46 protein-coding genes (2 of these 46 running past the window's edge) are annotated in these 57671 nt (G+C 34.7%); 16 read left to right on the top strand and 30 right to left on the bottom strand.

The annotated features are described in order from the left end of the window. Together V7M80_RS02770 and V7M80_RS02765 are read left to right on the top strand one after the other, a co-directional pair. Window positions 1–2097, top strand: the 3' portion of a protein-coding gene (locus V7M80_RS02770; RefSeq protein WP_333693869.1) for a phosphoenolpyruvate carboxylase. The gene continues 477 nt to the left of window position 1, outside the view; 2097 of the gene's 2574 nt are visible here — the last part of the coding sequence; its start codon lies off the left edge, out of view; its stop codon occupies window positions 2095–2097. Window positions 2098–2184: 87 nt separating this feature from the next. After that, on the top strand, window positions 2185–2703 hold the full coding sequence (locus V7M80_RS02765) for a DinB family protein (RefSeq protein WP_333693868.1): 519 nt from the start codon (window positions 2185–2187) through the stop codon (window positions 2701–2703). A 30-nt stretch (window positions 2704–2733) separates the two neighbouring features. Here the strand turns inward: V7M80_RS02765 and V7M80_RS02760 are convergent, their stop codons facing one another. The 4 genes from V7M80_RS02760 to aroB all read right to left on the bottom strand — a co-directional run bounded on the left by V7M80_RS02760 (window position 2734) and on the right by aroB (window position 7008). Then, window positions 2734–3177 carry a DNA primase gene (locus V7M80_RS02760; protein ID WP_333693867.1) on the bottom strand — a complete coding sequence of 148 codons (444 nt, stop codon included), beginning with the start codon at window positions 3175–3177 and terminating at the stop codon, window positions 2734–2736. Between the two features lie 11 nt (window positions 3178–3188). Further along, complete coding sequence (locus tag V7M80_RS02755) at window positions 3189–4163, bottom strand: deoxyhypusine synthase family protein (protein ID WP_333693866.1); 975 nt, start codon at window positions 4161–4163, stop codon at window positions 3189–3191. Window positions 4164–4250: 87 nt separating this feature from the next. Then, entirely contained in the window at window positions 4251–5651 is a 1401-nt protein-coding gene (locus tag V7M80_RS02750; RefSeq protein WP_333693865.1) for an arginine decarboxylase, read from the bottom strand. Window positions 5652–5943: 292 nt separating this feature from the next. After that, complete coding sequence (aroB, locus tag V7M80_RS02745; protein WP_333693864.1) at window positions 5944–7008, bottom strand: 3-dehydroquinate synthase; 1065 nt, start codon at window positions 7006–7008, stop codon at window positions 5944–5946. Window positions 7009–7143: 135 nt separating this feature from the next. Here aroB and V7M80_RS02740 point away from each other — a divergent pair, with 135 nt between their 5' ends. Further along, window positions 7144–8316: a proline dehydrogenase family protein gene (locus V7M80_RS02740; protein ID WP_333693863.1), complete on the top strand. Its 1173-nt coding sequence runs from the start codon at window positions 7144–7146 to the stop codon at window positions 8314–8316. Between the two features lie 43 nt (window positions 8317–8359). Here V7M80_RS02740 and V7M80_RS02735 read toward each other — a convergent pair whose 3' ends face one another. Both V7M80_RS02735 and lysA read right to left on the bottom strand, forming a co-directional pair. Further along, on the bottom strand, window positions 8360–9778 hold the full coding sequence (locus V7M80_RS02735) for an alkaline phosphatase (protein ID WP_333693862.1): 1419 nt from the start codon (window positions 9776–9778) through the stop codon (window positions 8360–8362). 120 nt (window positions 9779–9898) lie between these two features. Beyond that, on the bottom strand, window positions 9899–11104 hold the full coding sequence (gene lysA / locus V7M80_RS02730) for a diaminopimelate decarboxylase (RefSeq protein WP_333693861.1): 1206 nt from the start codon (window positions 11102–11104) through the stop codon (window positions 9899–9901). A 251-nt stretch (window positions 11105–11355) separates the two neighbouring features. On the opposite strand from lysA, the gene sucC reads away from it, so the two are divergent. Then, window positions 11356–12549, top strand: coding sequence for an ADP-forming succinate--CoA ligase subunit beta (sucC, locus tag V7M80_RS02725; protein ID WP_333693860.1), 1194 nt, complete (start codon window positions 11356–11358; stop codon window positions 12547–12549). A gap of 53 nt (window positions 12550–12602) precedes the next feature. Here the strand turns inward: sucC and V7M80_RS02720 are convergent, their stop codons facing one another. Both V7M80_RS02720 and V7M80_RS02715 read right to left on the bottom strand, forming a co-directional pair. Next, the gene (locus tag V7M80_RS02720) at window positions 12603–13007 is read right to left on the bottom strand and encodes a DUF1456 family protein (RefSeq protein WP_333693858.1); all 405 of its coding nucleotides are present in this window, start codon (window positions 13005–13007) and stop codon (window positions 12603–12605) included. A 117-nt stretch (window positions 13008–13124) separates the two neighbouring features. Beyond that, window positions 13125–13922, bottom strand: coding sequence for an alpha/beta hydrolase (locus V7M80_RS02715; RefSeq protein WP_333693856.1), 798 nt, complete (start codon window positions 13920–13922; stop codon window positions 13125–13127). A 49-nt stretch (window positions 13923–13971) separates the two neighbouring features. Here V7M80_RS02715 and V7M80_RS02710 point away from each other — a divergent pair, with 49 nt between their 5' ends. Next, the gene (locus V7M80_RS02710) at window positions 13972–14373 is read left to right on the top strand and encodes a TerB family tellurite resistance protein (RefSeq protein ID WP_333693855.1); all 402 of its coding nucleotides are present in this window, start codon (window positions 13972–13974) and stop codon (window positions 14371–14373) included. A gap of 193 nt (window positions 14374–14566) precedes the next feature. Continuing rightward, a complete protein-coding gene (locus tag V7M80_RS02705) occupies window positions 14567–15001 on the top strand; it encodes an Hsp20/alpha crystallin family protein (RefSeq protein WP_333693854.1) in 435 nt (144 codons plus the stop codon). A 45-nt stretch (window positions 15002–15046) separates the two neighbouring features. On the opposite strand, the gene V7M80_RS02700 is transcribed toward V7M80_RS02705, so the two are convergent. After that, a complete protein-coding gene (locus tag V7M80_RS02700) occupies window positions 15047–16255 on the bottom strand; it encodes an MDR family MFS transporter (RefSeq protein WP_333693852.1) in 1209 nt (402 codons plus the stop codon). Between the two features lie 320 nt (window positions 16256–16575). Here V7M80_RS02700 and V7M80_RS02695 point away from each other — a divergent pair, with 320 nt between their 5' ends. From V7M80_RS02695 to V7M80_RS02680, 4 genes are all read left to right on the top strand, one after another. Continuing rightward, the gene (locus tag V7M80_RS02695; protein ID WP_333693850.1) at window positions 16576–17172 is read left to right on the top strand and encodes a DUF1684 domain-containing protein; all 597 of its coding nucleotides are present in this window, start codon (window positions 16576–16578) and stop codon (window positions 17170–17172) included. 52 nt (window positions 17173–17224) lie between these two features. After that, window positions 17225–17881 carry a TatD family hydrolase gene (locus tag V7M80_RS02690; protein WP_333693848.1) on the top strand — a complete coding sequence of 219 codons (657 nt, stop codon included), beginning with the start codon at window positions 17225–17227 and terminating at the stop codon, window positions 17879–17881. A 30-nt stretch (window positions 17882–17911) separates the two neighbouring features. Then, window positions 17912–18634, top strand: coding sequence for a tRNA threonylcarbamoyladenosine dehydratase (locus V7M80_RS02685; RefSeq protein WP_333693846.1), 723 nt, complete (start codon window positions 17912–17914; stop codon window positions 18632–18634). 207 nt (window positions 18635–18841) lie between these two features. Next, window positions 18842–19501 carry an HAD family hydrolase gene (locus V7M80_RS02680; RefSeq protein WP_333693844.1) on the top strand — a complete coding sequence of 220 codons (660 nt, stop codon included), beginning with the start codon at window positions 18842–18844 and terminating at the stop codon, window positions 19499–19501. Between the two features lies 1 nt (window position 19502). On the opposite strand, the gene V7M80_RS02675 is transcribed toward V7M80_RS02680, so the two are convergent. From V7M80_RS02675 to V7M80_RS02660, 4 genes are read right to left on the bottom strand one after another with little or no spacing between them, the layout of a single operon-like run. Next, entirely contained in the window at window positions 19503–20963 is a 1461-nt protein-coding gene (locus tag V7M80_RS02675; protein WP_333693842.1) for a cryptochrome/deoxyribodipyrimidine photo-lyase family protein, read from the bottom strand. A 13-nt stretch (window positions 20964–20976) separates the two neighbouring features. Beyond that, window positions 20977–22263, bottom strand: a complete 1287-nt coding sequence (locus V7M80_RS02670; RefSeq protein WP_333693840.1) for a cryptochrome/photolyase family protein — start codon at window positions 22261–22263, stop codon at window positions 20977–20979. 42 nt (window positions 22264–22305) lie between these two features. After that, complete coding sequence (locus V7M80_RS02665) at window positions 22306–23004, bottom strand: SDR family NAD(P)-dependent oxidoreductase (protein WP_333693838.1); 699 nt, start codon at window positions 23002–23004, stop codon at window positions 22306–22308. A gap of 3 nt (window positions 23005–23007) precedes the next feature. Then, entirely contained in the window at window positions 23008–23475 is a 468-nt protein-coding gene (locus tag V7M80_RS02660; protein ID WP_333693836.1) for an SRPBCC family protein, read from the bottom strand. 137 nt (window positions 23476–23612) lie between these two features. Between V7M80_RS02660 and V7M80_RS02655 the strand changes: the two genes are divergently transcribed. Next, complete coding sequence (locus V7M80_RS02655; RefSeq protein WP_333693835.1) at window positions 23613–24464, top strand: DUF2911 domain-containing protein; 852 nt, start codon at window positions 23613–23615, stop codon at window positions 24462–24464. Window positions 24465–24515: 51 nt separating this feature from the next. Here V7M80_RS02655 and V7M80_RS02650 read toward each other — a convergent pair whose 3' ends face one another. From V7M80_RS02650 to V7M80_RS02610, 9 genes are all read right to left on the bottom strand, one after another. Further along, on the bottom strand, window positions 24516–26927 hold the full coding sequence (locus V7M80_RS02650) for a TonB-dependent receptor (RefSeq protein WP_333693833.1): 2412 nt from the start codon (window positions 26925–26927) through the stop codon (window positions 24516–24518). Between the two features lie 7 nt (window positions 26928–26934). Next, window positions 26935–28641 carry a sodium:solute symporter gene (locus tag V7M80_RS02645; RefSeq protein ID WP_333693831.1) on the bottom strand — a complete coding sequence of 569 codons (1707 nt, stop codon included), beginning with the start codon at window positions 28639–28641 and terminating at the stop codon, window positions 26935–26937. A gap of 113 nt (window positions 28642–28754) precedes the next feature. After that, window positions 28755–31259, bottom strand: a complete 2505-nt coding sequence (locus V7M80_RS02640) for a PIG-L family deacetylase (RefSeq protein WP_333693829.1) — start codon at window positions 31257–31259, stop codon at window positions 28755–28757. A 190-nt stretch (window positions 31260–31449) separates the two neighbouring features. Continuing rightward, window positions 31450–33285, bottom strand: coding sequence for a hypothetical protein (locus tag V7M80_RS02635; RefSeq protein ID WP_333693828.1), 1836 nt, complete (start codon window positions 33283–33285; stop codon window positions 31450–31452). A 22-nt stretch (window positions 33286–33307) separates the two neighbouring features. After that, window positions 33308–33838 carry a mechanosensitive ion channel domain-containing protein gene (locus V7M80_RS02630; RefSeq protein ID WP_333693826.1) on the bottom strand — a complete coding sequence of 177 codons (531 nt, stop codon included), beginning with the start codon at window positions 33836–33838 and terminating at the stop codon, window positions 33308–33310. 4 nt (window positions 33839–33842) lie between these two features. Then, entirely contained in the window at window positions 33843–34430 is a 588-nt protein-coding gene (locus V7M80_RS02625) for a Maf-like protein (protein ID WP_333693825.1), read from the bottom strand. Then, window positions 34420–35352, bottom strand: coding sequence for a geranylgeranylglycerol-phosphate geranylgeranyltransferase (locus V7M80_RS02620; RefSeq protein WP_333693824.1), 933 nt, complete (start codon window positions 35350–35352; stop codon window positions 34420–34422). Before V7M80_RS02620 ends, V7M80_RS02625 begins: the two co-directional genes overlap by 11 nt. 11 nt (window positions 35353–35363) lie before the next feature. Beyond that, entirely contained in the window at window positions 35364–35891 is a 528-nt protein-coding gene (locus tag V7M80_RS02615) for a KdsC family phosphatase (protein ID WP_333693823.1), read from the bottom strand. Next, window positions 35875–36636: a Rossmann-like and DUF2520 domain-containing protein gene (locus V7M80_RS02610; protein ID WP_333693822.1), complete on the bottom strand. Its 762-nt coding sequence runs from the start codon at window positions 36634–36636 to the stop codon at window positions 35875–35877. The genes V7M80_RS02615 and V7M80_RS02610 overlap by 17 nt, the downstream gene beginning before the upstream one ends. A 146-nt stretch (window positions 36637–36782) precedes the next feature. On the opposite strand from V7M80_RS02610, the gene ccsA reads away from it, so the two are divergent. Both ccsA and V7M80_RS02600 read left to right on the top strand, forming a co-directional pair. Continuing rightward, complete coding sequence (gene ccsA, locus V7M80_RS02605; protein ID WP_333693820.1) at window positions 36783–39923, top strand: cytochrome c biogenesis protein; 3141 nt, start codon at window positions 36783–36785, stop codon at window positions 39921–39923. A gap of 73 nt (window positions 39924–39996) precedes the next feature. Beyond that, window positions 39997–40590: a glutathione peroxidase gene (locus tag V7M80_RS02600; protein ID WP_333693818.1), complete on the top strand. Its 594-nt coding sequence runs from the start codon at window positions 39997–39999 to the stop codon at window positions 40588–40590. Here the strand turns inward: V7M80_RS02600 and V7M80_RS02595 are convergent. After that, window positions 40587–41087, bottom strand: a complete 501-nt coding sequence (locus V7M80_RS02595) for a GNAT family N-acetyltransferase (protein ID WP_333693816.1) — start codon at window positions 41085–41087, stop codon at window positions 40587–40589. The two genes, V7M80_RS02600 and V7M80_RS02595, sit on opposite strands and share 4 nt — an antisense overlap. Before the next feature lie 121 nt (window positions 41088–41208). On the opposite strand from V7M80_RS02595, the gene menD reads away from it, so the two are divergent. After that, window positions 41209–42867: a 2-succinyl-5-enolpyruvyl-6-hydroxy-3-cyclohexene-1-carboxylic-acid synthase gene (gene menD, locus V7M80_RS02590; protein ID WP_333693815.1), complete on the top strand. Its 1659-nt coding sequence runs from the start codon at window positions 41209–41211 to the stop codon at window positions 42865–42867. Between the two features lie 3 nt (window positions 42868–42870). Here the strand turns inward: menD and V7M80_RS02585 are convergent, their stop codons facing one another. The 3 genes from V7M80_RS02585 to V7M80_RS02575 form a co-directional block, all read right to left on the bottom strand. Then, a complete protein-coding gene (locus V7M80_RS02585) occupies window positions 42871–43362 on the bottom strand; it encodes a hypothetical protein (protein ID WP_333693814.1) in 492 nt (163 codons plus the stop codon). A gap of 59 nt (window positions 43363–43421) precedes the next feature. Then, window positions 43422–45827, bottom strand: coding sequence for an alpha-ketoacid dehydrogenase subunit alpha/beta (locus V7M80_RS02580; RefSeq protein ID WP_333693812.1), 2406 nt, complete (start codon window positions 45825–45827; stop codon window positions 43422–43424). A gap of 183 nt (window positions 45828–46010) precedes the next feature. Next, a complete protein-coding gene (locus tag V7M80_RS02575; protein ID WP_333693810.1) occupies window positions 46011–48845 on the bottom strand; it encodes an aminopeptidase in 2835 nt (944 codons plus the stop codon). A 129-nt stretch (window positions 48846–48974) separates the two neighbouring features. Between V7M80_RS02575 and V7M80_RS02570 the strand changes: the two genes are divergently transcribed. After that, on the top strand, window positions 48975–50936 hold the full coding sequence (locus V7M80_RS02570) for an endonuclease (protein ID WP_333693809.1): 1962 nt from the start codon (window positions 48975–48977) through the stop codon (window positions 50934–50936). Between the two features lie 31 nt (window positions 50937–50967). On the opposite strand, the gene V7M80_RS02565 is transcribed toward V7M80_RS02570, so the two are convergent. Then, window positions 50968–51693 carry a TIGR00730 family Rossman fold protein gene (locus V7M80_RS02565; protein ID WP_333693807.1) on the bottom strand — a complete coding sequence of 242 codons (726 nt, stop codon included), beginning with the start codon at window positions 51691–51693 and terminating at the stop codon, window positions 50968–50970. A gap of 31 nt (window positions 51694–51724) precedes the next feature. Continuing rightward, on the bottom strand, window positions 51725–54556 hold the full coding sequence (gene uvrA, locus V7M80_RS02560; protein WP_333693805.1) for an excinuclease ABC subunit UvrA: 2832 nt from the start codon (window positions 54554–54556) through the stop codon (window positions 51725–51727). 115 nt (window positions 54557–54671) lie between these two features. Between uvrA and V7M80_RS02555 the strand changes: the two genes are divergently transcribed. Continuing rightward, entirely contained in the window at window positions 54672–55193 is a 522-nt protein-coding gene (locus tag V7M80_RS02555) for a hypothetical protein (RefSeq protein WP_333693804.1), read from the top strand. 84 nt (window positions 55194–55277) lie between these two features. On the opposite strand, the gene V7M80_RS02550 is transcribed toward V7M80_RS02555, so the two are convergent. Both V7M80_RS02550 and V7M80_RS02545 read right to left on the bottom strand, forming a co-directional pair. Continuing rightward, window positions 55278–56234 carry a Fic family protein gene (locus tag V7M80_RS02550; RefSeq protein WP_333693802.1) on the bottom strand — a complete coding sequence of 319 codons (957 nt, stop codon included), beginning with the start codon at window positions 56232–56234 and terminating at the stop codon, window positions 55278–55280. A 61-nt stretch (window positions 56235–56295) separates the two neighbouring features. Beyond that, window positions 56296–57671 carry the 3' portion of a chloride channel protein gene (locus V7M80_RS02545; RefSeq protein ID WP_333693800.1) on the bottom strand. Its footprint extends 439 nt past the window's final position, so the window shows 1376 of its 1815 coding nt (coding positions 440–1815); the start codon falls outside the window, past its right edge; the stop codon is at window positions 56296–56298.

Here is a 57671-nt window from a genome sequence, read left to right as displayed (position 1 = left end):
ATTACCGACTTAACAGAAGCTTTACGAAATAATGATTTAATTCAAATTAAGCAATTATTGGCTCAATTGGGAAAAACACCCTTTATAAAGAAAGAAAAGCCCACTCCTTTTGATGAGGCTGTGAGCCTTATTTGGTATCTCGAAAACGTGTTTTATCCCACTTTGGGCAATATGGTACAATACATCCAAAAAAACATTTACGGAGGAGAAGAATTAACCAATCCCATTTTTAATTTGGGATTTTGGCCCGGAGGAGACAGAGATGGGAATCCTTTTGTTACTACAGAAATCACCCTTAAAGTAGCCGATAGATTACGCACTTCGATTTTAAAATGTTACTATACCGATATTAGAAGGTTAAAACGAAAACTCACATTCAAAGAGGTAGATGTTATTATAGCCGATTTGGAAAGCAAATTATACCGCTCTGTTTTTTATTCCAGAGGTGAAATTTATCTCTCACCTCAAGAGTTTTATGAGGGTTTGAAAAAAATCAGATTGTTGATTGTCAGAGATTTTCAGTCGTTATATTTGGATGAAGTAGATTTGTTAATCAGCAAGTTTAACCTTTTTGGATTTCACTTTGCTACTTTAGACATTCGTCAAAACAGTAAAATTCACAAAAATGTTTTTCAAGACATTGTAAATCAAGAACATTCACTTTTTCCATCAAATTATTTTGAACTGGATGAGGAAAGTAAACTTGAATTACTCTCAAATGTAAAAAGTAATTTAACCGAAGCCAATTTTTCTAACGAGTTGACATGTTCTACAGTTAGTTCTATTTTGGCAATGAAAACCATCCAATCTAAAAATGGGGAATGGGGTTGCAATCGTTACATTATCAGTAACAATGAAAGTGCCCTAAATGTTATGGAAACTTTTGCCATGTTTCAATTATGCGGTTGGGAAAATCCCTCAGTAGATATTGTACCCTTATTTGAATCGGTGGTAGATTTACATGCTGCAGATTCAATTATGGAACAGCTTTACACCAATAAACGATACCGAGAACATCTCAAAAACAGAAATAATGTTCAAACCGTAATGTTGGGCTTTTCAGACGGTACAAAAGACGGTGGGTATTTGATGGCCAATTGGAGTATTTATAAAGCCAAAGAAAGTTTAACCGCTATTTCTATGAAATACGGTATTGAAGTTCTGTTTTTTGATGGGAGAGGAGGACCTCCGGCTCGTGGAGGTGGGAAAACCCATAAGTTTTATGCATCATTAGGATCGGAAATTGAAAATAAGCAAATTCAAATAACAGTTCAAGGACAAACCATTAGTTCAAATTTTGGAACTTTAGATTCGTGCAGATATAACTTGGAAAATTTGTTAAGTGCCGGTGTGACCAATAGAGTTTTTAATAACGGACTCGTAAAATTGTCTCCATTGGATTATGAAGTTTTAAATCAATTGTCGCAATTGAGTTACGAGGCCTATTTAAATTTCAAACAGCATCCAAAATTTATTCCGTATTTGGAACAAATGAGTACCTTAAATTATTATGCAAAGACCAATATTGGAAGCCGACCCTCTAAACGAAGTAAATCTGAAAAGTTAGATTTTAACGATTTGAGAGCTATTCCTTTTGTAGGGTCATGGAGTCAATTAAAACAAAATGTACCCGGTTTTTTTGGTGTAGGGACCGCTTTGAAATATTTTGAAGAAACCAATCAATGGGATAAAGTGAGTCAATTGTATCAAAATTCTCTTTTTTTCAAAACGTTAATGGAAAATAGTATGATGGCTTTGTGTAAATCGTTTTTCCCTTTAACCGCCTACATGCAAAAAGATGAAGAGTTTGGTTCGTTTTGGCAAATTATTTACGATGAATATTTGGAAACCAAACGGTTGTTGTTAAAATTATCCGGATTTACCGAATTAATGGAAAATTATCCCGACGGTAAAGCTTCAATTGAAATTAGAGAACAAATTGTTTTACCTTTATTAACGATACAGCAATATGCTCTTTTGAAAATAAACGAAATAAAGAAACAGAAAAATCCCGATTTGAAACGATTGGAGATTTATGAAAAAATTGTAACTCGTTCCTTGTTTGGTAATATTAACGCAAGTAGGAATTCGGCCTAATAAGTTTTAAAATTTTAGGAAAAAGAATCATTTTCAAGGTTTTCAAGTTTAAAAAAGATTAAATGGTTTATCAAATAAATAGATAAGATGAAATCAACAGAATTACAGCCCATGGAATATGCCCTTTATTATAAACCTTACCTTGAAGCCTTAGGCGATGTTGATTTATTGAGTGAATTACAGTTTTCATTGAAAAGTTTTCTTGATTTTTTAAAATCCATACCCGAAGAAAAGTACGAATATCGCTATGCTGAAGGTAAATGGACAATTAAAGATATAATACAACATGTAATTGATGCCGAACGTATTTTTGCGTACAGAGCCTTGCGAATTGCTCGAAATGACTCAACCCCTTTGCCCGGTTTTGATGAAAACAAGTATGTAAGTACCGCACAGGCAAATAGTAGAAGCTTAGCAGAACTACTGGAGGAGTTTGAATTAGTTCGTAAAACGACATCTCTTTTATTTAAAACATTTACCCAAGAACAACTCACTCAATTGGGAATAGCTTCAGAAAAATCGGTATCTGTCCGTGCCATTGGTTTTATTTGTATTGGCCATCAGAAGCATCATGAAAAAATAATCCGTGAAAGATATTTGAATTAAAAAAGGAGCTTTAGGAGCTCCTTTTTATTATTAATAATCGTCGTCTTCGTCATCTTCATCAGAAGGTTCATCTTCAAAATCATCGTCATCGTCATCGTCGTCAGAGCCACCGGCATCTTTCAATAAATCTACTTCAGCATCATCGTCAGAAGGAGCATCTTCATCTTCTTCATCAACATCAACTTCATCGATATCGTCGTCTAAATCGAGTCCTTTTACCGGAGCAATTGTTTCAACTTCTACATCTAAATCGTCGTCTTCTTCAAAGTTTTCAATACGAGTAGCCAGTTTTTTACTTACTTTCACTAAGTAAATGGTATCCTCTGTACGCACTTCAACGGCTTCTACCAATTCGTTTTGTGCATTTCTAAAACGAATAATATCGGTATCCTCATATCCATCTGGGAATTTTTCCACCAATAAGGATAAGATATCATTGGTAAGTTTGGCATAGTCAACAATAATTCTTCTCATAAAAAAATCTGTTATAAATCAAGTAAGTAAGCAAATATTAATGGGGCTACAATGGTAGCATCGGATTCTATGATAAATTTGGGTGTGGTTATATCGAGTTTACCCCAAGTTATTTTTTCGTTTGGCACAGCACCTGAGTAGGAGCCGTAACTTGTGGTTGAATCAGAAATTTGACAAAAATAACTCCAAAACGGGATATCGTGCATTTCCATGTCTTGATAGAGCATAGGTACTACACAAATTGGGAAATCACCGGCAATTCCTCCACCAATTTGGAAAAAGCCTACTCCTTTACCTGTTGAATTTTTTGGATACCAATCTGCCAACCACATCATGTATTCAATACCACTTTTCATGGTGGTTGGTTTGAATTCACCTTTAATGCAATAGGAGGCAAAAATGTTACCCATGGTGCTATCTTCCCATCCTGGAACAACAATAGGTAAGTTTTTTTCGGCAGCTGCTACCATCCATGAGTCTTTGGGGTCAATTTCGTAATATTGCTTTAATACACCCGAATTAATCATTTGATACATAAATTCATGGGGGAAATATCGCTCTCCTTTTGAATCTGCATTATTCCAAATGTCATACAAGTGCGACTGCAAACGTCTAAATGCTTCTTCTTCTGGTATACAAGTATCAGTTACTCTATTGTAATGGTTTTCCAATAAATCCCATTCCTCTTGCGGACTCAAATCTCTGTAATTAGGAACTCTTTTGTAGGAGTTATGAGCAACAAGGTTCATAATATCTTCTTCCAAATTGGCACCGGTACATGAAATTATGTGTACTTTGTCCTGACGAATCATTTCGGCTAATGATTTTCCCAATTCGGCTGTACTCATTGCACCGGCTAGGGTAATCATCATTTTACCGTTTTCAAGTAAATGTTGTTCATAGCCTTTGGCAGCATCAACTAGTGCAGCGGCATTGAAATGAAGATAATTTTTCTCAATAAATTGACTAATAGGTCCTTTGCTCATTTTATATAGTGTATTTGCTATTTATTCATAGACTGCTCAAAGAAAAACTTTTTTTATGAAAAGTCAAATTCTTTTGTAGCTAAAAATTTATTTTTTTCCGTATCCTAAAATAGATAAGACTTGATCGGCACTTTGTTGTTCAGAGAAAACTTCTGTAGCCAAAATACCATTTTCGTCTCGGTCAATAAGTATGTGTTTGGGTTGCGGAATCAAACAATGGTGTAAACCGCCAAAACCTCCAATGGTTTCTTGATAAGCACCCGTGTTGAAAAAACCAATATACAACGGTTTTTCTTTATTGTATTTGGGTAAATAAACCGCATTCATGTTTTGCTCAGAATTGTAGTAATCATCGCTATCGCAGGTAAGACCTCCAAGAAGAACTCTTTCGTAGGTATCGTTCCAGCGGTTAATGGCCAACATTACAAAACGTTTGTTTATTGCCCAAGTATCGGGTAAAGTTGTTATGAAAGAAGAGTCAATCATATTCCATTTTTCTCGATCATTTTGTTGCTTTTGATACAATACTTGATAGATTGCTCCTCCACTTTCACCCACAGTGAACGACCCAAATTCGGTAAAAATATTAGGTACATCTACTTCGGCTTCTTCACAGGCTATTTTGATTTGATTGATAATCTCGTCTATCATATATTGGTAATCGTATTCAAATGCCAATGAATTTTTTATAGGAAATCCACCACCAATGTTCAAACTATCAAGAGTTGGGCATTCTTTTTTTAGTGCCACATAAACTTTCATACATTTTAATAGCTCATTCCAATAATAAGCGGTGTCTCTAATGCCGGTATTGATAAAAAAATGCAACATTTTGAGTTCCACTTTTTTATTTTCTTCAATTTGTTTTCGGTAAAAGGGAACTATATTTTTATATCCAATACCCAATCGCGAAGTATAGAACTCAAATTTGGGTTCCTCTTCTGCAGCTATTCGGATACCAATTTTAAACTTACCATCTATTTTTTCTTGTAACAAATCCAATTCTTCAAAATTGTCAATAACCGGAATGGTTTTAGAATGACCGTTATTGATCAATCGGGCAATGTTATCAATATACTGTTCGCGTTTAAAACCATTACAAACCACATAGGTGTTTTTATTGATTTTACCTTCGGCCATCAAATTTTCAACAATATTGATGTCAAATGCCGATGAAGTTTCAATATGAATGTTGTTTTTGAAAGCCTCATTCATTATAAAACTAAAGTGCGAACTTTTGGTACAATAGCAATAGTAGTATTTGGCATCATACTTATTTTTTTCCATTGCTTTTCGAAACCAACCCTTAGCACGATTGATATTATTTGAAATTTGAGGCAAATAGGTAAACTTGAGAGGAGTACCGTATTGCTCTACAATTTTCATTAAATCAATATTGTGAAACTGTAAATTGTCTTTGTTTAAAGTAAATTCTTCCTGAGGAAAATAAAAAGTTTGATTGATTAAGTCGAAATATTTTGTATTCATTTAAATTTCAGTATATTAGTTTAAAGATAAATTAAAAAAATCAATAATCTAATTTTCAAACTCTAATATTTGCAAAAATAATTTGCAGTTTTTCATGAAACAAAAATGAATTTTGAGAAGTGTCTAATACCAATACATTTTGGGTTGCTGTAGTTTTTTTTAGAAAACGGTTCAAAACCCAATTCTGCTTGTTGAGACAAACAGAAATTTCAGTTTTATTTTTAGTATTTTTCATCGTGGCAAATGTAAAAAATAATATAACCCAAATGCAAACGATGACTTAAAAAAAATGTTATCTTTTATAGTCTTCAAATGCTTCCCACAAAAAAGAATCGGGTACTTGCTCATTGTAGGTAACAGTGCCTATCCCGTTGAGCAAAACAAACTGAATTGTTCCATATTCATTTTTTTTATCGTGGATTAATAGTTTGATGATATTTTCAATATCCGAATGGCTAAAAGAAATTCTTCCAAATACAGAATGTATGAACTCTTTGATTTCAATGTAGTCATCGTAGGAAATTTTGTTTTTCTTTAACGAAATATAGCTCTCCAAAACCATTCCTACAGCTATGGCTTCCCCGTGTAGCAAGCTTCTCTCTGGGTTTTCCAGTAAATAACTTTCTATGGCATGTCCCAAAGTATGTCCAAAATTTAGAGCTTTTCGTATTCCATTTTCGGTTGGGTCCATCAATACAATGGTATTTTTTATTTCAACAGATCGGTAAATTAATTCATCCAAATTTGAAGTAGTAAGTTCAGAAAAGTTTTGTAGAGTTTCCCAATACGTTTGGTCTGCTATTAATCCGTGTTTTAGCATTTCTGCAAAACCGGATCGCATTTGTTGTGGGGGTAAAGTTTCTAAAAATTGAGTGTCTATTAAAACCGCTTTTGGATTTGAAATGACGCCAATTTGGTTTTTTAGATGTCCTAAATCTACTCCGTTTTTACCACCAACCGCAGCATCTACCATAGCCAAAAGAGTGGTAGGAATGTGAATAAATTCTATTCCTCTCTTGAAAGTACAGGCAACAAAACCTCCAATATCTGTTAAAACTCCACCACCCAAAGATATTAAAACCGATTTGCGATCTCCACCTAATTCTGATAATGCATTCCACAATTGAACACAGGTTTCAATAGTTTTTTGAGCTTCACCGGGTTCTATTTCAACAATTTCCAAGGGAATATCAGTTTCTAAAAGAGAGAGAAAATAAGGTAAACAATATTCATATGTATGACTATCACAAAGGATAAAAACTTTGGAATATTTTGAAATTTTCAATTCATTATTCAAATAAGAGTACCCTTTTTCATTGAAGTAAATAGCATAATTTGAGGATTGTATTGTTTGCATATTGTAAAACGAGATAGATAAAAAATCAAATAAATGTAATTTTTGATACTTTAAAAAAGCAGATACAAATTAAGTCAAAAAAAGTATAAGATTCTCAAAGAGTGCTTATCTTTGCTGTATTATTTTCAAAAATTCATGGAAAAATATTTCGACAATACGCAAATTGCTTTTGCTCTTAAAAGTGATACTGAATTAGATAGAGCCTATTTTTTGTTTAAAATGATTGATAGTGAACCATTGGTACGAATTGGAACAGCCGTTACCAATTTCGCTCTAAAAGCACATTTACCGGTAGAAGGTTTAATAAGAGCTTCGGTTTTTGATCATTTTTGTGGGGGAGTAAGTGAAGACGATTGTATGCCGGTTATGGAGCGAATGTTTACCAAAGGGGTTTGTTCTGTTTTAGATTATTCGGTAGAAGGAAAAGAGGAAGAAAGCGAATTTGATGCGGCCATGCAAAAAACTTTAAAAATCATTGATTTTGCCAAAGAAAAACAAGCTATACCTTTTGCCGTTTTCAAACCGACTGGTTTCGGACGTTTGGATTTATATACCAAAGTTGGAGAAAAAAAAGAATTGACTGCAGAAGAGCAAGAAGAATGGAATAGAGTAGTTGCCAGGTATGATACAGTATGCAAACAGGCTTATGAAAAAGATGTGCCTCTTCTTATTGATGCCGAAGAAAGCTGGATGCAAGATGCCGCCGATGATTTGGTGGCTCAACTCATGAAAAAGTACAACACGCACAAAGCAATTGTTTTTAACACACTACAGATGTATCGTTGGGATAGATTGGATTATCTTAAAAAATTACATCAGCAAGCTCAGCAAGACGGATTTTATATAGGTATGAAACTGGTTCGGGGTGCTTACATGGAAAAAGAAAATAAAAGAGCGGAAGAAAAAGGATATTTAACACCTATTTGTTCGAGCAAGCAAGCCTCAGATGCCAATTTCGATGCCGCTGTTGCCTACATGATAGAAAATATCGATAGAATGGCCCTTTTTGCAGGAACTCACAATGAGATTAGTTCTTATAAATTAATTGAATTGATGCAATTAAAAGGTTTGGCAAGTCAAGATAAACGCATTTGGTTTGGACAACTTTATGGGATGAGTGATAACATTAGTTACAATTTGGCGGCTCACGGGTATAATGTCGCTAAGTATTTACCGTTTGGACCCGTTCGAGATGTAATGCCTTATTTAATTCGAAGAGCAGAAGAAAACACTTCTGTTGCCGGTCAAACCAGTAGAGAACTAATGTTACTTAAGAAAGAGAGAGCGAGACGTAAATTGGAAGAATAAAAAAAACACCCCAAAAGTTCAAAAACGATTTGGGGTGTTTTATTTAAAATGTATTTTCTACTTCTGACGCTGTTAGCAAAAAGTAATGCAAGTCGGTATTTTTTATAAAAGGTTTTAATTTTTCACTTCCGGGTCCATATAAGGCTAATTCAGTGAAGTCTGCAGAATGATCCATACTAATCCATCCCACTGAAGTTCTGTTTTTTTGCATTTCGGCAAAAACTTTATAAGGTAAATTTTTATAATTGTACAATCCGTCTTCTTGTTTTTGTAAACCGGTATAAAAACTTTGAAGTGTTTGAGCTTCTTCTGTAGTAAGTACAAAACCGTTTGCAAATTCTACCCGTTCTTTTATTTGTGATATAGTAGATTCGGGTGTAAATCCATTTAAAATCCATTCATTGGTATGTTTGAAATTTTGAATGGAGTCAAAATTAGAATTGGCATTTTTGCCGTATATGATTCCGGGATTGGCATTTCCGTGATCGGTTGTAATTACAACTAATGTTTCTTTATCTTTTTCTGCAAAATCAAGTGCAATTTTTACCGCTTCATCAAATGCGATTTGGTCATAAAGTAGACCACCAATATCATTGGCATGTGCTGCCCAATCTACTTTTCCGGCTTCTACTTGTAAAACAAATCCGTTTTTATGATTTTTCATTCTATCAATAGCTTTTTGGGTCATTTCTGCTAGTGTAGGAATGGTGTTGGCCAAATCTTTAATGTTTTCTCTGTCAATACTATAGGGTAGGCCATCGTCAAAAAACACGCCTAAAATGGGTTTTTCAGGTGAAGCATTTAGCATTTCACTTCGGGTTTTTACTACTTGATACCCTTTTGATTGAAAAGAAGCCAACATATCTTTTTTATCTTTTCTTTTGGTAGGATCAAAATAAGTATTGCCTCCACCCATTAAGATATCAAATTGTATCTCCAAATAACTTTCGGCTATGTCATCTTGACTGTTTCGACTCTTGCTATTTACACAAAATCCGGCTGGAGTAGCATGCGTTATTGGTACTGTTGTAACACAACCTGCCATTTTTCCGGCTTTTTTGAATTTTTGCCAAATAGGAAGGTAAACTTCACCATTTACACCGGTGTTCAATGAACCGTTTTTTACCCGAAATCCACTTCCCCATGAAGAACTTGCTGCAGCCGAATCAGTAACAATAGACGATGCCGAAGCCATATCCATTAAAGCCCGAGTAATTTTGTTTTCTCTATATAAATTGAGCCAATTGGAACCAACACCGTTTTTTCTTGAAAGATACAAATCGGCCATATTTAGGGTTCCCGAGCTCATCCCATCACTTACCAAAAAAATGATATTCTTAGCTTTTTTGCCTTTAGTTGTAAAAGCATCTGTTGTATTTTTGGTATAACCTTCAAACGGATTCAAAAGGGTAGTTCCCAAAGTAAAAAGAGTACCGTTTTTGAAAAATTTCCTGCGATTCATGAATTTATTTTTTTCAAAAATACTAAAATGAATTTAGGGTAGCGTTAATATACTATTAATTTAAAAGGAAAAGAGCCAAATCCGAAGACTTGACTCTTTCAAGGTTGAGTTAGTTATTTTTTACAATTGAATTTCAGGTTGTCCTTTTAGAATATCATCCAAAGTTTCCCGCTCTCTAATGAGAATCGCTTTTGAATCGTACCATAAAACTTCGGCCGGTTTAAATCTGGAATTGTAATTGGAGGCCATAGAAAAACAATAAGCCCCCGCATTTTTAAAACATAAAATATCTCCTTCTTTAATTTCAGAAATTCTTCTGTTATTGGCAAAAGTATCGGTTTCACAAATGTATCCTACAACCGAATAAAAGCGTTCTTTCCCTTTGGGATTTGAAATGTTTTCTATATGATGGTAGGAACCATAAAGCATGGGTCTGATTAAGTGGTTAAATCCACTGTCAATTCCTGCAAAAACAGTCGAAGTAGTCTGTTTCACAACATTCACTGTGGCTAAAAAATAACCCGATTCACTTACCAGGAATTTTCCGGGTTCAAAAGCTAAAGTTAAGGGTCTTCCATAATCTTTTTCAAAAAGATTGAATCGTTTTGTTAATTTTTTACCTAATTCTTCTACATTGGTTTCTATGTCATCTTTTTTATAAGGAACCTTGAACCCGCTACCAAAATCAATAAAATCCAACGTTTTAAAATGCTTTGCTGTTTCAAAAAGGATTTCTGCGGCATATAAAAAAACATCAATATCTAAAATGTCAGAACCGGTGTGCATGTGAATACCGTTAATATGCATTCCGGTGTTTTCAACAATTCGCAAAAGATGCGGTAATTGATGTATAGAAATTCCAAATTTACTATCTATATGACCTACCGATATATTGGTGTTTCCACCCGCCATAACATGCGGATTGATTCTTATACAAACCGGAATCTGTGGATTTTTTGTGCCAAATTGTTCTAAAATAGATAAATTGTCAATGTTAATTTGGACACCCAATGCTGCTACAGCTTCAATCTCATCCATAGAAACCCCGTTGGGAGTAAATATAATGTGAGCAGGTTCAAAACCTGCTTTCAAGCCCAGATGCACTTCTTGTATGGAAACCGTATCTAAACCGGCTCCTAATTTTTTGAAAAGTTTCAAAATGGTTATATTGGATAAAGCTTTAACTGCATAATGAATGCGAAGTCTTTCTACTTTTGAAAAAGCTCCAACTAATCGGTGGTACTGATTTTCAATTTTAGTTGCATCATATACATAGGTTGGACTTCCGAATGTTTCTGCTATTTGAAGTAAATCGCTGTGGTTCATCTTTTTTTTTGGTGCAAATCTAAGTTTTGATAACCTATGAATCCAAGAAAAAACGGATAATTCACAATAAATAACAATTTGTTATAATTATAACATAAATAAGATTCCCTACTTTAAATGCTTATCTATTTGATTGATGAACTATACTAAATTGACATTTTTTTATGGAATAAAAACGATAAAATTAAATGCTATTAGGAAATTGTTTGCTATTTTTGTGGCACTTTTTAAACAGATAAAGCATCTTTATTATGAATATTCACGAATACCAAGGAAAAGAAATTTTAGCGAGTTATGGAGTTAGAATTCAACGTGGAATTGTAGCAAACAGCCCCGTTGAAGCCGTAGCTGCAGCCAAACAATTAACTGCCGAAACCGGAACCGGATGGCATGTTATCAAAGCCCAAATTCACGCCGGTGGACGTGGAAAAGGAGGCGGTGTAAAATTGGCTAAAAACCTTCAACAGGTTGAAGAATTGGCTGAGCAAATCATAGGAATGCAATTGATTACGCCTCAAACTTCTGCCGAAGGTAAGAAGGTTCACAAGGTTTTAATTGCCGAAGATGTTTACTATCCCGGAGAGAGTGAAACCTCAGAATTTTATATGTCGGTTTTATTAAATCGTGCTACCGGTAGAAATATGATTATGTATTCTACAGAGGGAGGTATGGATATCGAAGAAGTGGCTGAGCACACACCGCATTTAATTTTTACCGAAGAAATTGATCCTACTGTTGGTCTTCAAGGGTTTCAAGCCAGAAGAATTGCATTTAATTTAGGATTATCAGGAACGGCTTTTAAAGAAATGGTTCAATTTGTTCATGCGTTATACAATGCATATATAGGTTCTGATGCTTCAATGTTTGAAATCAATCCTGTTTTAAAAACATCAGACAATAAGATTATGGCTGTAGATGCTAAAGTTAATATAGACGATAACGCACTTTACAGACAACCCAAAATAGCTGATATGCGTGATGTTCGTGAAGAAAATCCAATTGAAGTTGAAGCCAAAGAAGTTGGTTTAAATTATGTTGACCTAGATGGTACAGTAGGATGCATGGTTAATGGTGCTGGTTTAGCAATGGCAACCATGGATTTGATTAAATATGCAGGGTACGAACCGGCTAACTTTTTGGATGTAGGTGGAACAGCAGATGCAAAACGTGTGGAAACAGCATTTCGAATTATTTTAAAAGATCCAAACGTAAAAGCTATTTTGATCAATATATTTGGTGGAATTGTTCGTTGTGATCGTGTTGCACAAGGTGTAGTAGATGCCTATAAAAATATGGGAGATGCTATAAAAGTTCCTATTATTGTTCGTTTGCAAGGTACAAATGCCGAAATCGCAAAAGAATTGATTGACAACTCAGGAATGCCAATTTTATCTGCGGTTCAGTTTCAAGAAGCTGCCGATCAAGTTAAAGCTGCCCTTTCGTAAAACAGTCAAATTGAGATATCAAAAAAGTCCTGAATGAAAATTCAGGACTTTTTTTATTCTTTCTTTCTGGGTTTTCCGTTTTTAAATTTTACTTTCTCAACAATTTCAATTTTTTTCTCGGTTTTCTTTTTAAAAGAAGGTTTCGACTTTGAAATGGGTTTGGATTGTTTTTTTATTTCTGTTTTTGGACTTTGAACCGGTTTGTGACTTTTTAGTACGTCATTTGGATTTTTTGGATTTTCTTTTGTTCCCCTAAGATGAATAACCAATCCGTTTAAAAAATTTCGTAATACTTGATCTCCACATTCCATATAATTGGGGTGATCGGCATTTCTAAAAAAAGCACCTAACTCAGCTTTGGAAATTCTAAAATCTACCAGTTGTAAAATTTCTACAATTTGATCATCACGTAATTGCAAGGCCACTCGTAATTTTTTAAATATATCGTTGTTGTTCATTTTTTTCTAAGTTTCTGAGTTTTTAATTCTGCTGTAAAGGTACAAAGTAAATATTGTTTTAACCATTTATTCATAGAAAACCCATAGCTAGAAACCTGCCATACGTAACTTTTTCAACTATTTCAATAGCCACAAAACCGCTTTTCCAAACTGTTCACTCCACATCTTTTCATTGTGACGTCCGTTTTTTACTATAACTTCTTGGGTTAAATGTTTGCAATCACAACGGTTTTCAGACATAATTGCGGTCATTCGTTGCATGTCTGCTACCATATCTTCACTTTCGCTATCACCACATAGAAAATAGATTTTGGCTTTTGATTTTTTGGCCTTCTTGGCGTATTCGTAAATTTCATTAGAAAACCAAAAAGAAGGGGAGAATACCCCTGCATTTCCAAAGGTTTTGGGATATTTTAAAAGGGCATAAAAAGAAACCAATCCACCCAAAGAACTTCCAAAAATAGTAGTGTTTTTGGCCTTAGATTTGGTTCTGTATTTTGAATCCACATATGGTTTTAAAGTTGAAACAATAAAATCTAAATACGCATCGGCATTTCCACCACCGTATTTTTCATTTTTAAAAGGAGTAAGTTCATCCAATCGTTTTTCATTTCCATGTTCAATTCCAATAACAATGACATCCATTTTTAAGCTGTCAAGCGTTTCATCTACTTTCCATTCTCCGGCAAAAGCTTTCTCAGAATCAAATAAATTCTGAGCATCGTGCATATATATAACCGGATATTTTTTTGAAGTTTTATCATAATCCTTAGGCAGATATATCCATATTTTTTTGGAAACTTGAAGCTGAGGTGCTTCTATTTCAAAAGTGCTGTATCGTTTTTGGCCTAATGCTTTTTGACTTATCCAAAAAAGACCTAAGCCAACTAAAAGGAGTGAAAAAATAACTTTCATAATTTGAAAAAATATTTGAAAAAACTAATTTAGCCAAAAATAGCCAATAATGATAACGTATAAAGAAAAACTAAGCCTGCTGGGTGACATGATAGAATTGTCTAAAGTAGATGGCCAATTGCATGAACGAGAATATGAGTTTATTAAAATGGTTTCTGAAGAACTTAAAGTAAGAGCAGAAGATTTCCAAGAATTATTCTCTATTCCCAATGAGTTGCTTGTACTCAAATCTGAGTTTGCTCGGATTGAGCATTTTTACAGATTGGCTTTGCTTTCGCATTGCGATAACCATCACCACGAAAGAGAGCATGAATTTATGTATCATTTAGGATTAAAGCTGGGGCTGAATCCTTTTGCCATAAAAAGAGTGTTGCTTGAGATGGAAAAATCACCTTCACGAATGATTGAAGCTGATAAACTTTTAGGTATTTTTAAAGAACAGCATAATTAGGGTTTCAAGAGATAGTAATTAAGTATAGCTTTACTGAAAAAATGTCTGTTAACTGCCTGTTTAACAGGTGGTAAATATGAAAATTTGACTCCTTTTTTTTGTAAAAATGTCATTCTGGCGGTAAAAATCTGTTTGGTGTGTTTTTTGTTTAAGAGTATCATGAAAAGAATGTTTAATTTAAATATTTTAAACCATGACACTAGTAAAAACAAACAACCGATTTGCGTTTCCTTCATTAATTGATGAATTTTTGAAACCCGACTGGATGGGTGGAATGGAACGCTTTAATTTGAATGTACCAGCTGTTAACATCAAAGAAACTGAAACCAATTTTGTAGTAGAATTGGCTGCTCCCGGTAAAAGAAAAGAAGACTTTAACATTGAATTGGATGATAATGTTTTGACAATTTCTTCTGAAGCTAGTACCGAAAACGAAGAAAAAGATAAAGAAGGTAAATATACCCGTAAAGAATTTAGCTACTCTTCATTCAAACGTGCTTTCACTTTGCCCGATATTGTTAATGAGTACGATATTAACGCAACCTACGAAAATGGGGTTCTTCACATTACACTCCCCAAAAGAGAAGAAGCTCTTCCCAAACCCAAACGAATGATTGAAATTGGATAATCAAATTTAATTTAACACAAACGCACTTTTCAAGTGCGTTTTTTTTTATTCTTGCTTTACCATTTTTATCACCCAAATCGAACACAAAACAGCCACCATTCCACAAGTCCCCATTACCAACCAATTCACTTGATAACCATAAACTGCAATAAGTTGCATACCCATTTTGGAACTCACAATATGAGCCAAACTAAACGTCATCGTGTATAACGCCATATATCTGCCTTCATGTCCTCTTGGAGCTCGACTTAATGCAAAAGAGTTAGAAAAAGGAAAAGCAAACATTTCCCCAAAAGTCAAAAACAAAATGTTAATCACTAAAATTCCGGCCCAAACATTGATAAGCAGAGCATAAAATCCTAATGCCATGCACAAAGAACCCAATAGTACAATTTTCATTTTATTGACTTTGGTTCGTTCAAAATAGCTCACTATCGGCATTTCTAAAAGAAAAACCAGAAAACCATTTAAAGTCATTAACAACCCGATTTCAAACTCAGTCAAGCCATATTGCTCGTTGTTATACAAGGGAAGAGTAGTAAACAATTGAAAGAAAATCATACCCGTCACAAAACTCACAAACAAAAACACCCAAAACGGACGGTCTTTGAAAACTGATCTTCTTGGCTCATCAAATGTATCAATGTGTTCCACAATTGGTTTTTTCTTTTCTTTTACCAAAAGCCAAAAAATGGAAATAGCTAAAATACAGGTTCCGCCATCCACATAAAATAAGCCGGCATACCCCAAATTCATAATGATTAAACCTCCTAAAGCAGGTCCGGCTGCAAATCCTAAATTTACGGCCAATCGCACTAGAGTTAAAGCTCTGGTTCGGTTTTCAGGTTTGGCATAAGCACCTAATGAAACAAACATGGCCGGTCGAAACATGTCGGCAATAATCATCACAAAAAACCAAGCCATACAAAGTGTTGAAAACTCAGTTATAAAAGGAAAAATAAACAGCAATAATCCGGTACTCATCAAACTGAAAATCATGACTTTATAAAAACCAATCTTATCTGCTAACTTTCCGCCAACCCATGAACCTATCATCGAACCTGAACCAAAGCAAACCATTATCCAACCCACTTGTTGGTAACTGAATTCTAAATCTTCTTTCAAGTATTTGGATAGAAAAGGTAACACCATTGTACCGGCACGATTAATGAAGGTTATAATCGTTAGTATCCAAATTTCTCTCGTAAAACCACGAAAATTATTGATGTATCTCGAAAAAGCTGTTGTGAGCATCTGTAAATGTTGACTGCTGCAAAGGTACAAAGTCACGGCTTTAAAAAATGCTAATTTCCAGTCAAAAGATGCTAAATTTTCAGAAGCTATTCCGGCTATTCGTTACAAGCTTTTTGGTTCACTCCTTTTTTTGAAAAAAATAGAAAGAGCTCTCTTTGGTCGCTTTTCTATTTTAACAAAAAATAGTCGTGTCCTGCAAAAGGCTTTCCACTGCTATCCGGGCTAGGAAATCCTGAAATATAGAAGTCAACCAGAAATTCAGTATTTAAATTTCAATCAAAAAATAACCATCATTTCACTATTTTTGTAAAAACACAATCATGAAAAACGTTTTCTTTCTTTTTTTATTCTCGCAACTCGCTTTTTCCCTACAACAATTTGAACGCGATTCTGTCATTCAATTTCAAAAAAACATGAATGAACATTACGCTGATTCAACCAAAAGTCCGCTTAAGAAAAAAGACTGGGCTGTTTTTCAAGCATTGGAATTTTTTCCAATAAGTGAAAAATACTTTGTGAAGGCTACTTTCAAACGTACCAAAAAAGAAAAACCGTTTGAAATGAAAACAACTACTTCCCGCAGACCTTTGTATGTAAAATATGGTGAATTACACTTTGAAATCGACGGAATTCCATGCCAATTAAACGTTTATCAAAATGTAGAATTTTCTAAAAAACCGGGTTACAAAAACAGTTTGTTTCTTCCTTTTACCGACTTTACTTCCGGTGTTGAAAGTTATGGTGGTGGCCGCTATATTGACCTCGAAATTCAAAAAGGAAAAACATGGAGCGTTGATTTCAACCAAGCCTACAATCCGTATTGTGCCTATAATGAAAAATATTCCTGCCCAATTGTTCCAGAAGAAAACGATTTAAAAGTAGAAATAAAAGCAGGGGTAAAGGCGTTTAAGAAATAAGTTTATTTTTTTGCTTCGTGAAATTAGTAATCCGTGAAAATCCGTGAAATCCGTGTCTAAACTCTTCAACCTTCATACCCACAAATATACCAACCAAGAATACATTCTCGAATTGGTCAATCAATACCCTTGGGAATTTGATGAAAAAATACCTTTTTATTCCATCGGAATTCATCCGTGGTATATCAATGAAGAAAGATTGCATGTTGATTTACAAATAATTGAAGAAAAATTAGCTTCAAATAATTGCCTCGCTTTAGGTGAATGTGGATTAGACAAACGCATTGAAATTCCATTAGAAACTCAAATAAATGTATTCAAAGCCCAAATTTTTTTAGCAGAAAAATGCCAAAAACCATTAGTTTTGCACTGTGTTGCTGCTTTTCAGGAAATTATCCAAATCAAAAAAGAACTAAACATTAAAGTTCCCCTGATTATTCACGGATTTTCCAAAAATGAGCAAATTGCAAAACAACTTTTGGATAACGGATTTTATCTTTCCTTCGGAAAATATTTATTGCGAAATCCGGAGTTAAAAACCATTTTTCAATTGGTACCCAACGATAGATTTTTTCTGGAAACCGATACCGTTGAAGAATCATTAGAAGAAGTTTATGCTTTAGCAGCAAACTATAAAAATTGTGAATTTGAAGAAATAAAGTCGATTATTAAAACAAATTTCGAAAAGGTTTTTATACGAAATTTATGAAAACCGACAACCGACAACCGACAACCGATTATGGCTAAATGGCAAGAACGAGCAGAGCTCTTATTTAAAACAGAAGGATTAAACAATTTAAAAAACGCCAATGTCTTGGTCGTTGGACTTGGTGGAGTAGGCTCATTTGCAGCCGAGTTTCTCGCTCGTGCCGGCGTGGGGAACATGACCATAGTGGATGGCGATACGGTAGATATTACGAATATCAACCGACAATTACCAGCTTTACATTCTACCGTGGGAATGCCCAAAGTGCACGTGGTAGGCGACCGTTTGATGGACATCAATCCCGAATTGAATCTAACCCGTGTGCAAGAGTTTTTATCTCCTGAACGAGCCTATGAATTGGTAACCGAAGATTTTGATTATGTATTGGATTGCATCGATAGCATTACACCAAAACTCAATTTATTGATTGCTTCCAAACGCAAAAAGGTAAAAGTTATCAGCAATATGGGAGCAGGAGGTAAATATGAAGCTTCCAAAGTAAAAGTTCGCGACATCAGTAAAACCGAATATTGTCCACTAGCCAAAAACATCCGTAAGCGATTGAAAAAAGAAGGGATTTCATCGGGAATCAAAGCGGTGTATTCTACCGAAATGCCGGATGAATCCAGTTTAAAAATGACCGACGGAACCAATTTTAAAAAATCGTTTTACGGAACCAACAGTTGGATGCCGTGCTTGTTTGGTTTGCATGCTGCCGAAACAGTAGTGAAGTATTTGTTGAAGAAAAACCAATGAGGCAATTTGTCGATTAGTCAATTAGCCAATTAATGGCATTTTCAGAATTTTATAGATTTTTAAAATCTATGTTCAAAAAATAAATAATATTTAAACGCGTTTGCAAAGCGAACAAAATCTGTCCCTATAGCTATCAGGACCCGCGTTTAGCTTTAGCTAATTCGAAAAATCTGCGTTCCATTTTTAAATCTAAACTCAACAATCTTAATGATACAAACCGTAATTTTCGACATGGATGGCGTAATCGTTGACACCGAACCGGTGCATCATTTTGCGTATCAACAACATTTTAAGCAATTAAACATTGATGTTTCGCCGGAAATGTATGCTTCGTTTACCGGAAATTCGACCAAAAATATTTACGAACGACTAAAGTCCGTTTATGGTTTGAAAGAAGATGTATTGGATTTAGTTGAAGTAAAAAGAAACCTCTTCAATGACGCATTTGACCAAAAAGAAGATTTGTATTTGTTGGATGGAGTGGAAGAGTTAATCCAAGAGTTACATCAAAACGGCATGCAATTGATTTTGGCTTCGTCTTCAGCCAATGTAACTATTCAACGCATTTTTAACCGATTTGATTTAAATAAATACTTTACGCACAAAGTCTCAGGAGAAGATTTTCCGAAATCAAAACCGCATCCGGCCATTTTTCAAAAAGCAGCCGAATTGGCTCAAACTTCGGTAGAACATTGTATAGTGATTGAAGACAGCACCAACGGAATTATGGCTGCCAAAGCTGCCGGAATTTACTGTGTGGGTTACGATAGTTTTCATTCCAAAATGCAAGATTATTCATTAGCGGATAAAGTGATATCGCATTTTAATGAATTGAGTTTTGAAAAAATTCGTTTTATAAAACACTAAATTATTGAGCTTCTCTGTCGGGCAGGGTGTGTTTTTCGATAATGCGAAAACTATCTTTTTTGACTTCTTTTTCTTTTCGCATCGACCAGAAAAAATCACTTGAAAAACGACGAGCTTCTTCTAAGTTAACAATGGGAAAAGGATAATCTGTACCCATTTCAAAATCATACAGCATTTGTTCGATTGGAGTTAATTTCCAGGGTTCATGTATAAATTCTGTTGGAATTTTGGCAAGTTCCGGCACCCATTTCCGTATGAAAATCCCTTCCGGATCGTGTTCATACGAGTTTTTCACCGGATTATATACTCGTAAGGTATTGATTCCCGTAACGCCGGCTTGCATTTGAATTTGCGGATAATGAATTCCCGGTTCAAAATCTAAAAATTGTCTCGCCAAATGCGGACTACAATTTTGCCAAGGTTGAAACAAATGATGGGTGTAAAACGAAACCACCAAAGCTCGCATTCTAAAATTCAAATAGCCGGTTGTATTCAAACATCGCATACACGCATCTACAAGTGGAACGCCCGTTTTTCCTTCCACCCAAGCTTGATGGAATTCTGGAATAACCGTTTGCTTCAGATGGCGATAGCCTTTGTTTACGGCTATAAATTCCATGTGACATTCCATCTCAAATTTTTGAATAAAATGAGCTTGCCACCGCAAACGGGAAGTAAAATTATCAATTTGTCGCACGTTTTTCTTTTGAGCCCTGAATTGCATACTCAATTGAACCACTTGTCGAATCGAAAGATTTCCCCAAGCGATATAGGGTGAAATTCGGCTACAACTGTGTCGTCCTAATTCCGGTTTAGAAATATGCCGACTGTAATTAGCGACTCGTTCCTCCAAAAAAGATTTTAAATACCGAACAGCGGTTGTAGTGCCACCTTTTTGAAAAGGGGTATTTTTTGGAGTAGAAAGTGAAACCGTTTTGAAAGCGGCCTTTATTTTTTCAAACTCATTTTGAGTTATAAAAGAATTTGACTTGGGTTGAAAAGGAAATTGCGGTAATTCCATGAATTCAACCCAATCATCACGCCACGTTTTTCGATTGGATAAACCTCGTTTGACACCATTGGTGATGAATTCTTTCCATTGAATTTGATGTTTTTGACAAAAACGTGAAACCGCTTTGTCTCTATCAAAAGTGAGTTTAATTCCGGTTTCTTGGTGTGAATAAAGAGTGGAAATGGTGTGAATTTGATTGATTTTTTCAAACGCATCAACCGCTTCACATTCAATAATTAAAATTTCCGTTTGATAGGATGTTAATTGCTTTTGAAGGTCTTCCAACGATTGTTTGATGAAATCAAAATGGCGTGGACTGTAATGATGGTCATTTAATAGCGAAGGTTCAAAAATGTAAAGTAAAAGCGTGGGCTCATTCGATTCCAAAGCTCGAAAGAGAGCCTCGTTATCGAATAATCGCAAATCTCTTTTGAACCATACAATGTTCATTTTTTTGATTTATTTATCCAACGGCTTCTTTGTACACTTTCAAACAACGTTCTCTCGCTTCTTTGTGGTCAACAATAGGTTTGGCATACGCAGAAGTTTCTACTTCCGGCACCCATTTTTTGATGTATTTCCAATCTTTATCAAACTTTTTGATTTGCTCTGTCGGATTAAAAATTCTGAAATAGGGTGCGGCATCAACCCCTGAACCGGCCGACCATTGCCAATTTCCAACATTACTCGCTTGTTCGTAATCCAATAGCTTTAAAGCAAAATAAGCCTCGCCCCAACGCCAATCGATTAAAAGATGTTTGCATAAAAAACTGGCGACAATCATCCGAACGCGGTTATGCATGTGTCCGGTTGTATTCAATTCCCGCATGCCGGCATCTACAATTGGGTAACCTGTTTTACCATCGCACCAATTTTTAAAATCGGTTTCGTTATTGTTCCAACGAATGGCATCGTATTTTTCTTTGAAACTTTTGTTGATTGTATGCGGAAAATGCCATAAAATTTGCATAAAAAATTCCCGCCAAATCAGTTCATTCCAAAAGGTTTCGTTTTTATTTTCAATGGCTTTTGCTATCATTTTTCGGATAGAAACGGCCCCAAAGCGTAAATAAATCCCAAGCATAGAAGTACCCTTAACAGCCGGAAAATTTCGAGTAGCTTCGTAATTCGAAATTAATTTATCTGAAATATCAAAGGGAGCGACTTTGATAGGAGAAGGTTCAAAACCAATTTCTTTTAAACTTAAAAAAGGGTAGGAGTGATTTGTAATTTTATTTATTTTTTTTTCGGATTCGTAATGCACTAACGGAATCGTTTTAAACTTTTCTTTCCATTTTCGGGAATACGGAGTATAAACCACATAAGGTGATCCGTCATCCTTAACCACTTCACTTTTTTCGAAAATTACTTGATCTTTACTGGTTTTAAACTCAATTTCATTTTCTTTAAATAGCTGATAAATTTCTTTGTCTCTTTTGCGAGCATACGGTTCGTAATCGTGGTTGGTAAAAACCGCATTTATTTTTTGTTCACGAATTAATTTTTGAAAAATTTCAATGGGTGTTCCATGAAAAACAGCCAGTGATTTTCCGATTTCCTTTAATTGATATTGAATAGTGGAGAGACAATCGTGTATAAAAGTTACCCGAGCATCATCTTTTGGTAATTGTGTTAAAATTGATTCATCAAAAATAAAAATGGGAAGCACTTCTTCATTACTATTCAAAGCATGAAAAAGCCCGATATTATCATCTAAACGTAAATCTCTACGAAACCAGAAAATAGTCATAAGTTGGGTAATGGGTTAATGGTAATTGGTAATAGGTTAAAGTTAACCATTTACTAATAAAGTTGACATTCCTCCATCTACATGAAAAATTTGTCCCGTAATCCAAGTACTTTTGTTACTTAATAAAAACTCGGCCATTTGAGCCAAATCTTCCGGTTGTCCAAAACGCTTTAAGGGATGACGTTCTGCCGATTTTTCTTTTTTTACGTCATTATTCAAAAATTTATCCGCTAATGGGGTGTCGGTTAACGAGGGGGCAATCACATTTACGCGAATTTTCGGAGCATATTCAGCTGCTAAAGCTTTAGCAAATCCTTCAATGGCACCTTTTGCAGCGGCAACACTGGTGTGAAAAGGCATTCCCATACTCGCCGCAACACTGCTAAACAATACGATACTCGCTTGTTCTGAAGCCGTTAATTGCGGGAGAACGGTTTGCACAACTTTTACCATATTTATAAAGTTAATTTGTAAATCACTTTCAAAAGTTTCAGGTTTTATGCCTTTAAAAGGGCGTAAATTAATACTACCCGGACAAAAAACCAATCCATCTAAAACAGCAGGTAGTTGTGAGCTGTCTAACGTATCAATTGATGCATCAAAAGGGATGTAATTTACTCTTAAATCTGAAATTTGTTCATTGGTTCGTGCGGCGATATAAATGTTGCAATCAAATTGCATCAATTGAGCAATAGCTTTTCCAATTCCATATGAACCGCCAATTAATAAAATATTTTTCATCGTTTATCCTTTATATTCTCCAAAAAGTTCAATTAATTTTTTTTGACGGTAGTCAAATATTTCTTTTAGCTTTGGTTTTACCAAGATGGGATGCACCATTTGACCTAAAATTCCCAGCGGAATTTTATAATCTACAATATCTTCCATTTCTACACCACCCGGAATTTCCTTTAAAAAATGTTTGTGATGCCAAAGTGCATAGGGACCGAATCGTTGTTCGTCTACAAAGTATTTTCTGTCTACAACATGCGTAATTTCAGTAACCCATTTGGTTGGAATTCCTAGAACAGGGGTCACAATATATTGTATGATTTGGCCGGGATACATTTCACGGTCAGCACCTGATAGGATATTAAAACCCATATAATCAGGTGTAATCGTTTTGAGATTTTTAGGATCGGATAAAAATGACCAAGCCTCATCAAGGGAAATAGGTAGGTTTTGTTTTGTGTGTAAAGTATATATTTTCATTTTTTTTGGTAAAGGTATAAAATTGTTTAATATTTGTTTATTAAAGTTAAACAAAATAAAATGTATTTATATTTTTTTTAACAGTTATTCCCGACTTGAAAATGTAATTTTGGAAAATAAACAAAACGAATTCAACTATGAAAAAATTTTTTATTACTTTATTTTTTGTATCAGGTCTAACCATGGCTCAAGCTCAAGTTAAAACGCCTGCCGCGAGTCCGAGAGCTAATTTTGAACAAACAGTAGGATTGACTGAAATTGAGATTGATTACAGTAGACCAAGTGCAAAAGGTCGAAAAGTATTTGGTGATTTGGTTCCTTTTGGTAAAATGTGGAGAACCGGAGCCAATCAGAATTCCATGATTACTTTTAGTGACGATGTAACAGTAGATGGCAAAACGCTTAAAAAAGGGAAGTATGCGTTATTTGTAACTCCGAAAGCAGATAATTGGGAAGTTATTTTTTATACCGATACAGAGAATTGGGGAACTCCGGAAAAATTTGATGAAGCCAAAGTGGCTGCACGTGTCAATGTTAAACCTGAAGTTTTAAATAGAGCGGTTGAGACTTTTACTATATCCTTAAATAACGTAGACAATGATTTCTTTCATCTTGAGTTTGCTTGGGAAAAAACACTAGCTGCTGTCAAAATAGAAGTTCCTACTAAAAAGTTAGCTATGGCTAGTATTGATAAGGTTTTGGCCGGGCCATCTGCTGGTGATTATTTTTCATCTGCCCAATATTTTTATCAATCTAATGGTGATATGGCTAAAGCCTTAGAATATGTTAACAAAGCCGTTGAGATGACGGCAGCTAAGGGAACACCTTTTTGGTATAATCGTTTGAAATCATTAATACAAGCTAAAAATGGAGATAAAGCCGGTGCTATTGAAACGGCAAAGATCTCACTTGAAGCGGCAGAAAAAGCCGGTAATGCGGATTATGTAAAAATGAATAAAGACAGTATTGCAGAATGGAGTAAAAAATAAGAATCTTTTTTATACAACTATATTAAAGCCTATCTCTGATAGGCTTTTTTTTTAAAATGAAGTTTTTACAGCCAATATAAAATTTCTTCCAGGAGCTGTAATTCCTGAGGAGTAGGGCCGGTATCTTATGTCTGTAATGTTTTCAATCCCACCGGAAAAAGTCCATGACGAATTGAGTTTGAATACCGATTTATAATTGAGAGTATACCAAGACGGGACATAAGGATTCCCATTTGAATCGGTGGCATAGAGGTATTCTTTTTCAATTTCTGAAGGGGCCAAATCTTTAAACTTTATTTTTGAATTGAAAAAAGTAACCAATTCGTGTGTCCAATGTTTGCTTTTCAGTGTGAGTCGGGTGTCAGCAAAAAAAGGAGCTGCGTGTCTCAAAGGAGCCCTTTCTCCATTATCTAATTCTTCTTCTCCTTTGGTCCAATTCAAATTTGATTTCCATTGTAAAGTGGGTAATAAATCGACATTAATTCCGGCTTGAAAGCCATATACTCGTGCATTAGCTGCATTTTGAATGGCTTGAACTTGACTCATTTCTCCTTGAAATTCAAGAGTATCCTCTCCGTTAAACTGAAAATTTCGTCGTACTAAAGCATCTACCACATAAGTGTAAAAAGTTGCGATATCTATTCCGATATGAGAACCTATTTTTTGTTGTAAACCTATTTCGGCATTATAGGCATATTCATAAGAAAGTTTAGGATTGGGAACCACTACATTACCAGGTGTACTTTCATACGTTTTTCCGATATCATCAATGTTAGGTGATCGAAAAGCCGTACTTAAATTAAAAAATAAAGCTGTTTTTTCCTTGGGAAGATAAGTAAAACCAAAACTTCCCGTGAAAGCACTGGTATTGATTTCGGTTTTTTCAAAGGGATAGTTTACAAAAGTTTGATCAAATTGGGCATCGAGCCAAATTTGATTGAACCGGAATCCGGATTGCAAAGTAAATCGATTACTCAATTTGTTTTCATACTGAAAATAAGCGGCTAGAGATTGCCAATTTGAACCATTGGGATATCTGGATGGAGCAGGTGTAGAGTTTAACGTTTCTATATTTTCGATTCTCCCAATAGAAGAGATATCATTTAAAATGTATTCAACGCCATAGGACATTTTATGTTGGTCTGAAAAACGTTTGATAAAATCAAAACTAACCGAATAGGCATCAACTTCTTCAAAATTTCGATTGCGAATGGAGCTCCCAAAATTTCGATTGTTTCTACTTTCCTCAAACTTTTGATAAGCTACATTAAATAAGGCTTTATCATACCACTTTGTAGATTTTAAAATATTTAATTTAAAATGATGCATCATCCATTTTTGGGGGCCATAATACCATTCGGCAAAACGTAGATTTCCGTTTCGTCTTCTTAAAAGTTGATCGTATCGTGCAAAATCGGAGGTTTCGGAGTAATGAAAATTATAAATGAAATCAAAAGATTCGCTTGGTTTAAAACGAATTTTTTGAATAAAATTGGTTTGGCTGTAGGCCGATGTGATTTGTTTATTGGGATTAGAATTTTCGACTATTTCGTCAATTCCGTTAACTGTTTGAATAAAATCGGGTCGGGTATAGGCTCTTGGACCATTTGTTCCCATACGTAAATCGTCATAATCACTAAAGGTTGCCGAGGTTAAAAAAGACCATTTTTTTTGTGTTACATTTAAATCAAAATGCAATGATTTTTCATTGTTTGCCGATGACCATCTGCTCAATGCATTGCCACTGTAGGATTCATAATTTTCGGGATTAATTTTGGGTTCAAGAGTATAAAAATTCATTACACCACCAATGGCATCGCTTCCATAAATTACGGTTCCGGGTCCTAATATGATTTCCAGATTATGAATGCTATTGGCGTCTATAGAAATTATATTTTGAATATTTCCGCTTCTGAATATAGCATTATTCATTCGAATACCATCTACATTTATCAAAACCCTATTGGTTGCAAAACCCCGAATCATCGGACTGCCACCACCCAGTTGACTTTTTTGCATAAAAACTTTACCGGTAGCATTTACCATATCGGCCGCCGTTTGGGGGTTGTTTAAGATTATGTCTTTGGGCTTAAATGTGGTCATGTAATTGGGAACTCTTTTACGCGTCTCTTCCCATTTTGAAACAGATACTAAAACTTCATTTAATGAAGTACTTTCTGGAGTTAGGTATAATTTATTTCCTGCATTTACAATTTGATTGTAGCTCAAAATTTGAGTTTCATACCCCAAAATCCGAACATAAATTTTCTTTAAGTTTTTAAAGGAGTCAATGCGAACTATACCCTGACTGTTGGATACAGCAGATACTTTGGGTTGCTGTGTGTTTAAGGTAACTGCTTCGAGTTTCTCATGAGTCAAAGCATCTAATACCGTAACTTCTTGAGCTCGTAACCCCAAATAAAGAAATTGGAATAAAAGTATTACCCAAATTTTTTTTGACATGATAATTTTAATTGGATTTGGGTTTCGACATAGTTTCGATAGCCAAAGCAAATGTAATAGTCATAACGGTGCCTATGGCATTGAGCCATAAATATCCTAAAAGTTCTTTACCGGAAGGATAAATATGGATGTAGTTGTAATAAATAACAAATACCAAAATCTGACTTATCAAACCGCCATAGAAGATTGCATTTCCTTTGATGTATTTGATAAAAAAAGCCACAAGAAATATGCCAAGAATGGTTCCGTAAAAGACTGAACCAATTATATTAACCAATTGGATTAAATTTTCTACTAAAGTTCCAAAACAGGCAAATAAAATAGCAATGATACCCCAAAGAAGTGTGAAAAATTTTGAAGCTCTAACAAAATGTTTGTCTGATTTATCACTTTTTAAATTTCGCTTGTAAATATCAATTACTGTTGTTGTAGATAGAGCATTAAGTTCTGAAGCCGTAGAAGACATGGCCGCCGATAAAATAACGGCCAATAGTAGTCCTATCAACCCACTGGGAAGATAATTTAAGATAAAATGAATAAAGACATAATCCTTATCGTTAGATTCTTGTTTGATGTTTTTAATTAACTCAGCTGATTTTTCTCGAATATTTTTTTCTTTTTCCGCTAAAGCAATGATTCTTTTACGCAAAGCGGGATTGTCTACATCTATATTGAGTTGTTCAGCATAGGCAAGGGTAACCCTTTGTTTTTCTTCTTGTATGAAATATAAATTTTCCTCCAGATGCTTATATTCCTCTTTATATTCAGATTTTTCGATTGCTTTTTGTGCCGATGGATTAAAGTTTAATGGTACTCTATTAAATTGAAAAAAGACAAATACTAACACACCGGTTAACAATATAAAAAATTGCATAGGAACTTTTAAAAAGCCATTGAATATTAATCCTAACTGACTTTCTCTAACGGATTTTCCGGATAAATACCGCTGAACTTGAGATTGATCGGTTCCAAAATAGGACAAAAATAAAAAAACACCTCCGGTTATTCCGCTCCAAAATGTATATCGACTGTTTGGATTTACCGAGAAATCTAAAATATTCATTTTATCGTTTACACCGGCAATTTGTAATGCATTGGAAAACGTTACTTCTTTAGGTAAGTATTGTAAAATGAGGTAAAAGGCAAAAAACATCCCAACCATGATGATGAACATCTGTTGTTTTTGGGTTACATTTACCGCTCTCGTTCCTCCTGAAACCGTATAAATGATTACAAGTACACCAATTATAAAATTTAACCAATTTAAATTCCATCCCAAAATAGAAGAGAGTATAATTGCCGGAGCATAAATAGTAATACCGGCAGCTAATCCCCGTTGAACCAAAAATAAAACAGCTGCCAAACTTCTGGTTTTGAGATCAAATCTGTTTTCTAAAAACTCATATGCGGTATAAACTTTTAGTTTGTGATAAATCGGAATAAAAAACAAGCAAATAATCAATGTGGCAAGAGGCAGTCCAAAATAAAATTGAACAAATCCCATTCCGTCATGAAAAGCTTGTCCGGGAGTAGAGAGAAATGTTATAGCACTAGCTTGAGTTGCCATTACAGAAATTCCTATGGTCCACCATTTGGTCTCATTATTGCCTAAAATGTATTCCTTTACATCCTGACTGCCTTTGGTTTTCCAAGCTCCATAAAACACTATAAAGAGCAAGGTAAAAATGAGTATAATCCAATCGATTGTTTGCATATTAGGAGTAAATTTTCATAATAAAATAAAAAACCAATATGTAAAACGCATTGATTAAAAGCATGGCAATGAATATATTTTTTATGCTAACTATTTTCTTTTGTGTCATACAATTAAGGTTTTGTTCCTAAGGATATCAAATTAGAAAACAATCGATAAGCTCCTGATACACCTGCCGGTAATTCTCTGAAGAAACTTAAGCCTGTGTAAATATAATATCCTTTTCCATAGTTTGCTATAAGTAAAGCTCCTTTTTTAGGGGTTTCTTTATAATCATTAGAGGCTATCAAAGGAACAAAACGCTCATCCCATTCATCCGGATAATACAAACCTTGTTCTTGTACCCAACCGGTAAAATCTTTGGAAGTTATTTTATTGGGAAAGTTTAAGGCTTTATGCTCAGGTTCCAAAAGTGTTACCGGGGCATCTTCTTGGGTTACCCGATCTCGAGATATTTTGAGAGGGTATGGGGCTAACTCTTTAACAGTGAGTTTCCCAGTGGTGTTGTATTGAACGATAAGAGTTCCTCCATTTTTTACAAATTCAAATAGAATCTCTTGCTTGTAGGCTAGTTCATTCACGGTGTTATAGGCTCTAATTCCAATAATAACGGTTTGAAACGGATTTAGATACGCTAATGTAATTTCTTCCGGTTTGATTAATGTTACCTCATAACCCATCTGACTTAGATATACCGGTACTTCATCACCGGCTCCCATGAGATAGGCTATTTTTTCATTCTTAATTTGAATATCTAATTTGTTAAATTTTGCTTTGGAGTCCAATAAAACCTGTTGTTGGTTTATGTGATCATACTGAATAGTGATAAGTTCTTTGGTGTATTTTTTTTGATTTACTATGGCGTAACTTGAAACTTCAATTTCATCAGATTTTACTGGGGGTGTAATTTCAAAATATACGGTTTTTTCATCCCCTTTTTTTGCAATTGAAAATGCAATTTTATCGGGAACAATTTTCCATTCTTTTGAGGCATCCAAATAAACAAATCCATCAAGGTTATCTTGACCTGATTTTATTTTAACACCCACAGATTTGGGAGATTGTGAATTGAAAATTTTCACTTTATCCAAAATAGATGTAGTTACAGCCGGAACAATATCAAAAGGCTTATATACTTCCCCTTTTACTTCATCGTTGTATTTGTAAATTACTTCTCTTTCAACCGGAATAATGATATTATTAAAAGAAAGATTGAATATAACTTTGGTAGTTCTAATAATATCGGGCAAACCAATATTTTCCTGATTGTTTACAGAATACATACCATCGGTTCCCTGTTCTTTGAGCCAATATGGTGCAGTATAATCTTGATTTTCATCAATTTTTAAATCGATATCCCAAAACTGAGGTTTGTTGTTCTCTAATACAATAGATTGAATATTTGGATTAGAATGCGGAAACGTTTCAATTGATTGAATGGTAATTTTAAACGGACTGCGATTGACGGCTTCTAATTTAACTTTTAGGGTACTTCCTGGTGTGGCAGATTGAACCTGAGCAACGGCTTCTATAAATACACCCGAACAAGCTAAAATTATATTTTTTAGCTCCTCTAATTTAATTTCCCGCCAATGTTTATCTTCTAATTTTAGAACTTTTTGGTAAACTTCAATCAAATTTGGAATACTGGCAGAGGGATTTGAAAAATTGAAATTTTGTTCTATTTTTTGAATTAAATTCCCAATTTCTTTACCATTTTTAACTCTATTCCACGATACATCTATTCCGTCAAAAATATCTTTTTGATTGGAACTGGGTTCTCCTTTGATATGCTCTAAATATTCTACCTCTTCACCCCGAGTTCCAGTACTTCCAAAGCCTTGCGATTGATGTCTGCTTCTACTTAAAGCTGCAATTTCTTGATTTGACATTCCGGTTAATGGATTAAAAACTCCTATATCAAGTGCTATGAGTTTACTTTTATCGGCTTTATCAAATTTATCTCTTCCGCCATAAAACCACCATGAAGTGTTGAAAAAGAGTCGTTTGGGTTGCCATGTAGTGGTGTATTTTAGTTGTTCTTTGAAATAATTAGGATCATTTAATTTATCAAAAAGTTCGATTGAAAGCAAAGCAGATGAGGTATGATGCCCGTGTGTTGTTCCGGGTGAGCGGTGGTCAAATCTGTTAATAATAACATCCGGCTTAAATTTTCTAATAATGAAAGCCATGTCTTCTAAAACTTGTTCTTTATTCCAAATTTGTAATGTCTCATCCGGAATTTTTGAAAATCCAAAATCATTGGCACGTGTAAAAAATTGAGCCCCACCATCTATTTTACGGGCTTCCAATAATTCTTGAGTTCGAATGACTCCCAAGAGTTCTCTGAGTTCAGTGCCAATTAAATTTTGACCCCCATCGCCTCGTGTTAAGGATAAATAACCTGTACGGGCTTTTACATGATTGGCATAATAAGAAATTAAACGCGTGTTTTCATCGTCAGGGTGAGCCGCTACATAGAGAACAGAACCCAAAAAATTTAACTTTTGAATTTGTTCGTAAATAGTTACTGCAGAGGGTTTTTCCGGCTTTTGAGACCAAAGGTAAGGTGAAAATAATAAAAAAAAACAAAAGAACAGTTGAGCTATTCGGTTCATGCTTTAGAATTTCGTACAAATCAAATATACTAATTTAGAGAAGCCTGACTTTTTATTTAAAAGATATTTAACAAAAATGTTACGATTCCTCAAAGTCGCTTGAATGTCATAATCCACATACCCTTTTTTGGGTATTTTATACTTGTTTTTGGGGCAGGAATTTTTAATATCTCACTTTTTTTTAAGGTTTTTATTGGTAAGTAGCTACCCTAGGTTTGTTGATTTCAAAGTCCAAATAGCCAAAATCACTGGTCTTGAAAGAGTTGGTTTGAAAAATATTTTCGCCTTGTAAAGGAATTTTTGGAAAAAAGGATAAAGAAATTTGAAAAGAATTAAATACCAAATAATCATTGGTTAGTATCATACCAATGCCAATTTTTGAATAGCCTTGACTTTTGGTAAATCCGAAGTCAGAATTTCCTAAAAAGGCAAGTGAATAATTAAAAAACGGACTCATCCTAAATCCGGCCCAATTCCATGGAGAATAGCTTTGTGTTTGAAAGGAAAAAACCATTTTTTTAGTTCCTAAAAATTTAGGCACATTAAAACCTTGTATACCGGCATCTTCATTAATGGATAAAAAATCACCTTCAGAATCTATTCTGTTGCTCCCCAAAATAATGTTGCTTTTAAAAAATTGTCTTACCTTCCATTTTCCCAACTCCATTAACGGTGTAAAATAGTTGATTTGGGTAACCCAAGCACTTTGCTCAGATTTGTTGTTGTTAAAAAAAGTACCGTATTCGTAATTGGTACTAAAATAGCCCCATTTAAAATAATTTCCCAAAGTAGCTCTAACCCCAAAATAGGTTCTTGAAGTATTGTTTTTCACTTGATAACCTCCTGTAATTCCGTAATATTTACCTATCGGAATGTCTTCGGGTATGCCAAAATTAAACACGTATTGTTCTTGCACGAATTTTCGGGATGAAATACCGATACCAGTTAACCAAAACTTTTCACTGCTAAAAAACATTTCAGGATCGTATAGCATATCCGGTTGCTCTAAATAGTTAACATTTAGAAACCGAACCGTTGTAATTAAGTTTGTTATCCGGTCAACTTCAGTCTTTCCTTTATTTATTTGAGTAGAAAATCCACCCCAAAGTTCTACTGTTCCGGTCTTGAAGTTTTGCATGGCATAGTTAGATTCGGAATCAGGTAAACTATCTCTTCTAAATTTTGATTCTGCCAAAACTCCACCCGCCCATCGGGCAAATGGAGAGAAAAAAGGTCTCTCAATGGCCACACTTTTGGTATAGTTGTTTAATAAGTCAATGTTGTAATTTACTCCTGCTGTAATGTACGTGTTTTTAATATTTGGAATACGATAGGAAGTGGAGTAGGCATTTTTTTTATCATCAAGGTTTTGTCTAAAGGTATTGTCCCAAGTGTGGCCCATTCCCAGAAAATTACGCTCTGTCAATTCGTAAGTGGCTCTAGAAGGGGTAAAGGTGGCATTGGGAATCAAACTCCATGAGTCCAAAACATTTATGTAAATATCTAGGCTGTCTGAGTTTTCTGCTATTGGCTGGGTACGAAAAGCAACTCTTCTTACAAAACGTTGACTTCGAATTAATCGCTCAGATTCTTTAACTAAAAGACTATCGTATGAGTCGTTTGGATGAATTAGCAGCAAGTTTTTTATAGCAAAATTTTGAGTTTTAATATGAATTTGATTTCCAAATTTGGATAGAAAACGTTTGGGGTTTTTGCTCGTGTCTGTCTCTGAAAATCCAAATGGATCTAAGGTTTTAATATGGATTTTACGAATAATTTTACCTTCAAAATTTTGGTGTTTTTCGGTTTTTGATTTTTTAAGGTTTTGCTTTGGTTTAACTTCTGTTGATTTAAATATGAGCTTATGCAAAAAAGAGGTGAATTTACTTTTTTTGGAGTAGTTTTCAATTTTTTCATAACTCAATTTTACCGAATCAACCTCTTTTTTGGGAACTTGTGCACAAACCCAAAAACTACCCAAGAGAAAATAGCAGACCAAGATTTTTGTTGAAATAAATTTAGGCATTTTCCCTTTTTTGAGCTTGTAATTAATCAAAAAACTCTTTGTTTTCTGAAGCGTATTTAGATACCGAAATTCCTCTTTGTAATAATAAACTATTAGGGTAAGTAATGAGTTCTCCCTCTTTGGTTCTCAAGTAAGTATGAAAGCCTCGAATATCTTCGACTTCGGCTTCTATGGGAAAATCCTTATCGTGAATTTTGATAAAATCACCAATTTTAAACGGAGCCGAAAAGAATAAAATTATACCGGATGTTACATTACTCAAAATGGACCATTGAGCAAACATGGCCACACCAATAACTGCAAAAATAGAAGATACAACAAGTATTATGTTTTGTGGTTTCACCCCCCATATTACAAATAGTACAATGAGAGCAATGATTCCAATTAAAATGTTGAAATACTTGATAACCAAATTAGTGCGATGTTCAATGATTTCACTTACTCTGGCAAATCGTCTAACAATTTTAGCAATGAGTAATCGTAAAATAATTACAACCAAAATTACAATTCCGGTAGCAATTTCTTGTTTGATGTACAGTTTAAAAAATTCCATAATTTTAAGAAATAAAATTAATCAACTCACTATAAACACGTTGCATGGGCATTCCCACAACATTAGTGTAGGAACCTTCAATTTTTGTTATTCCAATTAAACCTATCCATTCTTGAATGCCGTAGGCTCCGGCTTTGTCGAATGGTTTGTAGTTTTCAATATAAAAACGGATAGTTTCCGGTTTTAAATCATCAAAAGTCACTTTTGTTATTTCGGTAAATGTCTTCGATTTAGAAATGCTCTTTAAAGTAACAGAAGTAATAACTTCATGAGTTTTACCGGATAATGCATAAAGCATTTCAAAAGCTTCATTTGTGTTCTTGGGTTTTCCTAATGCTTTACTTTCATGCCAGACCAAGGTATCACTGGTAATTAGAATTTCGTTTGTTTTTAAATCATTTGAAAAAGCTTCTGCTTTTAATTCTGATAAATATTCGGTTATCGATTGACTGGAAAGTGAATCGGGATACAACTCTTCTATTGGTTTTAATCGAACTTCAAATGGAATGCCCAATTCTCTCATAAACTCTTGTCTTCTAGGAGAACCCGAAGCTAAAATGATATGATAGTTTTTAAATAAATCAGTTTCCATTGTTGTATTTTATATTTAAAGTAATAATCCAAATAGATAAAATTCCAAAAAAGAGTAACCATTTTAAAAGGGTACTAATAGATTTGAATTCATCCTTTGACTTGGCTTTAATTAAATGAATTCCACTTAACAATAGGGGTCCTTCTATAAAAATTAAAACATATAAGGCTGCTCCATACAATTCAAATGCTATCAAATTTGAATAAATATACTTTAAAATGAGACCAAAAAGTACCGTTAGTAATACGATGAGTAGTACTACTGTTCTTTTTACTCCAAATACCAGTGGTAATGTTCTCATTCCTTGAGCTTTATCACCTTCGAGGTCTTCTATATCTTTACAAATTTCTCTACAAAAATGTACCCAAAACATGACAATAGAGTAGTCAAAAATAATACCAAATATTACTTGAATAGATGAAAAATTGGATTCATTTAGAATCGGATAAAGGTTAAAAATTCCAACCATCAACAAACTCAATGAGGCTAAAAATGCAACTGTGAGATTACCTACAACAGGCATTTGTTTTAGAGATGTGGCATAAAAATACAAAGCCGCAGCCGAAAAAATAAACAAAGTGGAGAGTCCGCCTTTATCTATAAGATTTGAAACCCAAAAACCGAGTCCAACCCCAATGCAATTTAAAACTACATAAATAGTATATCCTTGGTTTTCGGTTATACTTTTCTCAATAATAACCCGATTGGGTTTGTTAATGGCGTCTGTTTCTTGATCCATTATATCATTTATAACATAACCGGCGGCAGTGATAAAAAGAATGCTTAAAACTAAAAGCGAATATTGAGCGTTAGATAGGGCTAATGGTATATGTTGTAAATCCAGAAATCCGAATTTAAAAACAAGAAACATTACTAATAATAAAAGTAGATTTTTATAGCGAACTAATAGGAGGTACTTCATAAGGTTTTTAATTAATCGTGTTTGCCATTGTAATACAAATGCCATTTTCCTTGAACCTTCATAACTTGTTCAATAACATCTCGAACAGCTCCTTTACCACCATTTTTGTGAGAGATATATGTAGAAATGGATTTAATTTCAGGGCTAGCATCTTGCGGACAGGTAGGTAATCCTACCTTTTGCATAACATGAAAATCCGGAATATCATCACCCATATACAAAACTTCCTCCGGGTTTATGCCGTTATCAAGGCAATATTCTCTAAAAGTTTCAACTTTATCCGGGCATCCCAAATAAATGGATGTAATGCCCAAGTTTTTCAAACGAATTTTAACGCCTTCATTGTAACCTCCGGATATAATGCCTACCTGATAGCCACTCTCAATAGCAGCTTTTAAGGCAAAGCCATCACGTATATTCATTATTCTTAACATTTCTCCTGTTGGTGTTACATGTACAGATCCATCGGTTAAAACGCCATCCACATCAAAAATAAATGTGGTTATTTGATTCATAATTTCTTTATAGCTTTTGGACATGATTTTGAATAGATTGGGTCAAAAGTTGGTAAATTTGTTTTTGATTCTCGTTTTGTAAATAGGCTAAATGGGCTTCAATGGTTTGGGTGTCATTGCGTTTTGCCGGTCCTGTTTGAGCCATTTCGGGTGACATAAATTCTATTTTTTGAGCAGTTTCTGCAATCAAAGGATGTAAAACTGTAAAAGGAATTGCGTTGGAATCACACAATTCTTTTCCTAAAACATAAAGGTGATTTACAAAATTACAAACAAAAACGGCTGCTACATGAAGGGCTTTTCGTTTCTCTGAATTGATATTGTAATAGTTTTTGGATAACGATTTTGCGATGTCTTCCAAAATTTCATAATCCTTTTCATTTTCGGTCTCCAAACAAAGAGGTACCGTATTAAAATTGATTTCTTTTTCTTTTGAAAAGGTTTGTAGCGGATACAAAACACCCCGTCTGTTCTTCGAATTGAGGCTTGTTAAAGCTTTACTTCCCGATGTATGTAAAACCAATTTGTTTTTGAAAGGAATTTTTGCTGAAATTTCTTCAATTGCATCGTCAGAGACACAAATTAAATAAACATCAGCTTCCGGAATTTCATCCCAATTTGAAGTGTGTTTTGCATAGGTTGGCAAATTTAAGGTAGCCTTTTTTTGTCTGGAAAAATGTCCAATGAGTTGTACCACAGGATTTTCGGTAAAAGCCTTGATAAAATGATGAGCCACATTGCCGGAACCTAGTATAACAATCGATTTCATAAGCCAAAAATAGTAAAATTTGACGGGAAAAATTCGTTTCTCTTTTCAACATCAAAATTGAGGCTCAATCAATCTTTAAAATTTGATTAAAATAATAGTTCGATCTTTCTTTTTGAAGTATTTTTGCATCACTAAATTTTTAACTGATGTTCAAAAAGTTACTCTCCATCTTATTTTCAACTCGTTTGATGGCACTATTATTTTTAGGATTTGCTGCGGCTATGGCAGCCGGAACCTTTATTGAAAGCTATTACAATACTGATACTGCTCGAATTTGGATTTACAATGCTTGGTGGTTTGAGCTTATAATGTTGTTTTTCATGTTGAATTTTTTTGGAAATATCAAAAGATATCAACTTTGGAAGAAAGAAAAATGGGCTACGCTTTTGGTGCATTTGTCTTTCATTTTTATTTTATTGGGAGCTTTTATTACTCGTTACATCAGTTTTGAAGGAATTATGCCCATTCGAGAAGGTGCAGCAGAAAGTAGATTTTATTCAGATCGCACTTTTCTTACCGTTTTAACAGATGGAGTATACGAAGGTGCCACAAAGCGAAAAACTATTGAAAAACCATTGATTTTATCTCAAGCGGCCTCAAATAGTTTCAAGATTAATGATAAGTTTGGTGACAAAACTTTTGTGGTACGATACAAAGATTTTATCATGAACGCCACAGAAACCATAGAGCCCAATCCGCAAGGTGAAACCTACCTTAAACTTGTAGAATCCGGAGAAGGAGTGAGACATGAGCATTATTTGAAAGAAGGCGAAATTCAGAGTATACATGGTTTACTTTATGCTTTTAACAAACCCACTGAAGGAGCAATTAATATCATTGAAAAAGGAGATTCCTATTTTATTCAATCGGCTTTTGGTGGCGATTTTATGCGAATGGCCGACCAAAAAAAGGGTCTGGTTATTAAAGATTCACTACAAAAATTAGAATTCAGGTCATTGTATGCTTTGGCAGGTACCCAATTTGTACTTCCGGAACTTCCCATTACAGGTAAAAAAATATGGAAATCCAATAACAATTGGAAAGATGAAATAACCGATGATGCACTAATAGTTGAAGTTGAAGCCAATGGAGAAACAAAAGAAGTAACTTTAATTGGTTCAAAAGGTCAAATGGGGCAGCCTCAATCTATAACATTGGGTGATTTAGATTTTACCTTGTTTTATGGCAGCAAAGTTTATGAACTTCCTTTTAAAATTCAATTGAACGATTTTATTGCTTCTCGTTATCCGGGGACAATGAATAGCTATTCTGCATTTGAAAGTAAAGTAACCGTTTTGGATAAAGACTATCAAAAAGAAGCTCGGATTTACATGAATAATATTTTAGATTACAGAGGGTATCGTTTTTTTCAAGCCCAATTTGATAAAGATGAAAAAGGAACCATTTTGTCTGTTAACCATGATTTCTGGGGAACTTGGATTACATACATTGGATACTTTTTACTTTATATTGCTTTGATGGCTATCCTTTTTGATAAAAACACTCGATTTGCCGATATTAAACGCAAAATGGCAAAGATTCAAGAAAAAAAGACTGCTTTGATGACCTTGTTCTTGTTTTTAAGTTTGTTTTCTGTTCAAGCCCAAGAGGGACACCAACATCAAAGACCTACAAAAGCAGAAGTTGAAAAATTTATTGCCACTCATATTCCTTCGGCTGAGCATGCAGCCAATTTTGGGAAATTGGTCATTCAAGACCAGGGTGGTAGAATGAAGCCGGTTAATACTTTTTCTTCGGAATTATTGCGAAAAGTAAGCAAATCGGATCATTACAATTCTTACACTTCAGATCAGGTTTTTCTTTCTATGTCACAAATACCCAGTGCTTGGGTAGAAGTTCCATTGGTCTATTTGAAAAGAGGGAATGATAGTATACGGTCCATTTTAGGAATCTCTAAAGATGCAAAGTATGCTTCATTTGTAGATTTTTTTGATACCAAAGGAAATTACAAACTTACTCCATATTTGGATGAATCCTACAATGCTGCCATACCAAATCAATTTCAAAAGGATTTTATTGAAACCGATAAAAAAGTAGTTTTGCTTAATGCTGCTTTAAGTGGAAGTATTTTACGTTTATTCCCGGTTCCTTTTGATGAAAACAACAAATGGGTTTCTTATCTTGAAATTAATGAATATGAAGAAACTGAGCTTAAAATGTTGAATAAAATTTTACCGGTATACATGCAAACCCTTCAAGAAGCAACTCAAAAGCAAGATTACAAACTTGCCAATGACATCTTAGAAGGAATCTCTAAATTTCAGGAAAAGTATGGAGGCACTGTAAAACCCTCCAAAGAGAAAATCCAAGCAGAGATTACGTATAATAAATACGATATTTTTAAAAGGCTGTTTTATTTGTATATGCTTGCCGGTGTACTGATGCTTATTTTTACTATCGTTCAAATTTTCAAACCTAAAAATAAAGCGGTTAATTATACCGTTCTGTTTTTTCATTATCTGATTGGATTTTTCTTTTTATTACACACGGCCGGTTTAATTTTAAGATGGTACATTTCCGGTCATGCCCCTTGGAGTGATGCCTATGAAAGTATGATTTATGTAGCTTGGGCTACCATGTTCTTTGGTTTGGCATTTGACAGAAAGTCCAAACTCACAGTAGCCTCTGCAGCTTTTGTTACCTCAATGATTTTGATGATAGCCCATTGGAATTGGATGGATCCTTCAATAGCAAATTTACAACCGGTATTGAATTCGTATTGGTTAATGATTCACGTAGCGGTAATTGTAGCCAGTTACGGTCCATTTACTTTAGGAATGATTTTAGGACTTGTAGCTTTGATTCTTATTTTGTTTACCAATACCAAAAATAAAACACGAATGGAGTTGCATATCAAAGAGATTACTTATGTTAACGAACTTGCACTGACTATTGGATTGGTAATGCTAACGATTGGTAATTTTTTAGGCGGTCAATGGGCCAACGAAAGTTGGGGACGCTATTGGGGTTGGGACCCAAAAGAAACTTGGGCTTTAATTAGTATTATGGTGTATGCATTTGTGATACATGCGCGATTTGTACCGGCATTCAGAGGTTTGTTTGTTTTTAATGTAATGAGCGTATTGGCATTTGCATCAATTTTGATGACTTACTTTGGAGTTAATTTTCATCTTTCTGGATTGCATTCATACGCATCAGGTGAAAAGCAAAATGTTAAAATATATTTGTATGTTTTAATTGCATTTATTCTTTTCGCTACACTAGTTTATTTTAAATATAAAAGGCAATATAAAAAAGAAAACTAATTTTATAATTCTTTTGTGATTTGTCAAAAGCTCTTAATGCAATAATTCAACTACTTTTAAAAAAAATTAAATTATGAAAAATGTATTTACCATTTGTTTCGCATTTTTGTTGCTTTCGAGTTGTGAAAATCAAGCTCAAAATAAGCAAAAGATAAAGGATACAGTAAAAAAAAATGAAGTAGTTATGAAAAAATCGATTCATGAATTCACCGTAAAAGATATTGAAGACGGTGATTTTGATTTTGCCTCTTTAAAAGGTAAAAAAGTAATTATTGTTAATACGGCTTCAAAATGTGGTTTGACTCCTCAGTACAAAGAATTACAAAGTCTTTATGAAAAGTACCAGAATAAAGGTTTGGTAATTATAGGTTTTCCTGCCAATGATTTTATGAGTCAAGAACCCGGAACAAATGAAGAAATTGGTGCTTTTTGTCAAAAGAATTACGGGGTAACATTCCCTATGATGAGTAAAATATCCGTAAAAGGAGATGGCATGCATCCGATTTACCAATTTTTAACTCAAAAAGCTCAAAATGGTTTTCAGGATAGTACCGTAGAATGGAATTTTCAAAAATATCTAATCAATGAAAACGGTGAATTAGAACGTGTAATTAGTCCAAGAGTTCAGCCTAATGACCCTGAAATTGTAAATTGGATTTTGGGCTAATTTTCAATAATGAGTTGAACTATCACAGAGTCCAACCAACGGTTAAATTTATAACCGGACTCTTTTAGGGTTCCCGAAACGGTAAATCCAAACTTTTGATGAAACAATAGGCTTTCTTTGTTTTCGGCATCTACAACACCTACCATGCAATGGATTTTGTCTTTTTTGGCTTGTACAATTAGTTGTTCCATAAGGAGTTTGCCAATGCCTTTTCCAATGCAATTTTCGGCTACATAAACCGAATGTTCCACTGTAAATTGATAGGCTTTTTTAGGTCTAAATGTTCCATAGAGTGCAAAACCTACTACCTTTTCATTCCATGTGGCCACAAAAACCGGAAATCCTTGGTTTATTTTTTCATGCAATAGTGCTATCTGACTCTCAAGGCTTCTGGGTTCATAATCGTAAATGGCAGTAGTGTTTAATATGGCGTTATTTACTATTGAAAGAATTTCGGGTGCATCTTCGTCTTTGTAAAATCGAATTTTTGGATTCATTGTGTTGAAAAGTTTTTCAAAGATACTAAAACTTTAAAGTGTGTAAACTTCATTTTTAAAGGTTGAAGATGTAAATTTGTATTTTAATACGAGCATTGACTTAAATGCAGTTAGTCAGCTAATGAAATATCCTAAAATACCGCTTGCACAAAGCATAATCGAAATATGTCATGCCAAAGGGATTCGGCATATTGTTATATCACCCGGTTCCCGAAACGCACCTCTAACTCTTGGTTTTGCTCAACATCCCGATTTTGAATGCTATAGCATAGCAGATGAAAGATGTGCGGCTTTTTTTGGATTAGGAATAGCTCAACAAACCCAAAAGCCGGTAGTTTTGGTTTGTACTTCAGGATCTGCAGTTCTTAATTATTACCCGGCTGTAGCCGAAGCTTTTTACAGTCAAATTCCGCTTGTAGTTATTTCTGCTGATAGGCCTTCCTCTAAAATAGATATTGGCGACGGTCAAACTATTCGCCAAGAAAATGTGTTGGCCAATCATACCCTTTTTAATGCTAATTTAACGGAAGATAATTCTGAAGCAAATGATTTGAAGATCAATCAAGCTTTTGATACAGCACTGGTCTCTTTGGGCCCGGTTCATATTAATGCACCTTTTGAAGAACCCTTGTATGAGACAGTCTCAAATCTAGCGGTAGATCCTCAAATTACAGTAGCCAATAGAACCACACCCAAAGTGCCTTTTGAAGATATTTTTGCGGCTTCCTCTGTATGGAATGCAGCCTCAAAAAAGTTAGTTCTCGTAGGGACGTTGTTTCCCAATTCATTAGACGAATCGGTAATAGAGCATTTAGCCAAAGACCCATCGGTTTTAGTAATGACTGAAACAACATCCAATTTAAGTCATCCTGCTTTTATAAATAATATTGATACATTTATTACCCCATTTACCGAAGATGATTTTGAAAATTACAAGCCGGAAGTATTGCTTACTTTTGGGGGAATGATTGTTTCTAAACGGATTAAATCGTACCTAAGAAAATACAAACCTTTGCACCATTGGCATGTTGATTCTTTAAGAGCTTACGATACATTTGGGGCATTAAGTCATCATTTCAAAACCACTCCCAATACATTTTTTAATCAATTTTTACCCTATGCTCTTTTTACCAATAGCAATTATCAAAAACAGGGTCAATTATTGAAAGAGTGGCGTAAAATTAAACACGATTTGTATTTGAAAGATTTGCCTTTTTCTGATTTGAAAGCATTTCAAATACTTTTGAATAATCTTCCGGATTGTCAACTTCAAATTAGTAACAGTTCATCTATTCGTTATGCCCAACTTTTTGATATACCCAAGGCAGTAACTGTTTTTTGCAATAGAGGTACCAGCGGAATTGATGGTTCTACCTCAACAGCCATTGGTGCCGCATTATCAACCAATCGGCCTACTGTACTGATTACCGGAGATATTAGTTTCTTTTATGACAGTAATGCCCTTTGGAATAGATATATACCCAAACATTTTAAAATAATAGTTTTAAATAATGGAGGAGGGGGGATTTTTAGAATTTTACCCGGTCATGAAGAAACAGAAGTTTTTACTACTTTTTTTGAAACTTCACATTGTTTGACTGCTTCTAATTTGGCCCAAATGTATGGATTTGGCTACCTTCAAGCTTCACATGCTGTTGAATTGGAAGAAAAATTGAAATTGTTTTACTCGGATCATTCCAAGCCTCAAATTTTAGAGATTTTTACACCTACACTGCAAAACGACGTGCATTTGAAAAATTATTTTAAGAAATTGATGTAATTTTTATGGGTTAGTTTTAATCGAACTGAGTTGTATCTTAGGAATTCCAACTAATACGAAAGCCAAACAAAAATAGCCCAGTAGCATTCCGGCTGCAAAAGCCATTAATGCCAATCCTATAAATGCATCCATCATTAAATCGAAACCCACCAAAGTTGCATGTTGCGTATGTCGCGATGCCAATTCCGAATCAATTAATCCAAACAGGACCAAGAGATACCACAAGAGTAGCAAACCCAATAGTAGCATGTAAGAAAGATTAATGCGAAACAAACTTCTCCATATATGTCCTTTTAAAGGATAGGTTTCTTCAGGGTTTAATCGTAAGGATTTTTTGTGATTCCAATAACCCCAACCCAATGCAGGGAAAATTATAAGTAGGGCAAATTCTGGAATAGAGTTAATTTTTTTCTCATTACGATAGTAATACAGACTAAAGCCCAAGCATCCAATTAGTAAATTGTATAAAAAGTAAGAATAAAAGAGGTATAGCATAATACATTATAAATGTCTAAGGTACAAAAAAACCGTTTTATAAAACGGTTTTTTTATTCTTAGTACAAACTGGGATATTCGTTGGGTTTGGCTTCGTGCATCATAGCATAAATTTTCTCATAAATATCTTCTGCAGAGGGTTTTGAAAAATAATCACCATCTGTTCCATATGCAGGACGGTGAGGTTGAGCAGCCAAAGTTTGAGGTTTACTGTCTAAATAATCATAACCATCTTGGACATCTAAAATTTGTTGTAAGATGTAGGCAGAAGCCCCTCCAGGTACATCTTCATCTACCACCAATAAGCGATTTGTTTTACTTAAACTTTTCTTGATGTCATGATTTATGTCAAAAGGGAGTAGAGATTGTAAATCAATAATTTCACAATCAATACCAATTTCCAAAAGCTCTTTAGCTGCTTGTTCTACAAGTCTTAATGTAGAACCATAGGATACCACAGTGATATCTGTACCTTTTTTTAAGGTTTCTACAACCCCAATAGGTGTTTTAAAAGCTCCCAAGTTAACCGGCATCTTTTCCTTTAACCGGTATCCATTCAAACATTCAATAACTAAGGCCGGTTCATCTGTTTCTAAGAGCGTATTGTAAAATCCGGCAGCTTTGGTCATATTTCGGGGTACAAGTACGTGAATTCCTCTAATGGCATTGATAATCATACCCATTGGCGAACCGGAATGCCATATTCCTTCCAAACGATGCCCTCTAGTTCTAATGATTAAGGGGGCTTTTTGTCTTCCGCCGGTTCTGTATTGGAGTGTTGCTAAATCGTCGCTCATAATTTGGATGGCATACAGCAAATAATCAAGATATTGGATTTCGGCTATGGGTCGTAAACCTCGCATAGCCAAGCCAATTCCTTGACCTAAAATTGTGGCTTCTCTAATTCCAGCATCGGCAACACGTAATTCGCCATATTTTTCTTGCATCCCTTCAAGTCCTTGATTTACATCGCCAATAGTTCCGGAATCTTCACCAAAAATGAGAGTTTCCGGGTATTTTGAAAACAGTGCATCAAAATTATCTCTAAGTACCAAACGGGCATCTACTTCCTCAGATTGAGCATCATAGACCGGAGTAACTTCCTGAACACTTAAAACATTGTTTTGCGATTGTGAAAACAGATGAGAGCTAAACTTCGGTTGAATGGTTGCGGTATAATTTTGAATCCATTGGGCCAATTGAGATTGACCGGATTCGCCTATTATCATTCTCAAAACTTTTCTAGCGGTTGTTAGTAAGTCTTTACGAATGGGTTCTTTAATTTCTTTTAAATCATTACTGAATTTTTGTATAAAAACACGATTTACACTACTTGAAGCAATAGATTCTAATAACGATATTAATTCCTGTTGTTCTTTTTTTATCGGTTCTACAAATGCTGTCCAAGCTGCTTTTTTTGCTTCTAAAACTTCTTTTTTGGTTTCTTTATTGATCTCGTCAATTTCTTCTGCTGTGGCAATGTTGTTGGCAATCATCCACAATCTCATTTGAACTAAACAATCGTATTCTGCTTCCCAAGCTAATCGCTCTTCATTTTTATAACGCTCATGACTTCCGGAAGTTGAATGTCCTTGCGGCTGTGTCAATTCACGAACGTGTATTAATACAGGGATGTGTTCTTCTCTAGCTATTTGAGCTGCTCTTTGGTAAGTACCAACCAAAGCGGCATAATCCCAGCCCAATACGGTCATTATTTCGTAGCCTTTGTTTTGAGAATCACGTTGAAAACCTTTCAAAATTTCTGAGATATTCTCTTTGGTAGTTTGATATTTGGCATGAACAGAAATGCCATATTCATCATCCCAAACACTCATAACCATGGGAACTTGTAATACACCAGCGGCATTTATGGTTTCAAAAAAAAGCCCTTCAGAAGTGCTGGCATTTCCAATAGTTCCCCACGCTATTTCATTTCCGTTTTCAGAGAATTTATTTTTTTTAGGTAAAACAGAAACGTTTCTGTAAATTTTTGATGCTTGAGCCAAACCAAGTAGTCTGGGCATTTGTCCTGCGGTTGGAGATATATCTGCACTTGAATTCTTTTGTTGCGTCAAGTCTTTCCAATTTCCATTTTCATCCAAAGAATGAGTGGCAAAGTGTCCACCCATCTGACGACCTCCACTCATAGGGTCATGTTGTAAATCGGTATGTCCGTACAAACCGGCAAAAAACTGTTGGATAGTGAGTTGCCCAATAGCCATCATAAAGGTCTGATCTCTATAATATCCGGAGCGAAAATCTCCATTTTCAAAAGCTTTTGCCATAGCCAATTGTGGAACCTCTTTACCGTCACCAAAAATACCAAACTTGGCTTTTCCGGTTAGCACTTCTTTTCGGCCTAATAAAGAGCATTCTCTACTGGTTATTGCTATTTTATAATCATGAAGAATTTCAGATTTAAAATCTTCAAAGGTCATTGGAGCTTTTGTATCTTGTACAATCATAATAGTTTAAAAACTTGAGTTGAACAAATTTACATAAAAAGATGTTAGAAAAGCAAATTATAAATAAAAATACTTTTGTTGTATTGATAAAAAACGACTTGTTTTAATCTGTTTAATTAAAGAATGATTCAAAAAACTGACAAAATAATGACAATAATTTAAAATTATATCTGTGGTTTTACTTTATAACCATTTTCGGGTAAACAAACCTACCAAGACATCCGGATTTAAAGTTATCATAATTCGAATCCGTTCTTGGTAATTTTTTTGTCCCATTTCCCAACCGTTTGATGAATGAACAGGAAAGTAGAGTTCAAAATAATCGGTAACGAGATTAAGTCGGATTCCGGAGTCATACACAAATCGAGTTGGTGTGTTTTCATTTTTTACCAATCCGGCATCACCATAAATTTCAATCCAATTCCAAATATTAAAACTGGTATTTAAAGTAGTCATCCATTGATTTGCAAATGGATTTTCGAGTTTAGATTTAAATGCTCCTTCTGCAACTATATATTGTTGGCTAAAGATACCGCTGGATTCCGACCTTCCATAAAGTGCATAATCAAATAAATAATCGGTTGGTCGATCTAAGGCAAAATTAAAAAAATCGGAGTTTGTTTTTCGATACAAAAAACTTCCGGCAAACCATCTGAAATTGATTTGTCGATTATCTGTAAATAGTTTTCTATATTCAGCTTCGATGCCTAGTTTTCCAAAAGAATTGGCAATTTGTAAATCGGTTTTAAACAATACATGATTGGTTAATTCGGTTCGAACATTTAGGTAACGGGCATTAAAAATGGCATAATTTTCATTTTCTTTCCCCGGAACTTCTAAGTCTGTTTTTTCACGATGGACTATAACTTCTCTAAAAACAAGTTGTTCTTTTCTGTTATCTCTTACATTGTCGGGTCTTATTTTAATTAGAACAGAGGGGTTTAATTTCATATAACTTGCATTGGGAGCATAGTCAAAAAATTGGCCGGATAACCAATATCGTACATGATATGTATTGCTTTCTCTACGAAAATCATTGGCTAATAAACTAAAACTACCAATCATTTTTTGAGTTAAGGTAGAGTAGGCCGGGTTCAAATCAAACACGAGAGGTTTATCTAAAAAGGTCTTGTTATGAAATCGCATTCCAGGCATGAGTCCGTTGTATAAATTATACTCCAGAGTAGGTAAAAACAGAATTTGATTGCGATACGGATTTTCCAAGTCTTTTAAAAAATTCAGTTGAATGGGGCGATTTTTAAATATAAAACCATTTAACGATTTCCAATTGTTTCTCAAATTGTATTCCGGAACTTCATTTTTGTAATTTATTACCAATTTGTCAATATCCTTTTTGGGTAAGGTTAATGTTGTGTCTGAACTCACATTCTCTAACCATTTTTTAAATTGGATTTGATTTTTTTGAAGTCCAAAAATGGGTATAGGTACAGTATGACCTGTTCTGTTTTTTACGGTAAATTGAATACTATCGTTGGATTTTTTTAGCTGGGTGAATTTGTAGTCTATGATGTTTCTGGAATTGATAATGGTATTAAAAAACCAGTCTAAATTTTTATTTGCTTGTTTTTCCAATAAGAGTTTGAATTCATCTTGAGAGCTTTCTCTTTGCGTGTTTATAAAGTAAAATTGTTGAATGGCTAAAGGTACTTTTTGTTCACCTAAGTAATTATCCAGATATTTCAAACTCAATCCGGCTCTGTACTTTCCGGCAATTTGTTCGTTAAACTTGAGTAAGGTATTTTTAGGATTGCCTATTGGTTGATCCAAGTTTTTACGTGCCATTAGCATGTAAAAATAACTGTATTGTTCGTTAAAATTAACTTGCATCAAGGTATATCCCTTGAGTAGTTTAAGTTTGGACAGAGACCCCATCATTTTTTCATCCGGATAATAGGTGTCAATATAGTGCATCATGGTGTAGATTTGAATGGCATCGTAAATCCAATTGTCTTTTCTGGGATCTAATTTTAAACTGTTCTTTAAAAAAGTATTGATATAGGTTTTCAAAAACTTAATTTCAAATAGAAAGGTATCCGGAAATGGACTGATAAATGCGGGTAACTGATTCAAACCATAAAAGGGATTTTTTTCATAATCAGCTTGAGATACGGTTATTTTTGAATACGGATAAATTCCAATTAGACTATCGGTAAACTTAATGATTTTGTCAACAGCAATAGCTTTTTGAATGTCGTCAAGACGGTTTTCTTTAAGATTTGTCAATACCTCAATTTTATTGGTTTTAAATCGTTGAAAACTGATTTGGTTTTCCAAGAACAATGAAAAGTCAACTCTATTTTTACCTCCTAAAGTATGCGTTGTGGTTTTAGAAGTTGAACTTTCTTTTTGTTCATCCAAATCGGAAAACAATTTCCATCCCAATGGGGTTTTAAAAGTAAGTTCAAAATCACAGGGTGCATTGGCAATATCATCAATATTAAGATTACTGTATGCACAAAAAGCTCCATTTTCATAACGAGCTGGGGTAATATACCAATATTTGAGGTTGTAATTTTGAGTCTCCGAATAACCGTATTTTGTAAATCGGTCTTTGGGAAGTTTTAAGAAATAGGTTAAATTAATTTTTATTTTTTGATTCGGATTTAATGGTTCACGTAAACTTAATTCAATCAAGTCCGGGTGTTTATCCGGTCTACACCAATCTAAAAAAGATTTTTCTTCATCAATTATTGTAATACCATAGGTGCTTCCTCTTTCTTGTGGTTTTGAAAGATGAAATGCTCGAATGAATTCATCAGAAAAACGTTTGGCTAAAGGGGTGTTTTTAGCACTATACGCATTATTCCAATCGTTTAATAGTAGGGTACTCAATGTATCTGAGGTAGTATTGTGAAACACGATTTCCTGTTGAACAGTTAATGTTTTTCGTTCGGGAACTAATTCAACTAACAACTTATTTTGATGTTGGCCGAAAAATAAAATCGGACTTAGATTCATCAAAAACAGAAAGATAGGAAGTAATTTTTTTTGAGGCACTCTACTTTGCTTTTTAGATTTTAAAGATATTAAAAAAACGTTACTAAAACACGAACTTACAGCGTTTGATGTTAAAAAAGTAGTTCATTTAAAGGCGATTCGGTATTTTTGTACAAACTAAATACTGAAATGACAAAAACCTTACTACTAGGGTTGTGTCTTTTTGTTTCTTCATTTATTTATTCACAAGTAGTTATAAATGAATTGGATGCAGACACACCCGGCGTTGACACGGCTGAATTTATTGAACTTAAATCGGCAACTCCCTTTTTTCCATTAGACGGTTACATTCTTGTTTTTTTTAACGGTGGTTCCGGAACCGGTGTATTGAGCTATTATGCTATAGATTTAGCCGGATTAGTTACTGATGGTAATGGTATCGTTTTATTAGGTAATGCCGGTGTTTCTCCGGCTCCATCATTTATTTTTCCACAAAACACAATTCAAAACGGACCGGATGCTGTGGCAATTTATCAAGATATCATTGATAATTTTCCCACTTTTACTCCTGCCACCAATGTAAATTTAATTGATGCTTTAGTTCATGGTAACAATAATACCCAAGCAACTAGTTTGATTCAAATATTGGGTGTAACGGCCCAAATTAATGAAAATGCAAATGGTTTAATCACTACGCAATCCATTCAAAGGCGGAATGATGGCACCTATGAAGTTAAAACTCCAACTCCCAGAGCGAATAACGACGGAAGCGGAATTATTTATAATGGTATTTCAATTCAACCAAGTGCAACAACACTAAATGAAGGGAGTACATTAACTCTGAATTTTGTATCAGACTCTCCTGTAAATCAAAATGTTTCATTTACATTGCAATTAAACAACGGTACTTTCAACGCTCAAGATTTTACGGGTAATACTTCTTTAACAATTGCTCAAGGAACGACAACAACATCAACCCAAATTACGATTTTAAATGATGGAATTAATGATGGTGATGAGGTAATGAATGTTTTTATTCCTTCTCTACCTGAGGGTTTTATAGTGTTGAATAACAGTGTTAAAATACGTATACGAGATGTCAATTTTACTACTTTAAATTTCGGGACTCCATTAAATCCAACCTTTGGAAATGTTACCAGTACTGCTCCTGCAGGCTATTATGCCGCTTTAGAGGGACTTTCAGGATCTGCTTTAAAACAAGCTCTACAAGATATAATTGCAAATCCGGATGTAGTAAGAGCTCATACTTATGGAGATGTAGTAGAAATATTAAATAATGCCGATCAAAATCCGTTGAACAATAACGAAGTTTGGTTAATGTATGTTGAACAACCGCGTTCAAAATTGGATTATCAAACCGGTCCTAGTATTGTAGGATTTTGGAATAGAGAACATATTTGGCCTCAATCTCGAGGAGGTTTTGCAAATGGAACTTCTTCTTTTGCCGACGGTATTAATATTTGGTTACCAACTAATGCCAATGATATTTTAGCCGGTCATTCTGATGCTTATCATATTCGTGCCGAAGACGGTCAGGAAAACAGTTCACGTAATAACAGAGATTACGGTTCCGACTATAATGGACCTCCCGGAAATCAAGGTTCATGGAGAGGTGATGTAGCCCGAGCACTATTTTATATGGCGGTTCGTTACAATGGATTGAACTTGGTAAATGGAAATCCTCCGGATTCAACAATGTTTGAAATGGGAGATTTAGCTTCTCTTTTGGTGTGGAATTTTTCAGATCCGGCAGATGATTTTGAAATGAATCGAAACAACTACATCTATAATTGGCAAATGAATCGAAACCCATTTGTTGATTATCCTCAACTAGCAGATTATATTTTTGGTAACCGTTTTGGCGACCAATGGTTTGCTCCGTTAGATATTAATGAGGTGTCTATTGCAGATCAAGTAAAAGTATATCCTATTCCTACCCAAGATTCTATTACCATAAGCGGTTTAGATCAAGAAGCTCAAGTGCGTATTTATTCAATTTCGGGTACCGAAGTTCTAAATATTCAAATAAACGGAATGACCCAATTACCTTTAAATTTAGCTCCGGGTGTTTATTTGATGAATATCGAATCCAATCAACAAACGGTTACTAAAAAAATAATTATTAAGTAAAGAAAAACCACCTGTGGAGGTGGTTTTCTTTTTAAAAATTCGGACTCAAATTGTATTTTTTATAGAAAGCATCAAGTACTGCCACTACTTCGTCTTCCGTATCTACAACTTTAATTAAATTCATATCTTCCGGACTGGCATTTTTCTGTTTGTCAATCATAACAGTTTGTATCCAATCCAATAAGCCGGACCAAAATTCGGTTCCAACCAATATAATTGGGAATTTACCAATCTTTTTCGTTTGAATTAAGGTTACTGCTTCAAATAGTTCATCTAATGTTCCAAATCCTCCCGGCATCACCACAAATCCTTGTGAATATTTCACAAACATAACTTTGCGAACAAAGAAATAATCAAAATTCAAGTTTTTATCTTTATCGATATACGGATTGAAATGTTGCTCAAATGGCAATTCAATATTCAATCCCACCGAAGTTCCTTCTCCACGATGAGCTCCTTTATTTCCGGCTTCCATAATTCCGGGGCCACCACCGGTTATCACACCATATCCGGCTTTACTGATTTTATAAGCAATGCGTTCGGCTAATTGGTAATACTTATCTTCCGGTTTTGTTCTTGCCGAACCAAAAATGGATACACAAGGCCCAATTCTAGCCATACTTTCATAGCCATTCACAAACTCGGACATGATTTTAAAAATCGCCCAAGAGTCGTTGGTTCGTATCTCATTCCAAGTTTTTTGCTTGAATTTTTCTTGTATTCTGTGGTCTTCGTTTTCGTACTGGTCTGCAGCCATTTTTCTTCTCTTTTAAAATTAAACAAACATGCTAAAATAGTTCTTTTTTTAAGAATTGAGCCGTTAAACTCTTTTTGTTTTTCACAATTTCCTCCGGAGTTCCTTTACAAACAATTTCGCCACCGCCTTTTCCGCCTTCTATTCCAATATCAATAATATGATCGGCTAATTTGATAACATCCATGTTGTGTTCTATCACCAAAACGGTATTGCCTTTGTCTACTAATTTAGTTATGACTTCCATCAACACCCGAATATCTTCAAAATGTAAGCCGGTTGTGGGTTCATCTAGAATGTAAAAGGTGTTTCCCGTATCTTTTTTCGATAATTCAGTAGCCAATTTAATCCGTTGGGCTTCGCCACCCGAAAGGGTTGTGCTTTGTTGTCCTAAGGTTATATAACCCAAACCAACATCTTGAATCGTTTTTACTTTTCGATAGATTTTTGGAATGTTTTCAAAAAAGTCAACCGCTTCATCCACCGTCATATTCAATACATCTGAAATAGATTTTCCTTTGTAACGAATTTCCAATGTTTCCCGATTAAAACGTTTGCCCATACAGGTTTCACATTCTACATAAACATCCGGCAAGAAACTCATTTCGATGGTGCGAACACCTGAACCTTCACACGTTTCGCATCTTCCGCCGGCCACATTAAAACTGAAACGACCGGCTTTATATCCACGAATCATCGCTTCGGGAGTTTGCGTAAACAAACTTCTGATTTCTGAAAATACATCTGTATAAGTTGCCGGATTACTGCGTGGTGTTCTCCCAATCGGACTTTGGTCAATGTCGATTACCTTATCAATATGTTCTAATCCTTCAATTTTTTTGAACGGTTGTGGCTTTTTTACCGCATTGAAAAAGTGTTCGTTTAGAATAGGGTAGAGGGTTTCATTAATCAATGTTGATTTACCACTTCCTGAAACTCCGGTCACACAAATGAGTTTTCCCAAAGGAAATTCAACGGTTACATTTTTCAAATTATTTCCGGTAGCTCCCGATAATTTCAGCACTTTTCCATTTCCTTCACGACGCTTTTTGGGAACTTCAATTTTCAATTTGCCACTCATGTATTGAGCGGTAGTCGTTGTTTCAGAAAGCAATTGTTGTGGTGTTCCCTCGCTGATGATTCTTCCACCAAAACGTCCGGCTTTCGGACCAATATCGATAACCCAATCGGCTCGTTCAATCATGTCTTTATCGTGTTCTACCACCAAAACGGAATTGCCAATATCTCGCAAATTTTCTAACGAATTAATCAATCGTTCATTATCTCTTTGATGCAAACCAATACTCGGTTCATCCAAAATATACAAAACACCCACCAGTTGCGAACCAATTTGTGTAGCCAATCGAATCCGTTGGGCTTCACCACCCGAAAGGGATTTAGAACTTCGGTTCAATGATAAATAATTCAACCCTACATCCAACAAAAATTGCAATCGGGCTTTAATTTCTTTTGTAATTTCAACCGCAATGGCTTTTTGTTTGTCGGATAAATTTTCGTCTAAATTCAAAAACCATTCATTCAATTCCGAAATATCCATTTGCGACAAATCGGCAATATTTTTTTCATGGATTTTAAAATACAACGCTTCTTTTTTTAAACGAGAACCTTCACATTCCGGACAATCAATTTCATCCATAAATTCTTTCGCCCAACGTTTGATGGAAGTAGAACTGCTTTCGTCAAATTGATTTTTGATGAAGTTGGAAATCCCTTCAAATTCAATTTTATATTCTTTGGTGATGCCCAATGTTTTCGATTCTACCGAGAATTTTTCTTTACCGCCATTCAAAATCATTTCCATAGCTTCCTCCGAAATGGTTTCAACGGCATCGGTCAATTTAAAACCATATTTTTCGCCAATCGTTTCCAATTGTTTGAAAATCCAATTCGATTTGTATTCACCTAACGGAGCAAATCCACCTTGTTTGATACTTAACTTGGGATTGGGAATAATTTTTTTCAAATTAATTTGATTGATGGTTCCCAGACCATTACAACATTCACAAGCTCCTTTGGGCGAATTGAATGAAAAATTATTCGGTTCCGGATTCGGATATGAAATTCCCGAAGTTGGACACATCAATGTTCTACTGAAATAACGCACCTCTTGGCTCTCATGCTCAATAACCATCATCACATCATCGCCATGATGCATGGCTGTTTTGATGCTTTCAGTCAATCGTTTATCCGTTTCTTCATTGGATTCAATTTGCATGCGATCAATCACAATTTCGATGTCGTGGGTTTTGTAACGATCTATTTTCATACCGGAAACAATGTCTTGAATCTCGCCATCAACCCGAACTTTCACAAAGCCTTGTTTGCCAATTTGTTGAAATAATTCGGCATAATGACCTTTACGGGAGCGAACAACCGGAGCTAAAATATTGATGCGTTTTCCTTTGAAATTTTCAATGATTAAGGCTTTGATTTGCTCATCTGAATAAGAAACCATTTTTTCGCCCGTGTTGTAACTATACGCCTCACCGGCTCTGGCAAACAACAAACGCAAGAAATCATAAATTTCGGTAATGGTTCCAACCGTTGATCGTGGACTTTTGCTGGTTGTTTTTTGTTCGATGGCAATAACAGGTGAAAGTCCGTCAATTTTATCCACATCCGGACGTTCTAATCCGCCCAAAAATTGTCGGGCATACGCCGAAAAAGTTTCGATGTATCTTCGTTGTCCTTCGGCATAAATGGTATCAAAAGCCAAGGATGATTTTCCCGAACCTGAAAGTCCGGTTATGACCACCAGTTTTTCTCTGGGAATCCGTACATCAATGTTTTTGAGGTTGTGAGCCCGAGCACCAATTATTTCAATCGTTTCGTCTGAATGTTGCATGATTTTTTCGCAAAACGCAAAGTTACAATTTTAACAGCAAGATTTATACAGACAGATAAGAAGAATTTGTTAAACAATTTCTATTTTTGAAAAAATTAAATGTTAAACTTGAATTATGAAAATACTAGGAATCGGTTCCAGAATTAAACATGCCGAATACGGTTTAGGCGTAGTAACCAATGTAACTTCCAAACATTATTGGGTAACTTTTATTGAAAACGGATTAGAAACCATCGACGTTGACAGCGAATTTGAAGTTATTGAAGCATTGGAAGACGAAGTAGATTCGGTAAGTTTTTATGAAGTGGAAAAAACCTTAAAAAATTTATTGCAAAAATGGTCAGATGTGTCTCAAATTGTGCCGATAGCTGATAAATGGAAAGGCGGAAAACTCATTTTAGAACCGGGAACAGCTACACAAAATAAAGAGGTGCCCATCGATACGTTCTTTCATAAAATCATCATGGTTCGTGACCGTTTAAGAGTAATGGAACAAAAAATCAACGCTAGTAATTTAGATGAAGCCGAAAAAGTAGATTTACAACAATACATTACACGAATTTACGGTAGTTTAACTACATTTAATGTATTGTTTAAAAGCACAAATGATTATTTTGTGGGGGAAAAATCTAAATAGTCTCAGTTAACAGTCTCAGTAGGCAGGATATACTGCTAACTGAGACTGCGACTGATCCCGAAAGCTTTCGGGAGTGACTGAAAACTACCTCATCCGTTTCCTATTCGCCATATATGCTTCAATGGCTTTCTTGGTCGTAAACCAATTTCTACCTTCTTTGTGAGCATCAATTTTTCCCTGACGGGCTAACAAACTGATGTATTCCTGACCGTATGGCAATTCATTGGGTTCACTGACAATATTAGATATCTCCTGAAAATCATAATCATTATCCGGTAAGGAACTGATGTAGATATTCAACGTTCTTTCCAGAGCCTGACTCATCAATAACATCAATTTTTGATAATTGCCTGAATTGGCTTGATTGAGTGCTTCGTAATATTTCTTTCTATCATTTTTTAAAATAATAGCTGGCGGAAATCCTTTTCGCATCAATAATAAATTCATGGCTAAACGAACGGTTCTTCCATTTCCATCAAAAAAAGGATGAATCCAAACGAGTTTATGATGAAAAACAGTTGCCATTTCAATATCATTCAAACCAAGTGGATTTGTATTGACAAAATCAATCAACTCATCCAATAAATCAGAAACTTTATTGGCATTTGGCGGAACAAAATTGGCTCCTGTAAATCGCACACCACCATTTCTGATTCGTCCGGCAAATTCATCTTCAATCATTCGCAAAACCAATTCATGCAATGATAAAATATCAATACTTCGTAAAGTATAATTTTCATGCACTAAGGAATACAAATAGTCAATCGCTTTTTCATGGTTTTTGGCTTCAAAATGTTCCCGAAGCGATTTTCCTTTTACGGTTATTCCTTCTTGTAAAACCATTTGCGTTTCACGAAGAGTTAACGTGTTTCCTTCAATACTATTTGAATTATACGTCCATTCGATAGTTAACGATTCTTTGATTTTTTGTAAAGCAATAGCAGGAAGTGGTCTGCTTTGTTGTAAAACAGCCAATTTATCATACAATCGTTCAAATGTCGATTGAAATTCGGGTCGGTATGATGTATCAATATTCCACATAACCCCACAAAGATACTATTATCGTTTGGATAAAAAAAACATTCTATCCGATATTAAGAAATTATTCGATAATCATATTTTTCAATCGAACACGATAAGCTTCTAAAATAGAGGATTTTGATAACAATCCAATAACTTGATTGTTTTTTAAAACCGGTAGAAATTCTTCCTGCGAACGATCAAATTTTTCCATGATAGTATCCATGGTTTCATCATAATTGATTTGCTCTTTTGGTGGACGCATGATATCCTGCAGTGGCGTAAATTTTACTTTATAACTATTGAATAAATAGGGTCTAATTTCTTCAAAATTGACAATACCAATCAATTCATTAGTGTCATTGACAATTGGAAAAAGAGATTGATTGTAATTCGATATTTTCTGAACCAATTCTTCTAATGAATTGGATAATTTCAAGGTTTGAATATCCATCCGGATTAAATTGGATGGTGTAATTCCGGAGAGGATATTTCGGTCTCTGTCTTCGGTAAAAACATCACCTTTAGCTGCTAAATTTTTTATATCAAATGAATACGGTTCATAGCGTTTAGAAATAGCAAAGCTAATGGACGAAACCACCATGAGTGGGACCATCAAACTATAACCACTCGTAATTTCAGCAATTAGGAAAATAGCAGTAAGAGGTGCATGAAACAAACCACTTAAAATTCCGGCCATACCTACCAATGTAAAATTACTTACCGGAAGTTTAAACCCTATTTGATTGAAAAATGTAGCCACTACAAAACCCAAATACGAACCCACAAATAGGGAAGGAGCAAAGTTGCCCCCGTTTCCGCCACTTCCAATGGTAATACTCGTGGCATATACTTTAATGAGCATAGTAGCTCCAACAAAAAGGAGCAAAATCCAACTGTTTTCTTTGAAATGTTGCAAAACTGTATTGTCTAATATTTGTTGCGGATTGGAGTTGGCTAATATTTTGATACTTTCATATCCTTCACCAAATAAAGTTGGGAAAAAGAAAATCAATACAGCTAAAATTAACGCACCAAATAAAGCTTTTCGAATGGGTTTGAGCTTTATTTTTTCAAAATAATGTTCAATTTTACGAAAAGTACGAGCATAATTAATCGATACAAATCCGGCGAAAACACCCAGCAAAACATAAAAAGGCAAGTTGTGATAGTCAAAACTCAATTGTTTACTGAATGAAAATAAAATTTCATCTTTCAACAAAATTGTGGATACAATCGCACCTGTTGCCGACGAAATCATGATGGGAATAAAAGCTGTGATGCTTACATCCATTAAAACCACTTCAATAGCAAAAAGCACTCCGGCAATGGGAGCGTTAAAAGCAGCAGCAATTCCGGCAGCCACACCACACGCCAAAAGCAGCGTTCTGTCTTTATAACTTAATCGATAATTTTGAGCAAAATTACTGCCAAACGCAGCTCCGGTTATAGTAATTG

Source organism: Flavobacterium sp., from assembly GCF_036759525.1.
GTDB lineage: Bacteria > Bacteroidota > Bacteroidia > Flavobacteriales > Flavobacteriaceae > Flavobacterium.
The sequence above is the reverse complement of the archived record's forward strand: the minus strand, read 5'-3'. Positions and strand labels throughout refer to the sequence as shown.

What these genes read in the sequence shown, in the direction of transcription:
- V7M80_RS02765 (WP_333693868.1), top strand. Translation starts at nt 2,185, where the DNA reads ATGAAATCAACAGAATTACAGCCCATGGAATATGCCCTTTATTATAAA.
- V7M80_RS02760 (WP_333693867.1), bottom strand. Translation starts at nt 3,177, where the DNA reads ATGAGAAGAATTATTGTTGACTATGCCAAACTTACCAATGATATCTTA.
- V7M80_RS02755 (WP_333693866.1), bottom strand. Translation starts at nt 4,163, where the DNA reads ATGAGCAAAGGACCTATTAGTCAATTTATTGAGAAAAATTATCTTCAT.
- V7M80_RS02750 (WP_333693865.1), bottom strand. Translation starts at nt 5,651, where the DNA reads ATGAATACAAAATATTTCGACTTAATCAATCAAACTTTTTATTTTCCT.
- aroB (WP_333693864.1), bottom strand. Translation starts at nt 7,008, where the DNA reads ATGCAAACAATACAATCCTCAAATTATGCTATTTACTTCAATGAAAAA.
- V7M80_RS02740 (WP_333693863.1), top strand. Translation starts at nt 7,144, where the DNA reads ATGGAAAAATATTTCGACAATACGCAAATTGCTTTTGCTCTTAAAAGT.
- V7M80_RS02735 (WP_333693862.1), bottom strand. Translation starts at nt 9,778, where the DNA reads ATGAATCGCAGGAAATTTTTCAAAAACGGTACTCTTTTTACTTTGGGA.
- lysA (WP_333693861.1), bottom strand. Translation starts at nt 11,104, where the DNA reads ATGAACCACAGCGATTTACTTCAAATAGCAGAAACATTCGGAAGTCCA.
- sucC (WP_333693860.1), top strand. Translation starts at nt 11,356, where the DNA reads ATGAATATTCACGAATACCAAGGAAAAGAAATTTTAGCGAGTTATGGA.
- V7M80_RS02720 (WP_333693858.1), bottom strand. Translation starts at nt 13,007, where the DNA reads ATGAACAACAACGATATATTTAAAAAATTACGAGTGGCCTTGCAATTA.
- V7M80_RS02715 (WP_333693856.1), bottom strand. Translation starts at nt 13,922, where the DNA reads ATGAAAGTTATTTTTTCACTCCTTTTAGTTGGCTTAGGTCTTTTTTGG.
- V7M80_RS02710 (WP_333693855.1), top strand. Translation starts at nt 13,972, where the DNA reads ATGATAACGTATAAAGAAAAACTAAGCCTGCTGGGTGACATGATAGAA.
- V7M80_RS02705 (WP_333693854.1), top strand. Translation starts at nt 14,567, where the DNA reads ATGACACTAGTAAAAACAAACAACCGATTTGCGTTTCCTTCATTAATT.
- V7M80_RS02700 (WP_333693852.1), bottom strand. Translation starts at nt 16,255, where the DNA reads ATGCTCACAACAGCTTTTTCGAGATACATCAATAATTTTCGTGGTTTT.
- V7M80_RS02695 (WP_333693850.1), top strand. Translation starts at nt 16,576, where the DNA reads ATGAAAAACGTTTTCTTTCTTTTTTTATTCTCGCAACTCGCTTTTTCC.
- V7M80_RS02685 (WP_333693846.1), top strand. Translation starts at nt 17,912, where the DNA reads ATGGCTAAATGGCAAGAACGAGCAGAGCTCTTATTTAAAACAGAAGGA.
- V7M80_RS02680 (WP_333693844.1), top strand. Translation starts at nt 18,842, where the DNA reads ATGATACAAACCGTAATTTTCGACATGGATGGCGTAATCGTTGACACC.
- V7M80_RS02675 (WP_333693842.1), bottom strand. Translation starts at nt 20,963, where the DNA reads ATGAACATTGTATGGTTCAAAAGAGATTTGCGATTATTCGATAACGAG.
- V7M80_RS02670 (WP_333693840.1), bottom strand. Translation starts at nt 22,263, where the DNA reads ATGACTATTTTCTGGTTTCGTAGAGATTTACGTTTAGATGATAATATC.
- V7M80_RS02665 (WP_333693838.1), bottom strand. Translation starts at nt 23,004, where the DNA reads ATGAAAAATATTTTATTAATTGGCGGTTCATATGGAATTGGAAAAGCT.
- V7M80_RS02660 (WP_333693836.1), bottom strand. Translation starts at nt 23,475, where the DNA reads ATGAAAATATATACTTTACACACAAAACAAAACCTACCTATTTCCCTT.
- V7M80_RS02655 (WP_333693835.1), top strand. Translation starts at nt 23,613, where the DNA reads ATGAAAAAATTTTTTATTACTTTATTTTTTGTATCAGGTCTAACCATG.
- V7M80_RS02650 (WP_333693833.1), bottom strand. Translation starts at nt 26,927, where the DNA reads ATGTCAAAAAAAATTTGGGTAATACTTTTATTCCAATTTCTTTATTTG.
- V7M80_RS02645 (WP_333693831.1), bottom strand. Translation starts at nt 28,641, where the DNA reads ATGCAAACAATCGATTGGATTATACTCATTTTTACCTTGCTCTTTATA.
- V7M80_RS02640 (WP_333693829.1), bottom strand. Translation starts at nt 31,259, where the DNA reads ATGAACCGAATAGCTCAACTGTTCTTTTGTTTTTTTTTATTATTTTCA.
- V7M80_RS02635 (WP_333693828.1), bottom strand. Translation starts at nt 33,285, where the DNA reads ATGCCTAAATTTATTTCAACAAAAATCTTGGTCTGCTATTTTCTCTTG.
- V7M80_RS02630 (WP_333693826.1), bottom strand. Translation starts at nt 33,838, where the DNA reads ATGGAATTTTTTAAACTGTACATCAAACAAGAAATTGCTACCGGAATT.
- V7M80_RS02625 (WP_333693825.1), bottom strand. Translation starts at nt 34,430, where the DNA reads ATGGAAACTGATTTATTTAAAAACTATCATATCATTTTAGCTTCGGGT.
- V7M80_RS02620 (WP_333693824.1), bottom strand. Translation starts at nt 35,352, where the DNA reads ATGAAGTACCTCCTATTAGTTCGCTATAAAAATCTACTTTTATTATTA.
- V7M80_RS02615 (WP_333693823.1), bottom strand. Translation starts at nt 35,891, where the DNA reads ATGTCCAAAAGCTATAAAGAAATTATGAATCAAATAACCACATTTATT.
- V7M80_RS02610 (WP_333693822.1), bottom strand. Translation starts at nt 36,636, where the DNA reads ATGAAATCGATTGTTATACTAGGTTCCGGCAATGTGGCTCATCATTTT.
- ccsA (WP_333693820.1), top strand. Translation starts at nt 36,783, where the DNA reads ATGTTCAAAAAGTTACTCTCCATCTTATTTTCAACTCGTTTGATGGCA.
- V7M80_RS02600 (WP_333693818.1), top strand. Translation starts at nt 39,997, where the DNA reads ATGAAAAATGTATTTACCATTTGTTTCGCATTTTTGTTGCTTTCGAGT.
- V7M80_RS02595 (WP_333693816.1), bottom strand. Translation starts at nt 41,087, where the DNA reads ATGAATCCAAAAATTCGATTTTACAAAGACGAAGATGCACCCGAAATT.
- menD (WP_333693815.1), top strand. Translation starts at nt 41,209, where the DNA reads ATGAAATATCCTAAAATACCGCTTGCACAAAGCATAATCGAAATATGT.
- V7M80_RS02585 (WP_333693814.1), bottom strand. Translation starts at nt 43,362, where the DNA reads ATGCTATACCTCTTTTATTCTTACTTTTTATACAATTTACTAATTGGA.
- V7M80_RS02580 (WP_333693812.1), bottom strand. Translation starts at nt 45,827, where the DNA reads ATGATTGTACAAGATACAAAAGCTCCAATGACCTTTGAAGATTTTAAA.
- V7M80_RS02570 (WP_333693809.1), top strand. Translation starts at nt 48,975, where the DNA reads ATGACAAAAACCTTACTACTAGGGTTGTGTCTTTTTGTTTCTTCATTT.
- V7M80_RS02565 (WP_333693807.1), bottom strand. Translation starts at nt 51,693, where the DNA reads ATGGCTGCAGACCAGTACGAAAACGAAGACCACAGAATACAAGAAAAA.
- uvrA (WP_333693805.1), bottom strand. Translation starts at nt 54,556, where the DNA reads ATGCAACATTCAGACGAAACGATTGAAATAATTGGTGCTCGGGCTCAC.
- V7M80_RS02555 (WP_333693804.1), top strand. Translation starts at nt 54,672, where the DNA reads ATGAAAATACTAGGAATCGGTTCCAGAATTAAACATGCCGAATACGGT.
- V7M80_RS02550 (WP_333693802.1), bottom strand. Translation starts at nt 56,234, where the DNA reads ATGTGGAATATTGATACATCATACCGACCCGAATTTCAATCGACATTT.